Annotated in this window: 49 protein-coding genes and 1 pseudogene (1 of these 50 cut by a window edge); 21 read left to right on the forward strand and 29 right to left on the reverse strand. The window is 72.9% G+C overall.

All coding sequences use genetic code 11. The annotated features are described in order from the left end of the window. Window positions 1-131: 131 nt before the first annotated feature. From ACIRRH_RS24905 to ACIRRH_RS24915, 3 genes are all read right to left on the reverse strand, one after another. Window positions 132-863 (reverse strand): ABC transporter permease, encoded by a 732-nt coding sequence (locus tag ACIRRH_RS24905; protein ID WP_403071346.1) that lies wholly within the window; start codon window positions 861-863, stop codon window positions 132-134. Then, window positions 860-1783, reverse strand: coding sequence for a hypothetical protein (locus ACIRRH_RS24910; RefSeq protein ID WP_403071349.1), 924 nt, complete (start codon window positions 1781-1783; stop codon window positions 860-862). The genes ACIRRH_RS24905 and ACIRRH_RS24910 overlap by 4 nt, the downstream gene beginning before the upstream one ends. Window positions 1784-1866: 83 nt before the next feature. Next, complete coding sequence (locus ACIRRH_RS24915; RefSeq protein ID WP_403071352.1) at window positions 1867-2802, reverse strand: aldo/keto reductase; 936 nt, start codon at window positions 2800-2802, stop codon at window positions 1867-1869. Between the two features lie 241 nt (window positions 2803-3043). On the opposite strand from ACIRRH_RS24915, the gene ACIRRH_RS24920 reads away from it, so the two are divergent. From ACIRRH_RS24920 to ACIRRH_RS24970, 11 genes are all read left to right on the forward strand, one after another. Continuing rightward, entirely contained in the window at window positions 3044-3997 is a 954-nt protein-coding gene (locus ACIRRH_RS24920) for an aromatase/cyclase (RefSeq protein WP_403071355.1), read from the forward strand. Next, window positions 3990-5567, forward strand: coding sequence for a class I adenylate-forming enzyme family protein (locus tag ACIRRH_RS24925; protein ID WP_403071358.1), 1578 nt, complete (start codon window positions 3990-3992; stop codon window positions 5565-5567). The genes ACIRRH_RS24920 and ACIRRH_RS24925 overlap by 8 nt, the downstream gene beginning before the upstream one ends. A 25-nt stretch (window positions 5568-5592) precedes the next feature. Then, on the forward strand, window positions 5593-5886 hold the full coding sequence (locus ACIRRH_RS24930; RefSeq protein ID WP_403071360.1) for an antibiotic biosynthesis monooxygenase family protein: 294 nt from the start codon (window positions 5593-5595) through the stop codon (window positions 5884-5886). A gap of 28 nt (window positions 5887-5914) precedes the next feature. Continuing rightward, on the forward strand, window positions 5915-7564 hold the full coding sequence (locus tag ACIRRH_RS24935) for an FAD-dependent oxidoreductase (RefSeq protein WP_403071363.1): 1650 nt from the start codon (window positions 5915-5917) through the stop codon (window positions 7562-7564). Beyond that, on the forward strand, window positions 7561-8829 hold the full coding sequence (locus tag ACIRRH_RS24940) for a beta-ketoacyl-[acyl-carrier-protein] synthase family protein (protein ID WP_403071366.1): 1269 nt from the start codon (window positions 7561-7563) through the stop codon (window positions 8827-8829). The genes ACIRRH_RS24935 and ACIRRH_RS24940 overlap by 4 nt, the downstream gene beginning before the upstream one ends. Continuing rightward, window positions 8826-10043 carry a ketosynthase chain-length factor gene (locus ACIRRH_RS24945; protein WP_403071369.1) on the forward strand — a complete coding sequence of 406 codons (1218 nt, stop codon included), beginning with the start codon at window positions 8826-8828 and terminating at the stop codon, window positions 10041-10043. The genes ACIRRH_RS24940 and ACIRRH_RS24945 overlap by 4 nt, the downstream gene beginning before the upstream one ends. A 62-nt stretch (window positions 10044-10105) precedes the next feature. Then, window positions 10106-10363, forward strand: a complete 258-nt coding sequence (locus ACIRRH_RS24950; RefSeq protein ID WP_403071372.1) for an acyl carrier protein — start codon at window positions 10106-10108, stop codon at window positions 10361-10363. Between the two features lie 134 nt (window positions 10364-10497). After that, complete coding sequence (locus ACIRRH_RS24955) at window positions 10498-11256, forward strand: SDR family oxidoreductase (RefSeq protein ID WP_403071375.1); 759 nt, start codon at window positions 10498-10500, stop codon at window positions 11254-11256. Window positions 11257-11298: 42 nt separating this feature from the next. Beyond that, entirely contained in the window at window positions 11299-12528 is a 1230-nt protein-coding gene (locus ACIRRH_RS24960) for an FAD-dependent monooxygenase (protein ID WP_403071378.1), read from the forward strand. A 123-nt stretch (window positions 12529-12651) separates the two neighbouring features. Next, window positions 12652-13434 carry a cyclase family protein gene (locus tag ACIRRH_RS24965; RefSeq protein ID WP_403071380.1) on the forward strand — a complete coding sequence of 261 codons (783 nt, stop codon included), beginning with the start codon at window positions 12652-12654 and terminating at the stop codon, window positions 13432-13434. Between the two features lie 2 nt (window positions 13435-13436). Beyond that, window positions 13437-13877 carry a nuclear transport factor 2 family protein gene (locus tag ACIRRH_RS24970; RefSeq protein WP_403071383.1) on the forward strand — a complete coding sequence of 147 codons (441 nt, stop codon included), beginning with the start codon at window positions 13437-13439 and terminating at the stop codon, window positions 13875-13877. A gap of 101 nt (window positions 13878-13978) precedes the next feature. Here the strand turns inward: ACIRRH_RS24970 and ACIRRH_RS24975 are convergent, their stop codons facing one another. From ACIRRH_RS24975 to ACIRRH_RS24990, 4 genes are all read right to left on the reverse strand, one after another. Next, window positions 13979-15214, reverse strand: coding sequence for a nucleotide disphospho-sugar-binding domain-containing protein (locus tag ACIRRH_RS24975; protein WP_403071385.1), 1236 nt, complete (start codon window positions 15212-15214; stop codon window positions 13979-13981). A 19-nt stretch (window positions 15215-15233) separates the two neighbouring features. After that, the gene (locus tag ACIRRH_RS24980) at window positions 15234-16472 is read right to left on the reverse strand and encodes a glycosyltransferase (RefSeq protein WP_403071388.1); all 1239 of its coding nucleotides are present in this window, start codon (window positions 16470-16472) and stop codon (window positions 15234-15236) included. Beyond that, window positions 16469-17716, reverse strand: coding sequence for a nucleotide disphospho-sugar-binding domain-containing protein (locus ACIRRH_RS24985; protein ID WP_403071391.1), 1248 nt, complete (start codon window positions 17714-17716; stop codon window positions 16469-16471). The genes ACIRRH_RS24980 and ACIRRH_RS24985 overlap by 4 nt, the downstream gene beginning before the upstream one ends. 62 nt (window positions 17717-17778) lie before the next feature. After that, window positions 17779-19020 (reverse strand): nucleotide disphospho-sugar-binding domain-containing protein, encoded by a 1242-nt coding sequence (locus tag ACIRRH_RS24990; protein WP_403071394.1) that lies wholly within the window; start codon window positions 19018-19020, stop codon window positions 17779-17781. A gap of 202 nt (window positions 19021-19222) precedes the next feature. Between ACIRRH_RS24990 and ACIRRH_RS24995 the strand changes: the two genes are divergently transcribed. Further along, window positions 19223-19978 (forward strand): NAD-dependent epimerase/dehydratase family protein, encoded by a 756-nt coding sequence (locus ACIRRH_RS24995; protein WP_403071396.1) that lies wholly within the window; start codon window positions 19223-19225, stop codon window positions 19976-19978. Between the two features lie 52 nt (window positions 19979-20030). Here ACIRRH_RS24995 and ACIRRH_RS25000 read toward each other — a convergent pair whose 3' ends face one another. From ACIRRH_RS25000 to ACIRRH_RS25015, 4 genes are all read right to left on the reverse strand, one after another. Further along, a complete protein-coding gene (locus ACIRRH_RS25000) occupies window positions 20031-21182 on the reverse strand; it encodes a nucleotide disphospho-sugar-binding domain-containing protein (protein WP_403071399.1) in 1152 nt (383 codons plus the stop codon). A 36-nt stretch (window positions 21183-21218) separates the two neighbouring features. Next, window positions 21219-22199: a Gfo/Idh/MocA family protein gene (locus tag ACIRRH_RS25005; RefSeq protein WP_403071401.1), complete on the reverse strand. Its 981-nt coding sequence runs from the start codon at window positions 22197-22199 to the stop codon at window positions 21219-21221. Then, entirely contained in the window at window positions 22196-23614 is a 1419-nt protein-coding gene (locus ACIRRH_RS25010) for an NDP-hexose 2,3-dehydratase family protein (RefSeq protein WP_403071404.1), read from the reverse strand. Before ACIRRH_RS25010 ends, ACIRRH_RS25005 begins: the two co-directional genes overlap by 4 nt. Window positions 23615-23746: 132 nt before the next feature. Then, window positions 23747-24898 (reverse strand): nucleotide disphospho-sugar-binding domain-containing protein, encoded by a 1152-nt coding sequence (locus ACIRRH_RS25015; protein WP_403071407.1) that lies wholly within the window; start codon window positions 24896-24898, stop codon window positions 23747-23749. A gap of 239 nt (window positions 24899-25137) precedes the next feature. Between ACIRRH_RS25015 and ACIRRH_RS25020 the strand changes: the two genes are divergently transcribed. The 3 genes from ACIRRH_RS25020 to ACIRRH_RS25030 are packed head-to-tail and all read left to right on the forward strand — an operon-like array spanning window position 25138 to window position 27392. Then, window positions 25138-25884 (forward strand): SDR family NAD(P)-dependent oxidoreductase, encoded by a 747-nt coding sequence (locus ACIRRH_RS25020; protein ID WP_403071410.1) that lies wholly within the window; start codon window positions 25138-25140, stop codon window positions 25882-25884. Between the two features lie 51 nt (window positions 25885-25935). Continuing rightward, entirely contained in the window at window positions 25936-27171 is a 1236-nt protein-coding gene (locus tag ACIRRH_RS25025) for a cytochrome P450 (RefSeq protein WP_403071413.1), read from the forward strand. Then, a complete protein-coding gene (locus ACIRRH_RS25030; RefSeq protein WP_403071416.1) occupies window positions 27168-27392 on the forward strand; it encodes a ferredoxin in 225 nt (74 codons plus the stop codon). The genes ACIRRH_RS25025 and ACIRRH_RS25030 overlap by 4 nt, the downstream gene beginning before the upstream one ends. A gap of 73 nt (window positions 27393-27465) precedes the next feature. Here ACIRRH_RS25030 and ACIRRH_RS25035 read toward each other — a convergent pair whose 3' ends face one another. The 10 genes from ACIRRH_RS25035 to ACIRRH_RS25080 all read right to left on the reverse strand — a co-directional run bounded on the left by ACIRRH_RS25035 (window position 27466) and on the right by ACIRRH_RS25080 (window position 40542). After that, a complete protein-coding gene (locus ACIRRH_RS25035; protein WP_403071418.1) occupies window positions 27466-28194 on the reverse strand; it encodes an ABC transporter permease in 729 nt (242 codons plus the stop codon). A gap of 1 nt (window position 28195) precedes the next feature. Then, window positions 28196-29113: an ABC transporter ATP-binding protein gene (locus ACIRRH_RS25040; RefSeq protein WP_403071421.1), complete on the reverse strand. Its 918-nt coding sequence runs from the start codon at window positions 29111-29113 to the stop codon at window positions 28196-28198. Window positions 29114-29156: 43 nt separating this feature from the next. Beyond that, window positions 29157-29879 (reverse strand): class I SAM-dependent methyltransferase, encoded by a 723-nt coding sequence (locus tag ACIRRH_RS25045; protein ID WP_403071424.1) that lies wholly within the window; start codon window positions 29877-29879, stop codon window positions 29157-29159. Between the two features lie 17 nt (window positions 29880-29896). Beyond that, entirely contained in the window at window positions 29897-31111 is a 1215-nt protein-coding gene (locus ACIRRH_RS25050; protein WP_403071427.1) for a hypothetical protein, read from the reverse strand. A 118-nt stretch (window positions 31112-31229) separates the two neighbouring features. Then, entirely contained in the window at window positions 31230-34862 is a 3633-nt protein-coding gene (locus tag ACIRRH_RS25055; protein ID WP_403071430.1) for an amino acid adenylation domain-containing protein, read from the reverse strand. Window positions 34863-34873: 11 nt separating this feature from the next. Continuing rightward, window positions 34874-36430 carry a PH domain-containing protein gene (locus ACIRRH_RS25060; RefSeq protein WP_403071433.1) on the reverse strand — a complete coding sequence of 519 codons (1557 nt, stop codon included), beginning with the start codon at window positions 36428-36430 and terminating at the stop codon, window positions 34874-34876. Further along, on the reverse strand, window positions 36427-36918 hold the full coding sequence (locus ACIRRH_RS25065) for a PH domain-containing protein (RefSeq protein ID WP_403071435.1): 492 nt from the start codon (window positions 36916-36918) through the stop codon (window positions 36427-36429). The genes ACIRRH_RS25060 and ACIRRH_RS25065 overlap by 4 nt, the downstream gene beginning before the upstream one ends. Before the next feature lie 50 nt (window positions 36919-36968). Beyond that, a complete protein-coding gene (gene rfbH / locus ACIRRH_RS25070) occupies window positions 36969-38276 on the reverse strand; it encodes a lipopolysaccharide biosynthesis protein RfbH (RefSeq protein ID WP_403071438.1) in 1308 nt (435 codons plus the stop codon). Between the two features lie 62 nt (window positions 38277-38338). Then, a complete protein-coding gene (locus ACIRRH_RS25075; RefSeq protein WP_403071441.1) occupies window positions 38339-39307 on the reverse strand; it encodes an NAD-dependent epimerase/dehydratase family protein in 969 nt (322 codons plus the stop codon). Next, complete coding sequence (locus ACIRRH_RS25080) at window positions 39304-40542, reverse strand: nucleotide disphospho-sugar-binding domain-containing protein (protein ID WP_403071444.1); 1239 nt, start codon at window positions 40540-40542, stop codon at window positions 39304-39306. Before ACIRRH_RS25080 ends, ACIRRH_RS25075 begins: the two co-directional genes overlap by 4 nt. Before the next feature lie 160 nt (window positions 40543-40702). Here ACIRRH_RS25080 and ACIRRH_RS25085 point away from each other — a divergent pair, with 160 nt between their 5' ends. After that, on the forward strand, window positions 40703-41752 hold the full coding sequence (locus ACIRRH_RS25085) for a methyltransferase domain-containing protein (RefSeq protein WP_403071447.1): 1050 nt from the start codon (window positions 40703-40705) through the stop codon (window positions 41750-41752). A gap of 81 nt (window positions 41753-41833) precedes the next feature. Here ACIRRH_RS25085 and ACIRRH_RS25090 read toward each other — a convergent pair whose 3' ends face one another. Together ACIRRH_RS25090 and ACIRRH_RS25095 are read right to left on the reverse strand one after the other, a co-directional pair. Beyond that, window positions 41834-42439, reverse strand: a complete 606-nt coding sequence (locus ACIRRH_RS25090) for a response regulator (protein WP_403071450.1) — start codon at window positions 42437-42439, stop codon at window positions 41834-41836. Then, entirely contained in the window at window positions 42436-43650 is a 1215-nt protein-coding gene (locus ACIRRH_RS25095; RefSeq protein WP_403071453.1) for a sensor histidine kinase, read from the reverse strand. The genes ACIRRH_RS25090 and ACIRRH_RS25095 overlap by 4 nt, the downstream gene beginning before the upstream one ends. Before the next feature lie 184 nt (window positions 43651-43834). Here ACIRRH_RS25095 and ACIRRH_RS25100 point away from each other — a divergent pair, with 184 nt between their 5' ends. After that, window positions 43835-44596 carry an NAD-dependent epimerase/dehydratase family protein gene (locus tag ACIRRH_RS25100; RefSeq protein WP_403071456.1) on the forward strand — a complete coding sequence of 254 codons (762 nt, stop codon included), beginning with the start codon at window positions 43835-43837 and terminating at the stop codon, window positions 44594-44596. A gap of 71 nt (window positions 44597-44667) precedes the next feature. Here the strand turns inward: ACIRRH_RS25100 and ACIRRH_RS25105 are convergent, their stop codons facing one another. The 4 genes from ACIRRH_RS25105 to ACIRRH_RS25120 form a co-directional block, all read right to left on the reverse strand. After that, window positions 44668-45426: a BTAD domain-containing putative transcriptional regulator gene (locus tag ACIRRH_RS25105; RefSeq protein ID WP_403071459.1), complete on the reverse strand. Its 759-nt coding sequence runs from the start codon at window positions 45424-45426 to the stop codon at window positions 44668-44670. Between the two features lie 1126 nt (window positions 45427-46552). Next, window positions 46553-47227, reverse strand: coding sequence for a TetR family transcriptional regulator (locus ACIRRH_RS25110; protein ID WP_403071462.1), 675 nt, complete (start codon window positions 47225-47227; stop codon window positions 46553-46555). 247 nt (window positions 47228-47474) lie between these two features. After that, the gene (locus ACIRRH_RS25115) at window positions 47475-48434 is read right to left on the reverse strand and encodes a pirin family protein (RefSeq protein WP_403071464.1); all 960 of its coding nucleotides are present in this window, start codon (window positions 48432-48434) and stop codon (window positions 47475-47477) included. 122 nt (window positions 48435-48556) lie between these two features. Continuing rightward, entirely contained in the window at window positions 48557-49060 is a 504-nt protein-coding gene (locus ACIRRH_RS25120) for an SseB family protein (protein WP_374119997.1), read from the reverse strand. A 213-nt stretch (window positions 49061-49273) separates the two neighbouring features. Here ACIRRH_RS25120 and ACIRRH_RS25125 point away from each other — a divergent pair, with 213 nt between their 5' ends. Together ACIRRH_RS25125 and ACIRRH_RS25130 are read left to right on the forward strand one after the other, a co-directional pair. Then, window positions 49274-51103 (forward strand): acyl-CoA dehydrogenase, encoded by a 1830-nt coding sequence (locus ACIRRH_RS25125; RefSeq protein WP_403071467.1) that lies wholly within the window; start codon window positions 49274-49276, stop codon window positions 51101-51103. A gap of 337 nt (window positions 51104-51440) precedes the next feature. Beyond that, a complete protein-coding gene (locus tag ACIRRH_RS25130) occupies window positions 51441-52748 on the forward strand; it encodes a M18 family aminopeptidase (protein WP_403071470.1) in 1308 nt (435 codons plus the stop codon). A gap of 80 nt (window positions 52749-52828) precedes the next feature. Here ACIRRH_RS25130 and ACIRRH_RS25135 read toward each other — a convergent pair whose 3' ends face one another. Together ACIRRH_RS25135 and ACIRRH_RS25140 are read right to left on the reverse strand one after the other, a co-directional pair. Beyond that, a complete protein-coding gene (locus ACIRRH_RS25135; protein WP_403071473.1) occupies window positions 52829-54643 on the reverse strand; it encodes an NHL domain-containing thioredoxin family protein in 1815 nt (604 codons plus the stop codon). A 658-nt stretch (window positions 54644-55301) separates the two neighbouring features. Further along, window positions 55302-55802: pseudogene (locus ACIRRH_RS25140) on the reverse strand (GNAT family N-acetyltransferase); the annotation flags it as partial. A 127-nt stretch (window positions 55803-55929) separates the two neighbouring features. On the opposite strand from ACIRRH_RS25140, the gene ACIRRH_RS25145 reads away from it, so the two are divergent. Beyond that, window positions 55930-56418, forward strand: coding sequence for an LURP-one-related/scramblase family protein (locus ACIRRH_RS25145; protein WP_403071476.1), 489 nt, complete (start codon window positions 55930-55932; stop codon window positions 56416-56418). A 117-nt stretch (window positions 56419-56535) separates the two neighbouring features. Continuing rightward, window positions 56536-56794: the 5' portion of a DUF350 domain-containing protein gene (locus tag ACIRRH_RS25150; RefSeq protein ID WP_403071479.1), read on the forward strand. Its footprint extends 164 nt past the window's final position; the window shows 259 of its 423 coding nt (coding positions 1-259); it begins with the start codon at window positions 56536-56538; the stop codon falls past the right edge of the window.

Consider the following 56794-nt stretch of genomic DNA (forward strand, 5'->3'; position numbering starts at 1 on the left):
GTCGGCGTGGATCAGGGCGGTGCGGTCGGGGTGGTGGCGCACGCTCCACGCGAACAGTCCGTGGATGGTGTCGGCGCGCTGGTACGGCTCGAACATGGTGGTGCCTCCTCGGTGAGTGGTCCGGTGCGGGGTCAGACCCGGGTGCGCGAACGCCGGTGGGCGAGCACGAGCAGGACCGTTCCGAGCGCCAAGTAGCCGGTAAGGGTCAGGATTTGGAGAAGCCCTGGGGCCTCGCCGAACTGGGCCTGGTGGGCCAGCTCACCGAGGTGGTAGGTGGGCGTCAGCTTGGCCGGGAACTGCAGCCAGCCGGGGAAGGTGTCGACCGGCCAGAGCAGCCCGCCGAGGATGTCGAAACCCCAGATGCCGACGAACACCGGCAGGGCGACCGTCTTCTCGTCCAGGACGAGGCCGCAGGCGCAACCGAACACGCAGTAGACGGTCGAGCCGAGCCAGAGCGCAAGCACGGTGCTGGCCAGGTGCGCTCCGCTGATGGTGATGCCGTCCAGCCGGCTGCCGATGAGCAGCACGCCGGCGGCCGAGAGCAGGCAGAGCGGGAGGACGGTGAGCAGCCGCAGGGCGAGGTAGCCGCGGCCGAGGGACGGGCCGGCGGCAAGCTGGCGGTACCAGCCGTTCGTGCGGTCCTTGGCGATGGCGGTGGCGGTGCCGGACAGGCCGGCGTAGACCACGCCCATGGCGGCCATCGAGACCAGCACGTAGGTCTTGGAGTTGAGCCCGCCCGGCGGCTGGTGGACCAGCTCGTCGGCGACCAGGACACAGGTGACCACCGGGGAGAAGAGGATGGAGATCAGCATGGTCGGGTCGCGGAGCAGCCGTAGGAGCTCCAGCCGGTACAGCAGCGTCATCGGGAGGTCTCCTCGGAGTCGGCGGGCAGCAGCGGGGCGAGCGCCTCGGCCAGGCCCGGGTCGGCGATCCGCAGCCGGGTGAGCTGCAGGCCGGCGGTGTGCACGGCGGCCACGGTGGTGTCGGAGTCCGTGCTGAGCAGCCGGAACTCCTGCTCGGCGGAGCGGGTGGCGGCGGCCACGCCGGGGAGTTCGCGCAGCTTGGCGAGTTCGGCGTCCGGGGACTCGAAGGTGATGAGTCGGCCCTCGACCCGGCCGGCGAGTTCGGCGGGGGCGGCGTCGACACGGACGGCGTCCGGGGCGAGCAGCAGGACCCGGTCGGCGATCCGTTCGGCCTCGGTCGGGTCGTCCACGGCGAGCAGGACGGTGCGGCCGTCGCCGCGGTAGGTGCGGACGACGTCCCAGAACGCGGCCGCGTCGTCGGGATGGAGCCCGTCGGTCGGATGGTCGAGGACCAGCAGCTCGGGTTGGTGGGCGAGGGCGACGGCCAGCCGGACCAGGGCCTTGCCGCCCGCCCGTAGCCCTTCGGCCCGTACGCCCGAAAGCTCGCCGATGCCGCAGAGTGCGGCCAGGTCGGAGTGGTCGAGGGGGCGCGGGCCGAGCCGGCGGGCCACCGCCAGCACCCGGGCGACGGTGTGGCCCGCGGGCAGTCCGCCGCCGGCCGGCAGCCCGGCGGCCGCGGCGGTGCGGACGGCCTCGGCGGGCGACTGGTCGAGGACGCGCAGGCCGGCGGCGGGTCGCAGCCCCAGCAGTCGGTCGAACAGCGCGGTGACGTCGGAGCGTGCGCCGAAGAAGGCCACGGTGGTGCCGGGTTCGACGGTGAGGTCCCAGGGTTGGCCGGCGAGCCGGACCGCGGCGGAGGCGTCCGATGCCGCCTCCCGCGGTGCCTGGGCCGAGGGGCCGGGGGACGGTGACAGGGGCATGGTGCGCTCCCAGGGGTCGGGCGGGTCCGGTCCCGTCCGAGCCGGTGTGCACCGGCAGTCCGGGCCGGGCCGGAACCCTCGGGTCAGGATGCGCTCGAACGGACCGTCAGAAGGTCGGCGAGCGTGTCGAGTTCGGCTTGGTCGAGGTCCAGGTCGGCGGCCGTGGCGTTCTGTCGCAAGTGCTCGTCGCTGCGGCTGCCGGGGATCGGTACGAGGTGCCGCTCCTGGCCGAGCAGCCAGGCCAGGGCGAGGGTGGCGAGCGAGACGCCGTGGTGCCGCGCGATCCGGCGGGCCGGGTCGAGCCGGGCGTGGTCGCGGGCCAGGTTGCCGGCGGTGAAGCGTTCCTGGCGGCGGCGGTAGTCGGACGGTCCGAGCTGGTCGGTGGAGGAGAGCGCGCCGGCCAGGAAGCCGCGGCCGAGCGGGCTGTGCGCGACCAGGCCGACGCCCAGCTCGCGGGCGGTGGGCAGGATGTCGTCCTCCAGGCCGCGCGACCAGAGGGAGTACTCGCTCTCCAGCGCGGTCACCGGGTGGACGCTGTGCGCGCGGCGGAGCAGGTCGGCGGGGACTTCGGAGAGCCCGATGTGCCGGACCTTTCCGGCCTCGACCAGGGCAGCCAGCCCGCCGACGGTCTCCTCGATCGGGGCCGAGGGGTCGGGCCGGGCGAGGTAGTAGAGGTCGATGTGGTCGGTGCCGAGCCGGGCGAGCGAGGCGTCGCAGGCGCGGCGCAGGAAGTCGGGGCTGCCGTCGAAGGAAGTGGGGCGGGAGCCGTCGGTGAAGATCGCGCCGCCGCGGGTGGCGATCACCGCTTCGTCCCGGCGGCCGGCGACGGCGCGGCCGACCAGGCGCTCGATCTCGCCGCCGCCGTAGAAGTCGGCGGTGTCGAGCAGGGTGATGCCGAGGTCCAGGGCGGTACGGACGGCGCGGACCGCCTCGTCGGCGCCCACCGCTCCGTATCCGCCGGTCAGGCCGAGCGTCCCCAGGCCGACCGCTCCGGTGGTCAGGCCCTGACCGGTGCCCAAGGTCCGCTTCCTCAACGCCGTTCCCCCGTTCGGTTCGTACAGTCGGCCGGAACGTTAGGGGCGCTGCCTTGAGATCGACTGGATCTCGGGAGGAAGCGGGCTGGGGAATCCGGTGAAGGGGTGTTCGACCACGACTCCAGTGGCTGTGTAGAGCCGGTGGTCAGGGTCCTGGGGAGAAGGTCGGGGCCGGTCGTCCGGGGCGGGAAGCCGCGAGCCCCGCCGCACCCGAGAGAGGATCCTCGTGACGGAGAAGAGCGAGCCCCTGGTGGCCGAGTACAGCATCGTGATGAGCGCGCCGGCCCAGCGGGCCTTCGCGCTCATCGAGGACGCGGTCCGCTGGCCGCAGCACTTCACCCCGGTCGTGCACACCGAGCGGACCCAGGAGTCCGCGGACCGCGACGAGTTGAGGATCTGGGGTCTGCGCGGCGAGGACGCCGTCCGGGTCTGGACCGCCCGGCGCGTCTTCGACCGGGCTGGCCTGCGCATCTCGTTCACCAACGAGCCAGCGGTGGCCCCGCTGGCGGCCAGTGGTGGCGAGTGGTCGTTCACCGACCAGGGGGACGGCACCAGCCGGGTGACCGTCCGGCACGAGTTCACCATGCTGCCGGACGCGGACGTGCCGGCCGAGCGGATCGCCGAGGAGCTCGGCAAGCACTCGCGCAAGCAGCTGGAGGAGCTGAAGCTCGCCGCCGAGCTGGGGGATGAACTCGACCGCCTGGTGGTCGACTTCGAGGACCCGCTGTTCATCGGCGGGGCGGTGGAGGACTCCTGGGCGATCCTCTACGAGGCCGACAAGTGGCCCGAGCGGCTGGCGCACGTGCACAAGCTGACCATGACCGAGGACGTCCCGAACATCCAGTTCTTCGACATGGACACCACGACGCCGGACGGCCGCGGCCACTTCACCCGCTCGGTCCGGGTCTGCCTGCCGCACGGCAAGATCGTCTACAAGCAGGTCACCCCGCCGCCGCTGCTGACCGCGCACACCGGTCACTGGGCCTGGGTGGAGACGCCGGAGGGCCACCTGCTCAGCTCCCGCCACACCGTGACCATCAACCCGGCCAAGCTCGCGCTGCTCGGTGAGGGCACCACGGTCGAGGACGCCCGCAAGTACCTGCGCCGCGTGCTCAGCACCAACAGCATGACCAACCTGCGGCTGGCCAAGACCTACGCCGAGGAGCGCGCCGGTGTCTGAGCCGGCCGGGCGCGGGACCGTTCCGCGGGTCTTCGGCGTGCGTCCGGAGCCGGTCGTCCTCGACCGGCTCCCCCGCCGGGCGGCCGCGAACTGGCCGGACCGCACCGCCCTGGTCGGCGGCGGGCGCAGTCTGACGTTCCGTCAACTAGATGCCGAAGTGGACCGGTTCGCCCGGGCCATCGCCGCCGCGCTGCCCGGCACCGGGGCGGTGGTTGGTGCGACCACGGTGCTCAGCCCGGAGTTCGCGGCGCTGTACTACGGCATCGCCCGGGCCGGCCAGGTGATCGTCAGCGTCAACCCGTACCTGCCCGCGCCCGGCCTGCGGCACATCCTGGCGACGTCCCGGACCCGGCTGCTGTTCGTGCCGTCCGCACTGCTCGGCCGGATGGCCGAGATCTGCGGCCAACTGCCGGACCTGGAGCGGGTGGTGGTACTGGACGGGCCCGGCGGCGCGGCCGGCACCGAGACCTTGGCCGAGTTCCTCGCCTCGGGCGAGGGGGCCGGCGATCCGGCGCCCGCGACCGGGGTCGAGGACCCCGGCGGCCTGCACTTCACCAGCGGCACCACGGGCGCGCCCAAGGCCGTGGTGCTGTCGCACCGCAACCTGACCGTGAACGCCGCCCAGATCGCGCACGCCCACCGGATCGACCACACCTCCGTGGTGGCCAACCACCTGCCGCTGTACCACCTGATGCACCTCAACTCGGCGGTGTGCGCGGGCGCCACCCAGGTGCTCTGCCCCGACGAGGACCCGGTCGAGGCCCTCGCCGCCGCCGAACGGCACGGTGCCGTACGGCTGTTCAGCCTCCCGGTGCGGCTGGCCCGGCTGGCCGCCGACCCGCGGCTGCCGGAGCTGTCCGCAGGGGCGCTGGAGGCGATCCTGTCCGGCGGCAGCGCACTGCCGCAGGCGGCCGCCGAGGCGCTGTCGGACCGGTTCGGCATCCCGGTGCTCCAGGGCTACGGCCTGGCGGAGACCTCGCCGGTGACCCACACCGGCGTCATCGGTGACCCGCGGCCGGGCTCGGTGGGCCCGGTGGTGGCCGACACCGAGTGCCGGATCGTCGAGGTGGACACCCGGGCGGTACTCGGTGCCGGCGAGTGCGGTGAGGTGCAGGTGCGCGGCCCGCAGGTGATGACGGGCTACCTGGACCCGACGCTGCCCACCGGCATCGACGCCGACGGCTGGTTCTCCACCGGTGACATCGGCAAGGTCGACGAGGACGGCTTCCTGTACCTGGTGGACCGGCTCAAGGACGTGTTCAAGCACGACAACTGGCTGGTCTCGCCCGCCCAGATCGAGGAGGTGCTGGTCCGCCACCCCGCGGTCGTGGACTGCGCGGTGGTCGACCGGCCGGACGGCCTCGGCAACGGGGTGGCCCACGCCTACGTGGTGATCCGCCCGGACGCCGCGCCCGACGTCCTCGACCGGATCGCCGCCTTCGTCAACAGCCGGGTCGCCTACTACGAGCGGATCCGGCACATCACCGCGCTCGACACCGTGCCCCGCTCGCCGAACGGCAAGATCCTGCGCGCCGAACTGCGGGCCCGCGCGGCGTCCGGTGCCAACTGACCACCCAGACCCGAGAAGAGGAACCATGATCACCCTGATCAACCAGCTGACCGTGACCGGCAGCGAGGAGGAGTTCCGGAGCATCTCCGCCGAGCTCAACGCCTTCATGTCGCAGCAGCCCGGTTACCGCAGTCACACCCTGCTGCGCTCGGTGCGCGAGGCCGGCTCGTACGCCGAGATCGCGCAGTGGGACGACGCCGCGTCGCACCAGGCGGCGGTCCGCACCGAGGAGTTCCAGGCGCTGATCAAGCGGCTGGCCCAGGTTATCGCCAAGCCCGCGCCCGGGCTCTACGAGACCGTCACCGCGCACCACGCCTGAGCGGACCGGCCCCAACGCAGGAGGATCGATGAGGAATCAGGCGCAGGTGCTCGTCGTCGGGGCCGGACCGGTCGGCCTGACGGCCGCGCACGAGCTGGCCCGGCACGGCATCGCCGTGCGACTGGTGGACGCGGCCGCCGGGCCGGCGACCACCAGCCGGGCGATCGCCACCCACCCCCGCACGCTGGAGACCTACCAGCAGATGGGTGTGGTGGACGAGATGCTCGCCCTCGGCCGGCGGATCGAGGGTTTCACCATGTTCAAGGGCGGACGGCGGCTGGTGCGGCTGGACGCCGACTACAGCCGCAACCCGACCGCCTACCCGTTCACCCTGAGCATCGACCAGGTCCGCACCGAGCAGGTGCTGCGGGCCGCGGTGGAGCGGCTCGGGGTCAAGGTCGAGTGGGGCGTCCGGCTGGAGGAACTGCGCCAGGACGCCGACGGGGCCGAGGTCGTCCTCGCGCACGCCGGCGGCGAGCGGGAGACCGTCCGCACCCCGTGGCTGGTGGGCTGCGACGGGGGCCACTCCACCGTCCGCAAGTCGCTCGGACTGCGGCTGGTCGGCGACTCCAACGACACCTGGCTGCTGGCCGACGCCAAGGTCACGGTGGACCTGCCGGCCGACAGCATCTACTGGATGCACGCCGGGGCCGGCACCCTGATGCTGGTCCCGCTGCCCGGCGACCGTTGGCGGATGCTGGACACCGCCGAGACCGCGTACGACGGCGACGGCGCCGTGATCGCCGCCCGCTTCGCCCGGAAGCTCTCGGCCGCGCTCGGCCGGCCGGTGCGGGTGGACGAGCCCGAGTGGGTCTCGGTGTTCACCGCGCAGCAGCGGATGGTCGAGCGGATGCGGGTCGGCCGGGTACTGCTCGCCGGCGACGCCGCGCACGTGCACAGCCCGGCCTCCGGGCAGGGCATGAACACCGGCGTCCAGGAGGCGTACAACCTCGCCTGGAAGCTGGCGATGGTGATCAAGGGGCACAGCGGGGAGGCCCTGCTGGACAGCTACGACGCCGAGCGGCTGCCGATCGGCGCCGAACTGCTGAAGTCCACCCGCAACGCGACCCGGCTGGTGGCGTTGCGCGCGGCCCTGGCCGGGGTCTTCCTGCCGGTGTTCTTCTCGGTGGTGCGGACCGTCACGCCGCTGCGCAGGAAGATCCAGCACTCGGTGCTCAGCGCCATGTCCGGCCTCGCGCTGGGCTACCCCGAGTCGCCGCTGACCACCGCCGCCGCCGGACCCGAGCCGGCCGGGCCGCAGCCCGGGTTCCGGATCACCTCGGCACTGGCGGCCGCGGAGCCGGGAGAGGCCGTGGCCGCGATGGCCGAGGAGCTGTGCGACACGCGGTGGACCCTGCTGCACTTCCCGGCCGGCGGCGAGGCCGGCTTCGGCCGGGAAGCGGAGGCGCGGTACGGCGCGTGGTTGTCGGTACGGACGGTCGGTGGCGGCGAGCACAGCGTCGCCCCGCTGCCCGACCCGGACGGGCGGCTGCGCCGGGCCCTGGCCGCGCGGCCGGGCTCCTGGCTGCTGATCCGGCCGGACGGGTACCTGGCCACCCGGGGCGACCGGAGCGATCAGCAGGAACTGGACCGGGCGCTCGACGGCGCGCACCTGGTCGGCCGCGGAGGGCGGCAGACGCCGGGTGCCCCAGCGGGGGAAGGGGAGAGGAAGGCATGAACACGCAGGTAGTCGTCACCGGGATCGGAGTGGTCGCGCCCGGCGGCACCGGGACCAAGTCGTTCTGGGAGATGATCACGTCGGGCCGCACGGCGACCCGGGCGATCTCGCTCTTCGACCCCGACGGGTTCCGGTCCCGGATCGCCGCCGAGTGCGACTTCGACCCGGCCGCGAGCGGACTCGGCCCGCAGGAGGTCCGTCGGCTCGACCGCGCCGCGCAGTTCGCCCTGGTGGCGGGCGCGGAGGCGGTCGCCGAGGCCGGACTGGAACTCGACCGCATGGACCCGAGCCGGATCGGCGTGATGCTGGGCAGCGCGGTGGGCTGCAGCACCAGTCTGGAGCGCGAGTACGTCGTCACCAGCAACAGCGGGGCGAACTGGCTGGTGGACCACGGCTACACCGTGCCGCACCTGTACGACCAGTTCATCCCCAGCTCGATGGCGGCCGAACTGGCCTGGTCGGTCGGCGCGGAGGGCCCGGTGAGCATGGTCTCCACCGGTTGCACCTCGGGCATCGACGCGATCGGCCACGCCGCTCAGCTGATCCGCGAGGGCGTGGTGGACGTGATGGTCGCGGGGGCGACGGACGCACCGATCACCCCGATCACGGTCGCCTGCTTCGACGCGATCCGGGCGACCTCGCCGCGCAACGACGACCCGGGGCACGCCTCCCGTCCGTTCGACAACACCCGCAACGGTTTCGTCCTCGGTGAGGGCAGCGCGGTGCTGGTGCTGGAGAGCGCGGAGCATGCCCGGCGCCGCGGTGCCCGCCCGTACGCCGAGCTCGGCGGCTACGCCACGCGCAGCAACGCGTACCACATGACCGGCCTCCACCCGGAGGGGCGCGAGATGTCCGTGGCCATTGACGAAGCCCTCACCCAGGCCCGGCTGGATCCGACCGCGATCGACTACGTCAACGCGCACGGCTCCGGCACCCGGCAGAACGACCGGCACGAGACCGCCGCCTTCAAGCGCAGCCTGGGCGACCACGCGTACCGGACGCCGGTGAGCTCGATCAAGTCGATGGTCGGCCACTCGCTGGGAGCGATCGGCTCGATCGAGATCGCCGCCTGCGCGCTGGCGATCGCCCACTCGGTGGTGCCGCCGACGGCCAACCTGCACGAGCCCGACCCCGAGTGCGACCTGGACTACGTGCCGCTGACCGCCCGGGACGCCCGGCTCGACGCGGTGCTGAGCGTGGGCAGCGGGTTCGGCGGCTTCCAGAGCGCCATGGTGCTGCGCCGGCCGACGGCGGTGGCGGCATGACCGTGCGCACCGTGGTCACCGGGCTGGGCGTGCTGGCGCCGAACGGCACCGGCCTGGACGAGTACTGGTCGGCGGTCCTGCGGGGCCGCAGCGGACTCGGCCGGGTGGAACGCTTCGACCCGTCCGCCTACCCCTCCCAAGTAGCGGGCGAGATCAAGGGGTTCGAGGCTGCCGAGCACCTGCCGGCCAAGCTGCTGCCGCAGACCGACCGGGTCACCCAGCTGTCGCTGACCGCCGCCGAGTGGGCGATCGCCGACGCCGGCGTCGACCCGGCCGCACTCCCGGAGTACGGGGCCGGTGTGGTGACGGCCAGTAGCTCGGGCGGGTTCGAGTTCGGCCAGCGGGAGCTGGAGGCGCTCTGGGCCCGCGGGCCCAAGTACGTCAGCGCCTACCAGTCCTTCGCCTGGTTCTGCGCGGTCAACACCGGTCAGATCTCCATCCGGCACGGCCTGCGCGGCCCGAGCGGGGCGGTGGTCTCCGACCAGGCCGGCGGCCTGGACGCGGTGGCCGGGGCCCGCCGGGCGGTCCGCCAGGGCACCGCGCTGATGGTCACCGGCGGCGTGGACAGCTCGCTGTGCCCATGGGCCTGGATCGCCCACCTGGCCGGCGGCGGGCTGACCACCCGACGGGACCCGCAGCGCGCCTACCTGCCGTTCGACCGCGAGGCCGACGGCTACGTCCCCGGCGAGGGCGGGGCGATCCTCGTGGTCGAGGACGCCGAGCACGCCGCGGCCCGCGGCCCGGCCAAGGTGTACGGCGAAGTCGCCGGGTACGCCTCGGGCTTCGACCCGCGGCCCGGATCCGGCCGGCCGCCCGCCCTGCGCCGGGTGATCGAGGCCGCGCTCGCGGACGCCGGGCTCGCGGCCGGGGACGTCGACGTGGTATTCGCGGACGCCGCCGGCCTTCCGGAGGCGGACGCGGCGGAGGCGGCGGCGCTCACCGAGGTCTTCGGGGCGCGCGGCGTCCCGGTGACCGCGCCGAAGACCATGACCGGGCGGTTGTACGCGGGCGGTGCCCCGTTGGACCTCGCCGCGGCCCTGCTGTCCATCCGGGACGGCGTCATCCCGCCCACCGTCCACGTCGTGCGCCCCGTCGACGAGTACGGGCTCGACCTCGTGCTGGGCGAGCCGCGGGCGGCCGAGGTCCGCACCGCGCTGGTGCTGTCCCGCGGCCGCGGCGGTCACACCTCCGCGATGTGCCTGACCGCCGCCTGAAGCCACCCATCCGACCGATACGGCAGCCCGGCCCACCGGCCGGGCGGAGAGCAAGGAACACCATGACCGAAATCACCGTCGACGACCTGCGCCGGATCATGCGCGAGGGCGTCGGGGAGCGCGAAGGCTTCCTCGACGGCGACATCCTCGACCTCGGCTTCGCCGAGCTGGACATCGACTCGCTGGCGCTGCTGGAGACCGCCACCCGGATCGAGCGCGAGTTCGACGTCAATCTGCCGGACAGCCTCGTCACCGAGGCCGCGACGGTCGGTGGGCTGCTGGCGATGGTCAACGAGGCGCTGGCGGCCCAAGCCGGCTGACAGTCCGCTCGCAACGGATCTTCAAGCGGGCTTCGAGGCGGCGCTGAGAGCCTCCTGTCCGGTCGGGAGAGCACCGGCCCGCGCAGTGACATCCGCGCAGTGACACCCGCGCGGCGACATGAGGGGTGAGCACAGTGCAGAGCGAATCGAGCGCAGGCCGACTCCACGGCCGGGTGGCGCTGGTCACCGGCGCCACCCGCGGTCTCGGTCTGGCCGTCGCCCGCCGGCTGGCGGCGGCCGGGGCCACGGTCCACCTCAACTACGCGCACAGCGAGCAGGACGCGGTGGCGGCCGAGGCCGAGCTGGCCGGGCTGGCCGGCCGGGTCACCGCGGCCCGGGCGGACGTCACCGACCCGGCCGAGCTGGCCGTCCTGCTGAAGCGGATCGGGGAGCAGGACGGGCGGCTGGACATCCTCGTCCACAACGTCTCGTCGCTGCACCCGATGACCCCCGGCGAGCCCGACCCGGCGGGCGTGCACGCGGATCTGGCGACCGCGCTGGACCCGCTGCTCCACACCGCCGGAACACTGGCCGGGCTGATGCCCGCGGGCGGCCGGATCATCGCGGTCTCCAGCATCGGGGCCCGCGCCGTCGTCCCCCGCTACCTGGCCGCCGGCGTCGCCAAGGCGGCGCTGGAGAGCCTGGTGCGGTACCTGGCGGTCGGGTTCGCCGCCCGGGACGTCGCGGTCAACGCGGTGTCCACCGCCAAGCTCGCCAAGGGGGGCGAACCCACCCCGCAGGAGCAGCAGATGGCCCAGCGCTCGCCGTCCGGCCGGCTCACCGTGCCGGACGACGTGGCCGGGGTGGTGGAGCTGCTCTGCAGCCCGGAGGCCGGCTGGATCCGGGGCCAGACGATCACGGTGGACGGCGGGCAGGGCCTGCTCGCGCCATGAACCCCGCGACGGGCGGGAAACTTTGACGGAGGGCGGAGACGGGTGAACGGGATCGATACGGACGTCTGCGTGGTGGGCGGCGGCCCGGCGGGGCTGGCGCTGGCCCTGCTGCTGCTCCGCTCCGGCACGCGGGTGGCCGTGGTGGAGCGGTCCAAGTCCCTGGAGCGCGAGTACCGCGGTGAGATCCTGCAGCCGGGCGGCCTGGCGGTGCTGGAGGCGCTGGGCGTGCTCGACGCGGTCCGCCGGCGCGGCGGCTGCGAACTCACCGGCTTCCAACTGTGTGACCGGAAACGGGTGTTGATGGACATCGACTACACCCGGCTGCCCGCCCCGCACAACCGGCTGCTGAGCCTGCCACAGCACCACCTGTTGGCCGAACTGCTCGCCGCCTGCGAGGAGTTCGACACCTTCCGGAACCTGTCCGGGCATCCCCTGCGGGAACTGGTCCGGGGCCGCAGTGGTGCGGTGGCCGGCGTGGTGGCCGCGGCCACCGGCGGGCCGGTCCAGGTGGACGCCAAGTTGGTGGTCGCCGCCGACGGCCGCTACTCCAAGGCGCGCCGGCTCGCCCGGATCGACGCCGGGCGACTGGACCTCTTCCAGCAGGACGTGCTCTGGTTCAAGCTGCACGCCCCGGGCGGGGCCACCGGCAAGGTCCGGATCTTCCGTACCGGCGGCAGCGCCGTGATCGTCCACGACTCCCACCCGGACCGCCTCCAGATCGGCTGGAGCCTGCCGCACGGCAGCTACAACGAGCTGGCCCGGGAGGGCTTGCCGGCGGTCCGGGCGCGGCTGTGCGCCGCGCTGCCCGATCAGGCCGCGCTGATCGAGGAGCAGCTCGACTCCACCAAGCAGTTGACGCTGTTGGACGTCTTCGCCGGTTCGGCCGAGCGCTGGGCCGCGGACGGGCTGCTGCTGATCGGCGACGCCGCCCACACCCTGGGCCCGCTCGGCGCCCAGGGCATCAACCTGGCACTGCAGGACGCGGTGCTCGCGCACCCGGTGGTGCTGCGGGCCCTGGACAGCGGCAACGTCGGCGCCGAGGCCCTGTCGGCCTTCGAACGAGCCCGGCGGCCCGACATCGAGCGCGTCCTGAAGATGCAGAAGATACAGGCCAAGGGCATGTTCGCCGAGCCCAACCCGGTGGCCGACCTGATCCGCCCCGCAGTGGCGGGCCTGATCGGCCGCACCCCGATCGGCGCGAAGATCACCCGTCGGATCGCCTTCGGCAACCCGGACATCCGGGTCCGCACCGATCTCTTCGCGGCGGCCTGATCTCCGGCCGCACCGATCTCTTCGCGGCGGCCTGATCTCCGGCCGCACCGACCTCTTCGCGGCGGCCCGTTCCCGGCCGCCGAACCATGACCGGACCACTCCAACCATTCAGGAGCACCCAGCATGAAGATCATTGACATCTCGGTGGCCGTCGACGCCCAGGCCTGGGAGCCGGACCCGGTGATCCACGAGATCATGACCCCGGCCCAGGGCGCCGAGCACATGGCCGAGGAGATGAAGGAGTTCGGCCTGGAGATCTCGCCCAGCGACCTGCCGAACGGCGAGCTGCTCTCGATCGACACCCTGAAGCTGACCTCGCACACCGGCACCCACGTGGACGCCCCCTCGCACTACGGCTCCTCCGTCACGTACGGGGACGGCGTCCCGCGCACCATCGACCAGCTTCCGCTCGACTGGTTCCACCGCCCCGGCTTCGTGCTCGACCTCACCCGGGTCGAGGAGCAGGTCGCCGACGCGGCCTACGTGAAGGCCGAGCTGGACCGCATCGGCTACACCCCGCAGCCGATGGACATCGCCCTGCTGCGCACCCGCGCCTCCGAGTGGGTCGGTACCCCGATGTACTTCTCGGAGTTCGTCGGCCTGGACCGCTCCGCCACCGAGCTGCTGCTCGACTACGGCGTCAAGGTGATCGGCACCGACGCGTTCAGCGTGGACGCGCCGTTCGGCGACATGATCACCCGCTACCACCAGACCCAGGACCAGGGCGTGCTGTGGCCGGCCCACTTCCTCGGCCGCGAGCGCGAGTACTGCCACATCGAGCGCCTGGCCAACCTGGACACCCTGCCGAAGCCGTTCGGCTTCACCGTGGTCTGCTTCCCGTTCAAGGTGGCCGGCGCCGGCGCCGGCTGGACCCGCGCCGTCGCCATCTTCGAGGACGAGGACTGATCATGGGACAGATCTTCACCGCACCGGCCGGGCTCGTCGAACTGCGGGCCGGGATCGAGCAGTTCTACGCCCGGCACTTCCACCTGCTGGACGATGGCAAGGCCGCCGAGTGGGCCGGGGACTTCACCGAGGACGGCGCCTTCTTCCCGCCGAACGCCCCCGAGCCGCTGCGCGGCCGGGGGACGCTGGTGGCCGGCGTCGAGCGGGCGCACGCCGAGTACCAGGAGAAGGGCGAGCAGCGCCGGCACTGGCACGGCATGATCGCGGTGCAGCCGCGTGAGGACGGCACGATCCTGGTCCGGTGCTACGCGCAGATCATCATCACCCCGCGCGGGGGCCAGGCCCGGCTGCACCTCAGCTGCGTCTGCGAGGACGTGTTCGTCGTCGAGGGCGGCGCGCTGCTGATCCGCGAGCGTCGGGTCTCCCGCGACGACCTGGGCTGACCGGGCGTCAACCACCCGGGAAAGGTAGCCGAAAGGCCCCGGACCACCCACGAGAGGGGAGTCCGGGGCCTTCGCGCTGCCCCGATCGGACGGCGGCCGGCTCAGCCGGCGGCGGCCGCCAGCAGCTCGCGGACCAGTCGGGCCGGACTGGGGCGGTCCGCGATCTCGGCGCTCAGTGCGGCGGCGGCCGCGCGGTGGCCGGGGCCGTCCAGCAGGGACTCGACCGCGGCCCGGATGGCCGCCTCGTCGGCGGTCCGGCCGTCCAGCGCCAGCGCGGCGCCGCTCTGCGCCATCCGGCGCGCGTTGACCGACTGCTCCACGGTGAACGGCAGCGCCAGTTGCGGGACGCCGATGGCGGCCGCGGTCATGCCCCCGCCCGCGCCGCCGTGGTGCACCACTGCGTCGCAGGTCGGCAGCAGCAGGCCGAGCGGGGCGTAGCCGAGTACCCGGACGTTGCCGGGCAGCGCCGCCCGGTCCTCGTCGGTCAGCGTCGCCGGGTCGCAGGCCAGCAGCACCTCGGCGTCCAATCCGCCGAGCGCGGCGGCGATCCTCGGCGGGAGGAAGGAGCGCGGGCCCAGCAGCCCGGCCAGCGAGTTGCCCCAGATCACGCAGATTCGCGGCCGGCCGCTCCGACGGCCGAGGTCGGCGGCGGCCACGGCGCCCGGGCCGTTGTACGGGACGTACCGGACCGGCAGCCGCTCGCCCGTGAAGGGCGCGGCGATCGACGTCGGACAGGGGTCGATGACCCGCCCGATCAGCTCGGGGGCCATCGGACCGACGCCGTGCCGGGCGAAGCTCTCGGTGTGGTCCTGCGGGACGAGCGTGGCGCCCGGCTCGGTCTCGGCCGGACCGAGCGGCCCCCACAGGTGGCACAGTGCGGGCCGGCCCAGCACCTGGGCGGCCAGCACGCCTTCGAGGCTCATCAGGTCGTGCAGGACGAGGTCCGGCCGCCACTGCCGGGCGAACTCGACGGTGTCGTCGAGGCTCCGGCGGATCGCGGCGAGGTTGCGCTGCTGGTTCTCCCGCTTGTAGCCGGGCCAGTCGAAGTCCGAGAGCTTCTCCAGGACCTGACCGGTGACCGGGTGCAGCGGCATGCCGAGAGAGCGGTCGGCCCCCTCGCCAAGGGCGGCGAAGTAGTGGAAGATCCGGCCCCGGACGAGCATGTCCGGGCCGTCCAGGACGGGCACCGGGACGAGGCCGGCCCGGCCGACCGGACCGGCCTCCTCGGGGGTGCACGCCACCCGGACGTCGTGGCCGGCGGACTGCAGAGCCCAGGCCATCGGGACCATCGGGAAATAGTGCGCCGGGTAGTCGGACACGGTGAACAGGACGCGCACGGTCGGGTACTCCAGTCGGTTATCGCAGGGACACCCGGTCGGCGGCCAACTCGGCCAGCACCGGGACCAGTTCGTCGGGGGTGGGGCGCTCGCCGTGGGCCGCTGCGAGCGCGGCGGCGGCCTGCCGGTGGGACGGCGCGGTGAGCAGCTCGTCGACGGCGCCGGCGATCGCCCCGGCGTCCGCCGCGCTGCCGCGCAGTGCCAGGCCCGCGCCGGAGGCGGCGATCCGCTCGGCGACCAGCGCCTGCTCCTGCCCGAACGGCAGCGCCAGCTGCGGCACCCCGGCCGCCAGCGCGGTCATCGCACAGCCCGCGCCGCCGTGGTGGACCACCGCGGCGCTGCCCGGCAGCAGCCGGCTGAGCCGGTGCCCGCGCAGCACCCGGACGTCGTCGGGCACTTGGCCGAGCAGCGCGGCGTCCTCGTCGGACAGCGCCGCGACCACGTCGAGCCCACGCCCGGACAGTGCCCGCAGGATCCGCGGGACGATGAAGGAGCCGCGGCCGAAGATCCGGGTCAGCGAGTTGCTCCACACGACGCAGATCCGGGGCCGACCGTTCGGCGCGGGCGGCGCGGCGTCCGGCCGGGAGCCCTCGTAGGGAACGTAGCGGACGGCGAGCCGCTCGGCGCGGGTGCGCGGGGCCGCCTGCGGCGGGCACGGGTCCACCACGTACCGCAGCAGGTCGGCGTCGGCGGCGATGCCGAGCCGCTCGCGGGCCGGGGCGGGCAGGTCGGGCGAGAGCGCCTCCAGGCCGTACGAGGTCTCGTCGGTACCGGTGGGGCCCCAGAGGTGGCAGACCGCGGGGGCCTGAGCCACGTGGGCGGCGAGCATACCCTCGGGGGAGAGCAGGTCGTGCAGCACGAGGTCGGGGCGCTCGGCGCGGGCGAAGCCGGCCACCGCCTGGGCGCGGGTGCGGCCCCGGTCGGCCTCGGCGGCCGCGTGCACCGGGGCGTGGGCCGGCCAGTCGAAGTCGTCGAGGCCGTCGAGTTCGGCGCCGGTGAGCGGGTGGAGCAGCGGCAGGCCCGGGTGGTGGACCTTCCCGGCCAGCGCGTCGAGGTAGACGCCGAGCCGGGCCTGGACCACGGTGTCGACGTCGGTGCCGCAGCCCACGGCGGGCAGGCCAAGCGCCGCCACCTGACGGGCGTGCCCCTCGCCGCAGAGCACGGTGACCTGGTGGCCGGCCCGCCGGAGGGCCTGGGCCAGCGGAATCATCGGGTAGTAGTGCCCGGCGTAGTCCGAGACGGTGAGGGCGACCTTCATCGGGCCGCGCCCTCGGGGTCGGCGGCGAGCCGCTCCAGGGTCTCCACGAAGTCGGCCGGGCTGGGCCGGTCGAGGTTCTGGTCGCGCAGCTTCTCGGCGCCACGGCGGTGGGACGGGTCTTCCAGCATGGCCCGTACGCTGCGGCGCAGCTCGTCGGCGCCGGTCTGCGGGCCGGGCAGCAGGCGGCCGCCGCCCGCGGCCTCGATCCGCTCGCCGTTGGCCCGGTACTCGGCCCCGAAGGCCACGACGAGTTGGGGGACGCCGTGCGCGGTGGCGGTGAGCAGCCCGCCGGCCCCGCCGCTGTGCACCAGCAGGTCGGCGGTCGGCATCAGGAGGTGGAGCGGGCAGTGCTCGACCACGGTGACGTTGGACGGCAGCAGGCCGGCCTTGGCAATGGCGGCGGCGTTCGTGGTGAGCGTCACGTCGACGTCGAGCCCGGCGAGCGCCTCCAGGATCGTCGGGACGGCGAAGGAGCGGGCGCCGTACAGGTTCGGCAGGGTGTTGCTCCACATCACCACCACGTGCGGTCGCGCGGCGGGCCGGGCCATCCACGGGTCCATCCCGCCGGGGCCGTTGTACGGCACGTAGCGCAGCGGCAGCCGCTCGGCGGCGGTCGGCGGGGCCAGGTCGGCCGGGCAGATGTCGATCACGCGGTCGATCAGTGCGCGCCCGGTCCCGGTGATGCCGTGCCGCTCGAACTCGCGGCTGTAGTGCTGCGGGATGAAGTCCAGTCCCCAGCCGGTCTCCTCGGTGCCGATCGGGCCGGTCAGGTGGCAGAGTGCGGGCACCCCCAGTACCCGCGCGGGCACCACGCCGTCCAGGTGCAGCAGGTCGTGCAGGACCAGGTCGGGGCGCCACTCCCGGGCGAAGTCGACCATCGCGTTGATCCGGCGCCCGGCCTTGCCAGCCTCGGGGCCGCGGATCGAGCGGACGAAGGCGTCGACGTCGAACTCGTCCGGGCCGCCGAGCTCGGCGCCGGTCTCCGGGTGGACCAGCGGGAGTTCGAGCTCGGCCGGCGCGGTGCCGGCCCGGACGGCCTGGTGCAGGCCGAGGCGGGCCCACATCAGCATGTCGACGTCCTCCAGGACCGGGACCGGGGAGAGGCCCGCGCCCTCGACGTGACCCTGCTGGGCGGCGCCGCAGACCACCCGGACCTCGTGGCCGGCCGCCTGCAGAGCCCAGCCCAACGGGACCATCGGGAAGTAGTGCGGAAGATAGTCGGAGACGGCGAACATCACACGCATGCGCTTGGGGCTCCTGTCGTGACGGGGGTTCTACGGGTCGGCCTGAGGGGCCGCAGGCCGGCTCAGGGGGTGCCGGCGGCCAGCTTCTCCAGCCGGGGAACCAGGGTGACCGGGGCCGGGCGGGCCGCGTTCTCCCGGCCGATCCGGTCCGCGGTGTCGGCCAGTTCCGGGCTGTCGACGAGCCGTCGGACGGCCTCGTGAAGGTCCTGCGGGGTGCTGCCCGGGCCGTCCAGCACCAGACCGGCACCCGCGGCGGCGATCCGGGCGCCGTTGCCATACTGTTCGTCCGAGACCGCGACGGCGAGCTGCGGCACCCCGGCGGCCAGCGCGGTCATCGCCGAACCGGCGGCACCGTTGTGGATCACCGCGTGGCAGGAGGGCAGCAGGAGGTGCAGCGGCGTCTGTTCCAGAAGGCGGACGTTCTCCGGGAGTTCGCCCAGCCGGGCGGCGTCCTCGGCGGTCACGGCGAGCAGCGCTTCCACGTCCGGGAGGCCGCGCAGGGCCTCGACCAGTCGGGGTACCAGGAAGGAGCCGGGGCCGTACACCTTGGTCACCGAGGTGCCCCAGACCACGCAGACCCGGCGTCGGCCGGTGGGCGGCAGCGGGCTGCGGCGCAGCCATTCCGGCAGCCGGCCCGTCCCGTTGTACGGGACGAAGCGGGTCGCCAGCCGAGCGGCCCCGGTCGGCGGCGCGAGGGTGTCCGGGGTCGGGTCGATCAGGTGGCGGACCTCGGCGCCGGTACCGCGCAGCTCGAAGCCGGCGAAGTCGGCGTCGATCCGCTCGGGCCGGTAGTCCATCCGGTCGTCGGTCTCCGCGTCGGCGACCAGGCCCCAGAGGTGGGCCACCGCCGGGACGCCGGCCCGGTCGGCGACGATCCGCCCGTCCAGGCTGGCCAGGTCGTGCACCACGAGGTCCGGCTGCCAGCCGGTGGCCAGCTCTCCGAGCAGCCGCCTGCGGCGTTCCAGCCAGCGGGAGTTGAGCGCGGCCGCGCCGCGCAGGAAGCCGTCCAGGTCGAACTCGTCGAGGCTTGCCATCGGCTGCCCGGTCAGCGGGTGCACCGGCGGGAGCCCGCCGGCCCGGCTGAGGCCCTCGCGGGCGCGCACGAAGTTGTTCATTCGGGCCTGCACCACGCCGGTGTTCTCCAGCAGCGGCAGCGGGACGAGCCCGGCCTGTTCGACGGCCCGGGCGACCCCGGACGAGCAGAGCACCCGCACCTGGTGGCCGGCGGCCTGCAGTGCCCAGCCGAGCGGCACCATCGGGTAGAGGTGCCCGGTCCAGTCCACCGTCGTGAACAGCACCCGCATTGGTCGGCTCCCCTTCCGTCGTGACCGGACCGCACCGGCCCCGGTCCAGCCTCGGGGTGGTGGCTTGAGCACCGCTGGAGGGGCAACTGCGGCTACCTCCAACCGGATTGCAGCAGCCTTCAAGGTGTGCTTCCTAGCGTCGGCCGCGGGTCCGGGCGTCCCCGCGCGGGCCCGGCCGGGACGCATCACGAGGAGCTGTCACATGGAGATCATCGGACGGGGATTCATCGCTCAGCACATGGCCGCGATCGTCGACCGGCACCGCGGTGTCCGGCTGCTCGCCGCCGGTGTCTCCCGGACCGTCACGGCCGGGACGACGGACTTCCAGCGCGAGCGGAAGCTGTTGGAGCGCACGATCGACGCCAGCCGCCGGGACGGCCGGCAGGTGGTCTTCCTCTCCACGGCCTCCTCCGGGGTGTACGCGGCCGAGGGCTGCGCGGGGCGCGAGGAGGAGGCCGTCCCGGCCACCCGGTACGCCCGGCACAAGCTGAGCCTGGAGCGGCTGCTGGCCGAATCCGGGGTGGACCACCTGGTACTGAGGCTCTCCCACCTGGTCGGCGCGCACCAACAGCCCTGGCAGCTGATCCCCTCGCTGGTCGCGCAGCTGCACACCGGGCGGGTGCGGGTCTGGCGCGAGGCGCAGCGGGACCTGCTGGACGTCGACCACATGGTGTGGATCACCGATGCGCTGCTGACAGCGGGCGTGCGTGGCGAGGTGGTCAACGTGGCCTCGGGACACCCGGTGCCGGTGGAGGCGATCATCGCGCACCTGGAGCGCCGACTGGGGCTGACCGCGGAGCCGGAGTGGGTGGACGTCGCCGACCCCGGGGTGATCAGTGTGGCGAAGCTGCACCGGCTGGTCCCCGGGGTGCGCGGGTTCGGCTTCGGGCCGGACTACTTCCGCGGGGTGCTGGACGCCCGGCTGGCGGCCGACCACGGTGTGACGAGCGGACGCTGAGAGCTCGGGCGGGTCCGCGGCGCGAGCAGGACGCGGACCCGCCCGAGTCCGTTCAGCGCCGGGCCGCGGCCGCCGTCCGAAGGGTCGGCAGCAGGGCCGCCGGGGTCGGCGCGTTGAGCATGTCCGAGCGCAGCCCGGCGGCGGCCTCGCGCGCGCCCGGGGTGAGCAGGTCGGCCAGGTGCCCGCCGAGCGATTCGGCCGTGGCGGTGGCCGCGTCGTCCCGCCGCACCGAGCGGTAGCCGGCGAACTGCTCGGCGGAGAGGCGCTGTTCCGGCGAACCCGGCAGGATCAGCTGCGGCACTCCGGCGAAGGAGGCGTGCAGCAGCGTGCCGTTCCCACCGTGGTGGACGACCGCCGACGCGCCCCGCAGTACCGCCGACAGCGGCGCACCGGCCACCGTCCGCACCTTCCCGGGCAGGCCCGCGAACCGCTCCTCCTCGCCCCGGGTGACCAGCAGCAGCTCCGCGTCCAGCCCCAGCGCGGCCCGCATCAGCGGGGAGCGGGTGAACTCCGAGCCGCCCGCGAAGTGCTCCGAGCTGGTGGTGGTCCCGAAGGTCACCACCACCCGCGGTCGCTCGGGCGCTGCGAACAGCCACGCGGGCATCCGGCCGTACGGGCTGTGCGGAACGTACCGGACGGCCGAGCGCCGCCGCCCGTGGACCGGCCAGGTGGCCGGCGGGGTCGGGTCGAGGGTCCACCAGTCCGGGTCGGCGGGGCGGTCCAGACCGTACCGGGCGTAGAGCTCCCCGAAGGACTCCGGGAGGCGCTCGGTGAGGGTGGCGCCGCGGCCGACGATGTCGACGCCCCACAGGTAGCGGACCGGCAGGGCGCCGACCACGGCAGCGGCGACCGGCGCGGCGAAGCAGGCCGGGTCCCACACCACCACGTCCGGGCGCCACCGCCGGGCGAGTGCCACCAGGTCGTCCAGCATGGCCGCGGCGACCTCGCAGTAGGCCGATTTCGGGTCGTAGCGCACCGCGCCGCTGCTGGTCCGGGCGCGCTCCAGCAGCTCGTGGTTGCGGCGGTCGAACTCGCCGGGCGGGCCGACCGGCACCACCGGCAGTCCGGAGCGGGCGGCGGTGGCGGCCAGCTCGGGCCCGGTGGCGACGCACACCTCGTGCCCGGCCGCCAACGCGGCCCAGGCGAACGGCAGCATGGTGAAGTGGTGCGTCGGCACCGCCGCGGTGGCGAACAGCAGGCGCATGCGGAGGGCTTCCCTTCGGTGGGTGGCAGGGGTCGGTCAGTCCTGTGCCGCGGCGCGTACGGCGTCCACCAGTTCGGCCTGGTGCAGCAGGTCCCGGTCGGAGGCGGCCCAGGTGGCGGGCCGCTCCGGGCCGCCGGCGGCGAGGTCGCGGACGAAGGCGTCGGCGATGTTGCGGAACTGGTGGTCCGCGGCGAGGTGCACCGTCTCCACGCCGTCCGGGCGCTCGACCCGGATGCCGCCCTCGTGATCGGCCGGCGGGGTGAACGCCCAGTCGACCACCATCCGGCCCGTGCTGCCCCAGAGCTCGTAGGCGTTGCGGTAGTGGTGCTCGAAGCCGAACGCGAGCTGGGCCGTGACCCCGTCGGGGGTGCTGAGCAGCGCGGCGCCGGCCACGTCGACGCCGTCCGCGGCCGCGGTGCGCAACCGGGCGCCGACGACGCGCAGGTCGTCCCCGAGCAGGAGCCGGGCGGCGCGCACCGGGTAGACCCCGACGTCCAGCAGGGCGCCGCCACCGAGCTCGGGGCGGTAGCGGACGTCAGTGGCCGGCAGCGGCGGGATGCCGAACACCGCGGTGAGGGACTGGAGTTCGCCGATCGCGCCGTCCGCGAGCAGTCGGCGGACTTCTTGGTGACGGTGGTGGTGGGTGAACATCAGGTTCTCCCGGAGCAGCAGTCCGCGCTCGCGGGCCAGCGCGACCAACTCGCGGGTGTGCCGTGCCGAATCGGTCAACGGCTTCTCGGCCAGGACGTGCTTGCCGGCCCGCAGCGCACGGGCGACCCACTCGTGGTGCAGCCCGGTCGGCAGCGGCAGATACACCGCGTCCACGTCCGGACGCTCCAGCAACCGTTGGTAGCCCTCGACGGGCGTGCCGCCGAAGCGCTCGGTGAACCGCTCTGCCGAGGCGAGCTCCCGGCTGGCCACCGCGGCCAGCTCCAGGCCCGGGACCTCGGCGAAGGCGGGCAGGGTGCGCCGCCAGGCGATGGAGGCGGTGCCGAGTACGCCGATCCGTACCGTCACCGCTGCACCGCCCAGAGGCTGTGCAGTGAGGCGACCAGGCTGCGTGCCTGGACGTTGACGTAGTGGCTGTGCCGCAACAGCTCGGTGAGCAAGCCGACCGGCACCCACCGGAAGTCGGTGGAGGCGGGCGGCTCGAAGGACTCGTCGACCTCGATCACCCGATAGCGGTTCAGCGCGTGGTGGAAGCGCCCGCCCTCCTCGGAGAGCAGGGTGTCGTAGCGGATCGACGCCGGGTCGGCGTCCACGGCCCGGGCCAGCAGCGGCGGCCAGCTCTCCGGAGGCAGCCCGGTGTAGTTGGCCACCGTCGCCTGCACGGTGGGGGCCAGCTCGATGGTGTCGCGGTAGCCGGGCTCGACCCGGATGTGCAGCAGCGCCTGGAGTTCCCCGGCGACCCGCCGGACGAACATCGCGACCAGGCCGTCCTCGCACGGGGCGATCAGCGGCTGGGTCCAGGATGCGACCTCGCGGTTGGTGGCGGCCACCGAGACGGCGATCACCCGGAAGTACCGGCCCTCATCGTGGGCGATCTCGGTGGCGGTCCGGTGCCAGCCCCGGATGTCGTCCAGCGGCACCCGGTGGGCCTCCAGGAAGTACCGGGTGCGGGCCTCGGTGAACCAGCTGAGCAGGTCGGCGTGGGCGAGGGGGTCCGCCCCGGAGGGGTTCAGCGGGTCGGCGCCGGGCGGCGCGAACGGGACGCAGGACAGTACCGTGCGGGCGTCCATGTTGACCAGATTGTCGTACGAGAGCAGTTCGAAGAGCTGGTGGAAGGTCATCCAGCAGTAGTCCGGCCCGATCTCGATGTCGTGCTCGATCTCGACCACCATGTTGCGGTTCCGCTTGCCGTGGAACCACGAGCCCTGCTCGGACTGCAGGACGTCCACCAGGACTCGGCTGCCGGGCACTCGGTCGAGGAAGTACTCCAGGTAGGCGGTAGCCGAACCGCGGTGCGCCCGCGTGTAGTTGGAGCGGGTGGCCTGCACGGTCGGGGAGACCTGGAGCAGGTTGACGTTGCCCGGCTCCATCTTGGCGGACATCAGGCAGTGCAGGACGCCGTCGAACTCCTTGACCAGGATCCCGAGGATGCCGATCTCGGGCTGGTTGACGATGGGCTGCGACCACTCCTGGACGGGCCCGTAGTCGGTCTTCACCTGCAGGCCCTCGACGGTGAAGAACCGGCCGCTGGCGTGGACCAGGTTCCCGGACTCGGGCTGCGAGGTCCACTGGTCCAGGTCGGTGAAGGGGATCGGGGTGACGGAGAAGGTGTGCACGGCCATCCGGTCGGCCAGCCATGAGTGCACCTCCTCCGTCCGGTGCAGTCCGCGTCCGGCGGCGAGCGCCGAGGCGGTGAATCGGGCGGTCGGGCTCCACGGTCCGGCCTGGGCGGGCGGCGGGGCCATACCTGCGATGGATGTCACGGGACGTCCTCCCTGGTGCGCGCGCCAGTGCACGCGGGCGATGGTGGGTCGATGCTGCGGCCGGGGAATCGAGGACCGGTCGAGCGCCGACGGGTGGATGGGTCGGCCGTCGGCCCGGCCGACCCGCCCGGGTCACCCGCGCAGCGCGAACCGCTCCAGTTCACCAGCCAGTTCGGCCGGGGTGGGCTGCTCGGCGTTGCCCGCGGTGATCTCCCGGGCGCGTGCCGCGAAGGTGTCGTCGGCCAACAGCTCCCGGCACCGGTCGAGGATGTTCTCGGTGCTCAACTCGTCCGGCTGGAGCGAGAGTCCGGCCTTGGCCTCGACGATCCGGCGGGCGTTCTCGAACTGGTCGACCAACTGCGGGGTGATCAGCTGCGGAAGCCCGGCCAGCACCGTGGTCAAGGTGGAGCCGACCCCGCCGTGGTGCACCACGAGGTCGCAGCCGGGCAGCACCAGGCCCAGCGGGAGCCAGCCGGCCGCCCGGACGCCGTCCGGCAGGGGCCGCCACTTCTCGCTGAGGTCGTCGGCGACGCCGACCACCACCTCGACACCCAGCGACGGCAGTGCCTCGGTCCACTCGCGGAGCATGCCGCGGAAGTCCCGGCGGCCGTGGCGGGGCAGCACCCCGCCCAACGTGACGAACACCCGGGGCTTCGCGCGCTCGGCGAACACCCAGTCGGGTGCGCTGCCGGTGCCGTTGTACGGCACGTACCGCATCGGCAGGCCCTCGGGCTCCGGTGCGGTGCGCAGCCCCGGCGGGCAGGTGTCGATCCGCAGGTCCGGCTCGGGCAGCGCGGGCAGGCCCAGCCGGGACAGCTCGGGGGCCAGCTCCAGCTCGACGAACGGTCGGAACTCGGGCATGCCCATGATGCCCCAGCCGTGCTCGACCCACGGCACCCCGTACCGGGCGGCCGCGAGCGGGCCGGCGAAGTCGTTCGGCTCGCAGATGACGAGGTCCGGCTTGAACGCCTCGACCAGGTCGAGCGTGCGCTCCAGCAGCAGGGCCGCCAGCCGGCCCCAGGCGCGCCCGCCGTGCTCCTTGCGGTCGCGGGGGTCGCGCGGCGGGGCGATCGGCCGGCCCTCGCGGTCGTGCAGCATGAACCGGTCGAACTCCACCGGCGGGGCGAAGCCGGCCGCGGACAGGCCGGTGCGGGCGATCGCGTCCGAGAACCCCTCGGGCGCGCTGACCAGCACCTCGTGGCCGAACGAGCGCAGCGCCCAGGCCAGCGGCACCATCGGGAAGTAGTGCCCCTCCAGGGCCGAAGTGGTCACCAGTACACGCATCTCACGACTCCTTGGGACGACGACCCGTCCTGACTATCAGCGGCCCGCATGGCCCCGGCCCGAGCGCGGCTGGAGAACACGTGGAGCCTCGCTCTCGCCTGCCTGGTGCGGCCCGGACGGACCTTCTCCGGGTGTCGGGGACTGGCTAGATTCGCGGGGAAGGCCCCTGGTCGAGCGGCCGAGGGCGTGGTTTCGCCGGTCCGGTCCGGGCCGGGCCAGGGGGAAGGACGGACGCGGCCATGGGTCGTCTCACCGGCAAGGTCGTACTCATCTCGGGCGCCGCCCGCGGCCAGGGGGCCGCCGAGGCACGCCTGTTCGTGCGCGAGGGCGCCAAGGTCGTGCTCGGCGACGTCCGGCACGAGGAGGGCCGGGCGCTGGCCGAGGAGCTCGGCCCGGACGCCTGCTACGGCGAACTCGACGTCCGCGACGAGGACGCCTGGCGTGCCGTCGTCGCACTGGCCCGGGAGACCTACGGCCGGCTCGACGCACTGGTGAACAACGCCGGCATCGTCCGCCACCAGCCGCTGGAACGCACCTCGGTGGCCGAGTACCGCGAGGTGGTGGAGGTCAACCAGGTCGGCGTCTTCCTCGGCATCAGGTCGGTGGTCCCCGCGATGCGGGCCGCCGGGGGCGGCTCGATCGTCAACATCGCCTCGATCGGCGGCCTCTCCGGGATGCCCGCGATGTCGGCGTACTGCGCCACGAAGTTCGCGGTGGTCGGCATGTCCCGCTCGGCCGCGATGGAACTCGGCCCGTCCGGCATCCGGGTCAACTCGATCTGCCCGGGGCACATCGACACCCCGATGAACGACCTCCCCAAGCTCAACACCCAGTGGCTCACCCGGGGCCTGCCGCTGCGCCGCACCGGGACCGCCGAGGAGGTCGCGGCGCTCGCGCTGTTCCTGGCGAGCGACGAGTCCTCGTACTGCACCGGCTCGGAGTTCGTGGCCGACGGCGGCCGACTGGCCGGCACCCCGCTGGTCTGACCTGCTCACGCTCCAACCTCATCGTTCGCCCAGAACCCCAGGAGACGCCCGATGTCCGTGCCCGTCCGGGCCGGTGAGCCGACCGCGCCGTCGGCCTCGCTGACGTTGCCGCTGCGGCGCAGCGGCTGCCCCTTCGCACCGCCGCCGGAGTACGCCGGGCTGACCGAGGAGCACCCGCTGCACCAGGTCCGCCTGTACGACGGCAGCACCACCTGGGTGATCACCCGGCTGGCCGAGGCCCGTGCGCTGCTCACCGACCCGCGGCTGAGCGCCGAGCCGTCCCGGCCCGGCTTCCCGATCGTCGAACCCGGTCAGGCCGGGCTGCGGACCGAGCCGAACCCGCCGTTCGTCAAGATGGACCCGCCCCGGCACACCTCCTACCGCCGCATGCTGATCGGCGAGTTCACGTTGCGCCGGCTCAACGCCCTGCGCCCGCGGATCCAGGCAGTGGTGGACCGGTTGCTGGATCAGCTGGAGGCCGGTCCGCGCCCCGCCGACCTGGTGGAGGCGCTCGCACTGCCGGTGCCCTCGATCGTCACCTGCGAGCTGCTCGGCGTCCCGTACGCGGACCACGGGTTCTTCGAGTCCCGGGCGAGGACGGCGATCCGGCGCGGGAGTTCGCCCGCGCAGCGCCAGCGCGCCTTCATCGAGCTGCTGACTTACCTGGACCGCCTGCTGGTGCGCAAGGACCGCGATCCGCAGGACGACCTGCTCAGCCGCCTGGTGGTCGAGCAGGAGCGCACCGGAAACCTGACGCACGACCAGCTCGTCAGTGCCGCCATGCTGCTGCTCACCGCCGGGCACGAGACCTCGGCCAACATGATCAGCCTCGGCACGCTCATGCTGCTGCGCCACCCCGAGCAGCTGGCCGCGCTGCGCGCCGATCCGGCGCTGCTGCCCGGCGCCGTCGAGGAGCTGCTGCGGTACCTGTCCATCGCGGACACCGTGCCGACCCGGGTCGCGGTCGAGGACATCGAGGTGGCCGGGCGGACCATCCGGGCCGGCGAGGGGGTGGTGGTGCTCGCGGCCGCGGTCGACCACGACCCGCGGGCCTTCGAGCGGCCGGCCGAGTTCGACATCACCCGCTCGGCCCGGCACCACATCGCCTTCGGGTACGGCATCCACCAGTGCCTGGGCCAGAACCTGGTCCGGATCGAGCTGGAGATCGTCTTCGCGAGCCTTTTCGAGCGCTTCCCCGACCTGCGGGTGGCAGTCCCGGAGGAGGCGCTGCCGTTCCGGCACGACGCCGAGCTGTACGGCGTCTGGCAGCTCCCGGTGACCTGGTGAGCGCCGACGCGCCCGCGGACGGCGGGCCGGGCGAGGTGATCGTGGTGGCCCCCGAGCTGTGCGTGGGGGCCGCGCAGTGCGTGCTGGTGGCGCCGGAGCTGTTCGACCAGAGCGAGGAGGGCACGGTGGTCCTGCTGGACGAGCGCCCGGCCACCCCTGAACTGCGGGCGGCGGTGGCCGAGGCGGCCCGGATCTGCCCCGCCCGCGCGATCGACTACTGACCGCGGCGGCGACCGACCGCCGCAACACGCAGGGCCCGCCCCTCGTCGGGGGCGGGCCCTACGGCTGACCGGCTCAGGCGGGGGTCCCTCGCCGGTAGCAGAGGCGGGCCAGCAGGACGAAGCCCGCGGTCCAGGCCAGGAGGATCAGCACGTCACTCACATGGAAGTCGCGGCCCAGGGCGATGTTCTGGCTCAGGGCGGCCCAACGGTTGGTCGGCAGCGCCTTCGCGACGTCCTTCAGCACGTCGGGGAACTGGCTGACCGGGATCCAAAGCCCGCCGAGGGCGGACAGGCCCAGCACGGTGGACATCACGGTCGGCCCGGCCGACTGCGGCGAGCTGGCGTAGCCGAGCGAGAGCGCCAGGACAGCGAACGGCAGGCTTCCGACCCAGGTCAGCACGCCGATGCTCAGCCAGGTGCCGAAGCCGAAGTCCAGGTGCTGGGTGTACGAGCCCACCACGTAGACCAGGACGATCGACGGCAGGCAGAGCACCAGCCCGCTGGCCATCTTGGCGAGCACCACGCCGCGCGCGCCCAGCGGTGTGGTGCGCAGCAGTGCCGTCCAGCCGAGCGCCCGGTCGGCGGCGATGTTGCCGCCGTTGGTCACGGTGACCATGAGGGCTGCGTAGCAGGCCATGCCGATCATCGACAGGGTGTGCGCCTGGTCCGCCTCCGGACCGGGCGGCTGGCCGCCGATGGTGCCGAACAGGAGGTACAGCGCCACCGGCAGCAGGATGGTCAGCACCAGGAAGCGCGGATCCCGCTTGAGTCGCTGGAGTTCGAAGAGGAAGTAGTGCTTCACGTCAGGCCTCCTGGTTCTTGGCGGCCGCACTGGTGAGCGAGAGGAACGCGTCCTCCAGGCTGCCGCCGGAGAGCTCCAGCTCGCGGACCGGGCCGCGGGTGGCGAGCAGCTCGTTGACGGTGGCGTCCGAGTCGGAGGTGCGCAGGTGGGCGCGGTCGCCGTGGATCTCGACGCTCAGCACGCCGGGCAGCCGGTCGAGGCCTTCCGAACTGTCCGTACCGATCGAGAAGCTGACGGTCCGGCTGGTAAACCGGTGCTTGATCTCCTCGCCGGTCGAGTCGACGGCGAGCTTGCCGTCGGACATCACGACGATCCTGTCGGCCGCCGCGTCGGCCTCCTCCAGGTAGTGGGTGGAGAAGAGCACCGTGCGGCCGTCGGCGGCGAACCGCCGCACGCCCTGCCAGAACAGCTGCCGGGCATCGGCGTCGAGGCCGACCGTGGGCTCGTCCATGACCAGCAGCTTCGGGTTGCCGGCCAGCGCGAAGGCGAACCGGACCCGCTGCACCTGGCCGCCCGAGAGGTTGTTGACCTTGCGGTCGAGCAGGTCGGTGAGGTTCGCCGTCTCGGCCAGCCGGTCCAGCGGCTGCGGCTCGGGGTACAGGTTGCGGGCGAGGTTCAGCACCTCCTTCACCTTGGCGCTGTTCGGGTACGCGCCTTGCTGGAGCATCGCCCCGACCAGCCCCTTGGACACCGCCACCGCGGGCTCGTGGCCGTACACGCGGACCGAACCGGAGTCGGGACCGAGCAGCCCGAGCAGGGTGTTCACCGTGGTGGACTTACCGGACCCGTTGGGCCCGAGGAGGGCGACGGTGGATCCGTGGGCGAGTTCGAGGTCCAGCCCGTCCACCGCCCGGACCTTGCCGTAGCTCTTGTGGAGTGCGGTGATGGTCACCGCCGCCTCGGTCTGTTGTGTCGGCATGTCAATCACCGTAGGTTTCCGGGCAGGCCGGGTAGTAGGGGTATCAGCCATCGATCGGCCGGGACAAATGTCCCGTCCCGGTCTCCGGCGCGGCGGTGGCGGCGAACCAGGCGCCGTCCTCGGTGAGCGCGCCGTCGTGACGCAACCCGACGGCTGCCAGGTGCGCCGGGTCGAAACGGCGGCAGAGCAGGGTCTGGGTCCAGCGCTCCCGGCCGAGCCGGTACTCGATGGTCATCCCGACCAGGTCCGGGGCGGCGTGGCGGATGTTGCGAAAGGCGACCGTCACCGGGCCCTGCTGGATCTCCGAGGGCACCAGCCCGGCGAAGAAGGCCTCCACCGCCTGTTCGATCAACACCCGCCCACCCGGGGCGAGATGGCGCCGGCAGGTGCGCAGGAAGGCCAGCAGCTGATCGGCGTCCGGGGTGTTGACGAGCTGGGAGGCGAGCACCACCGCGTCGAACCGCCGGCTCAGGTCGAGGTCCTCGATGGTGGAGCGGACGGTCTCCGCGCCGGGGCCGATCCGTTCGAGCATCTCGGCGGACTCGTCCACTGCGGTGACCCGGTGGCCGAGTGCCAGCAACGGGCGAGTCATTCGCCCTGCCCCGGCGCCGAGTTCGAGGATGGTGGCACCCGGCGGCAGGGCGGCGTGGATGACCTCGGGCTCGCGGCCAGCCGGCAGCCGGGCGTACAGGTCGACGGCGCAGCCGTCCTTGGTGATCACCCCGCTGCCGGCGCCGATGGTGTCGTAGTCGCTGAGTCGGTTCACTCGGTTCTCCACGGGGATCAGGAGTCCTGACTCGGGTAGAAGTAGCTGAGCGGGGTTCGCTTCACCCAGGCCGGGACGGTGCCCTCGGCGTTCACGCCCTTCTGGACGAAGGCCAGGTTGTGGTAGCAGTGCAGGCCCACCACGTGCCGGTCGGTGTACGACGGCCGGTGGCCGCGCGGCTGGTTGGCCTCCTGGTGCTCCAGCCCGTCCAGCAGTTCCTTGAGCAGCCCGATGCTGGTGCCGGTTCCGGCCTGGGTGCCGCTGGTGCCGCCGTACTGCGGCCAGTACGAGGTCTGGATGTCCTCGATCGCGTACCAGCCGCCCGGGCGCACGTACGGGAACAGCACCTGGAAGGAGGCCAGGATGTGCGCGTTCACGTGGCTGCCGTCGTCGATCACGATGTCGAACGGACCGTGCTCCTCGGCGAAGCGGCGCAGGTACTCGGCGTCGTCCTGGCTGCCGACGTGGGTGCGGATCCGCGGCTCGTTTGAACCGGACTTGTCGTAGATGTCCAGGCCGTGGACGATCGCGCGCGGGAAGTAGCCGCGCCACATCCGCAGCGAGCCCCCGCCGGCGGCCGGGTCGGAGTAGCCGCCGATGCCGATCTCCAGGACCCGCAGCGGTTCGTGCCGCAGCGGGCCGAAGTGCCGGTCGTAGTGCTGGGTGTACCAGTGCCAGACACCCCACTTGTCGCTGCCGTAGCGCAGCGCGAGGTCGCCGAGGTCCCGGTCGCGGGCGGCCATCGCGACGTTCACCGCCTGGGCGGCCAGCGCGACCGGGTTGGGGCGGTCGGCCCGGCGCAGCGCGGAGGAGCCGATCCCGAACTCGCTCGGCTTCCCGGTGCCCTCCTCGGCCGCCTCGGGGCGGACGGTCACCGCCCGGGTGGCGATCCCGTCGAAGGATGCCGGTCCGTAGATGCTGCGGGCGAGCGGGAGTGCCTCGGTCTCGATCACCGCGTAGCCCTTGGTGGCGTCGCCGCTCTCGTGGTGGGCGCCCTGCGCGGAGACGGTGATGAGGAACTCCGCCGTCTCCGCGCCGTGGACGACCCGCACACCGACAGGGATCTCCCGGTCGAGCGGCAGCAGGTCGCACCGGCCGGCCGTCTCGGCCACCAGGACCTCGGCGAAGGCGGCCAGCCCGTGCTCCTCGATCAGGCGGAGCAGATCCCCCTCCCGCGCCGTCGCGGCGAGGATCAGCGACTCCACGGGAAATGCGGTCGGTTCGGTGGTCATGCGCGCCTCTCCAGATGTGGGTTCGGGGACAGGGACAGCGTTTCGGGCCGTCGTCGGTTCCGGGTTGAGGCCCGCTGGAGATCCGGCGAGGTCGGACGTGGGTGCGGCGCGGTCGGGGTCAGCCGGCGTCCGGCGCCGGCTCGCCGGCCAGGACGTCCAGGTAGGTGCTGCCGACCGCCTCGGCCAGCGCGACCGGGACCCGGTCGGTGCGGATGGTCACCCGCAGCACTGCCTCGCGTTCCAGCGGCAGGAGTTCGACGGTCAGCGCGGCCGGCACGTCCTTGGCCAGCCGGTCCAGGACGGGCTCGGTGCGGCAGCCCGGCAGGTCCAGCGGCGGGCGCGGGTTGTCCTGGTAGACCACCAGCGGCAGACCGAAGAACATGTGTACGTCCGGTCGCAGCGTGGCGAGTTCCCCGAGCACCGCCGAGAACGGCACGTCCTGCGCCCGCAGCGCCTCCTCCACCTGCGCCGCCGCCTCGGCCAGTGCGCCGCCCGGGTACGGGCGCCCGTCCAGGCGAAGACAGAGCACCCCGGCCCGGTTGACGACGGCCCGTTCCAGCTGCGATCCGCCGCGCCGGGCGACCGGCACCATCATCCCCACGTCGCGCTGCCCGGAGAGCCGGCGCCAGACCTCGCCGCAGATCGCCGCGTGCACCGCGAAGAGGGTGGCCCCCAGCCGCCGGGCCGCCTCCCGCCAGACGGCGAGCCGGTCGGCCGGCAGCGGGAACAGCCGGCCGTCCTTCGGCCCCCACTCGGGCAGCGGTGCCCGGTCGACGCCCGGGAGCACCAGCTTGGGCAGGTTCCGCAGCCGGGCGCCCCACCAGGCCCGTTGGCGGTCCAGGTCGGGCGGCAGGACGGCCCGGGCGTGCTCCTCGGCCACCTCGGCCAGGGTCGGTGCGGGGACGGGCCACCGCGGCGCCCGCCCGGCGCTGCGGGCCGCGTACGCGGTGGACAGGTCGGCGGTCAGCACGCCCTCGGACGCGCCGTCGAAGACCGCGTGGTGCAGGCCGAGCGAGAGCAGCTCCCGGCCGCCGGCCTCCTCCCGGACCAGTACGGCCCGCCAGACCCGCCCGGCGGGCAGGTCGAGCGCCCGCTGGGCCACCTCGTCGGCGGCGGCCAGCGCGGCCTCGGCGTCGGGTGCGTCCGGCAGCAGGTGGACCTCCGGCGCCTCGACGGTTCGGGGCAGCCGGGCGGCCGGGGGCGGGCCCGGGTGGTAGGAGGCGTGCAGCGGCTGGTGGCGGGCGTGCACGTCGCCGAGGGCGGCGACCAGCGCGTCCCGGTCCGGCGTGCCGTCGATCCACCAGGACAGTGAGCAGACGATGAGGCCGCTGGCCGCGACCAGGTCGGCCTGGCCGGGGGTCAGCGCCACCCCGCCGCCCGGCCGGACGCCGGACCTGGCGGCGTCGGGCTCCTCGGGCCGCGCCGCCAGTGCGTCGAGCCAGTCGGCCAGCGCGGCGGGAGTCGGGGTGCGGTGGATCTGCGAGACCGGCAGCGGGCGGCCGAGCCGGTCGCCGATGGCCGCGCAGAGCCGGGCCGCGTCCAGCGAGGTGCCGCCGAGGTGGAAGAGGTCATCGTCGGCGCCGACGCCGTCGATGCCGAGCAGGGCCTCGAACTCCTCGGCGATCCGGCGCTGCGTCTTGTCGGCGGGGGCGCGGTACGCCACCGGCAGGACGGGCCGCCCGCGGCCGGGGGCGGGCAGCGCGCGGCGGTCGATCTTGCCGGTGGCCCCCAGCGGGAACCGGTCGAGCACCACGGTGGCGGCCGGCACCAGTGCGGCCGGCAGGGTCCGGGCGGCGTGGGCGCGCAGCGCGGCCGGGTCGGGCCGGCGGCCGGGCCGCCCGGTGACGTACGCGACCAGCCGGGCCGGTCCGCTGTCCTCGCGCAGCGTCACGGCCGCGGCGGAGACGTCCGGGTGGGCGGCCAGGACGGCCTCGATCTCGCCCGGCTCGATCCGGCGGCCGTTCAGCTTCACCTGGTCGTCGGCCCGGCCGAGGAATTCGAGGTCGCCGGACTCCAGCCAGCGGCCCAGGTCGCCGGTGCGGTACCAGGGCCCGCCGGCAGTGCCGGAGTCGAACCGTTCGGCGGTCAGCTCGGGGCGGCGCAGGTACCCGGCGGCGACGCCCTGGCCGCCGATCACGATCTCGCCCGGGGCGCCGAGCGGCGCCGGTCCGCCCCAGCGGTCCAGCAGCCGGATCGTCCGGCCCGGCATCACCTGGCCGATCGGCACCCCGGCGGGGTACGGGCGGGTGCAGTCGAACCAGGTCACCGAGACGGTCGCCTCGGCCGGCCCGTACAGGTTGAGCACCCGGGCCCCGGCCTCCCGCCAGCGCTCGACCAGCCGGGGCGCGACCACCTCGCCGGCCACCAGGACGCAGCGCAGCTCCGGGCAGTCCGCCGGATCGACCAGGCTGAGCAGGGTCGGCGGGGTGAAGGAGTGGGTGACCGCCTCCTGACCGATCAGGGCGCCGAGCGCGCCGGGCGTGAGCACCTCCTCCCGGGTGGCGACGACCACGGTGGCGCCGCTCACCAGCGCCGAGAACACCTCGCCGACCGCCAGGTCGAACACCGGCGAGCAGGCGTGCAGGACCCGGCTGCCCGGGCCGATCCGGCACTCCTCGGTCATCCAGTCCAGGTAGGTGCCGAGCATGGCGTGGTCGATCGGCACGCCCTTCGGTGGCCCGGTCGAGCCCGAGGTGTAGAGCACGTACGCGAGGGCCTGCGGGTCGGCGGGCGCGTCGGCGGTACGGGCGGGGCGCTCGGCGTCGACCAGCACCAGCCGCTCGGCCGCCGAACCGGGCAGGCCGGCGGCCAGGCCGGTGCGGCACAGTACGGCCCTGGCGTCGGTGTCGCGCAGGATGAAGTCGATCCGTTCGGCCGGATAGGCCGGGTCCACCGGGGTGTAGGCGGCACCGGAGCGCAGCACGCCGAGCATGGCGACGAGCGTGTGCAGGCCGCGGTCCAGCACCACGGCGACCACGTCCCCGGGGCCGACCCCGCGCTCGTGCAGCTCGGTGGCGAGCGCGGCCGACTCCTCGTCGAGCCGGCGGTAGCTCAGCTTCTCGCCGGCGCAGACCGCCGCGAGCGCGTCCGGGGCGCGGGCGGCGTGCTCGGCGAAGCGCACGTGCAGCGGCCGGGTGTCGGTGCCCGCTGCCGGGCCGCGGCCGAAGGCGTCCAGCCGCTCCCGCTCGGCCGGGTCGAGCAGGTCGAGCGTGCCGAGCCGGGTGCCGGGGGCGTGGCGGAGGGCGGCGAGGGCGCGGTCGAGGTGGACGAGCAGCCGGTGCAGCCGGGCCGGCTCGTACGCGCCCTCCCGGCAGCGGATCCGCGGCACGGCCCGGCCGCCCTCCTCGGCCAGCCGCAGTTCCAGGCCGGCCACCGGGCCGGGCGGGTCGAGCTGCGGCGGTGCGGGCTCGGGCAGGCAGCGCACTCCGGCGTCCCCGGGGTGCCCGCCGGCTGCCGGTTCGGCCGACGCCCGACGGGCGTCGGCCAGCAGCGCGCCGAGCTCCGGGTCCCCGCCGGTGTCCGTCGCCCAGCGCCACCCGGCGGGGCCGACGGTGAGCTCCACCCGGGGGCCGCCGCCGTGTCGGGCGAGGACGGCCGCGAGCGCGGCGCACAGCTCCGTCGGCTCCGGCACGGGCCCGGAAAGGGCCGCCCCGGTCACGACCGCGACCCGGCCCGGGTCGTCCGCCCGGGGGAGACGGTCGGGGTGCAGGTGGGCGGGGTTGGGCCCGTCGGGCTCGTGCGACCGGGACACCGGCTGCTCCTTCAGGTGGATGTCGGACGGGAGTCGGGCGCCTGCGGGGCGCCCGGGTGGACCAGGAAGGGGGCGAGCAGCTCCGGGCTCAGCCCGTGCACCACGGCCATCGCCTGCCGGTCGGTCAGGTCCTGGGCGGACAGCCTCTGGCGGCCTGCCGCGGTGGTCGCGGTGAGCGTGACCAGCCCGGCCCGGCGCTGGAAGAGCGAGCGGTGCAGGTTCCAGCCGATGACACCGGCGCCGTCCATCGCGTGCCGACGGCGCACCAGCGAACCGCGCCGGACCACCAGGGTGCGCCCGACCACGGCGTGGCCGAGGCCGCGGACGCGGTCCGCCGCGAGCAGCACAGCGAGCGGCAGCAGCACCAGCGGCAGCGGCCGGGCCCACTCCGGGCCGAATCGGAGGATCAGCGCGGACAGCGCCGTCCAGCCGACCAGTGCCCGGGTGTACCGGCGCCGACGGGCCGCCGGGGCCGGGCGCTCCAGCGGCGCGCTCGCCGCGGACGGCTCGGCGAGCAGCGCCCGGGCGGCGGCCAGCACCTCGGCGCGCGGGGCCGGGGGCACCAGCAGCGACCCGCCGCGCTCCGCACCCCGGCCGACCCGCAGACCGGTGGTGATGCCGATGCACCGGGCGCCGCCGGCCAGCCGTAGCAGCAGCGGTTCGCTGATCTCGACGCCCCTCAGCCGGGCCTCGTCGATCGCGATGACTCGCCGGCTGACCAGTCCCCGGGAGACCTGGAGCACCCCGGTCGGCGTCCGGACCAGCCGGAACCGCCAGAACACCAGCAGATGGCCGATCGTGGACAGCGCCGCGACGGCCAGCAGACAGGCCACCGTCAGCACCGCGACCCGGGCCGGTGCCGCGAGCCGGTCGACGGCGTCGACCACGGCGGAGACCGCCCCCAGGCGGCCCGGGTCGATCCGGGATTCGGCGAGCGTGCGCAGTGCGACGGTCAGCAGCACACCGGCGGTCAGCACCCCGGACAGGCCGTACGGGCCCATCCGCAGCCAGCCGGGCCGCCAGTCGGCCAGCACCTCGCCCTCGGGCTCGGCCGACCGTGCCGCGGCGGTCGCGTCGGCGGCGGTCGCGGGAGCCGGGGCGCGGCCGAGCAGTTCGTCGCGCAGCCCGGCCGCGGCGGCGTGCGAGAGCGAGTCCAGGCGCAGCCCCTCGCCCTTGCGGTCGGACTGCCCGGTGCCGATGGTGATCCTGGTCAGCCCGAGCAGTCGGTGCACCGGCGGGGCACTGAGGTCCACCGAGCGCACCCGGTCACGCGGAACGGTCACCGTGCTGCGCCGCAGCACCCCGCGTCGGACCATGATCTGGCGAGGCGTCACCCGGTATCCGGTGGTGACCCAGCGCAGTACGCCGAGCAGCAGCACCAGGGCGGTCGCCCCGAACGCCCACAGCGGCCGGCGCTCGCCGTTCCCGCCGAGGAACACCACCAGGAGCAGGCCCGGCAGCGCACGGATCAGCTCCTGCACCGGGTGGATGACCAGCATCCGGCGGTCGAGCCGGTGCCAGTGCTCGGCAGTGGCTGCCGCGGTCGGCCGGGTGGTCTCCTCGGTCATGTGGCGTCGTCCTCGCCTCGCTGCGCCGCCTCGGTCAGCTCGTCGACCAGGCGCTGGGCTTCGGCCTGGTCCAGGCCGTGGATGCGCAGCGGTCCGGCCGCCGACGCCGTGGTGACGGTGACGTTGGCCAGGTCGAACAATGCCTCCAGCGGGCCCCGGTGGGAGTCCACGGTCTGGATCCGGGACAGCGGCGCGATCCGCTGTTCCTGGCTGAACCAGCCGTACTGGAGATACATCGCCTCGGGCGTCGCCTCCCAGCGGTGCACGCGGTACCGCCAGCGCGGCATCACCGCGAGGTGGGCCGCGGCGAGCACCGCGGCGGTCGCCAGGGCCCAGCCGGGCAGCGGCCCGGCCAGCATCGCGACCGTCCCACCGGCGAGCGGCAGCAGCCAGGCCAGGGCGGCCTTGGCCGTCCAGTAGCGGACGGCCCGTGGGCTGACCAGGTGGCGTGGCGGTCGCAGCACCGGCTCGGCGTGTGTGGGGATCATCGGGTCTCCTCGGTCCGCCGGTGCCGGGAAGCCGGTCGCACCGGCATCGATCAGCTGTGCTTCAGGGCGAACTCACGGATGGAATCCGCGACGTAGTCAAGCATTTCGGAGGTGAGCCCGGGGTACACCCCGACCCAGAAGGTGTGATCGGTGATGATGTCGCTGTTGCGCAGGTCGCCGACGACGCGGAACTCCCGGTCCTGGTAAGCCGGGTGACGGGTCAGGTTGCCGCCGAACAGCTGGCGGGTGCCGATCTTCCGGGACTCCAGGAAGTCCACCAGGCCGGACTTGGTGAACGGCGCCTCGGGGTCGACGGTGATGACGAAGCCGAACCAGCTCGGGTCGGAGCCCGGGGTGGGCTCGGGCAGCAGCAGGCCCGGGACGCCGTCCAAGGCAGTGCGCAGGTACCGCCAGTTGCGCCGGCGCGCCTCGCTGAACTCGGGCAGCTTGCGCAGCTGGCTGAGCCCGAGCGCGGCCTGCAGGTCGGTCGACTTCAGGTTGTAACCGACGTGCGAGAACGTGTACTTGTGGTCGTAGCCCTTGGGCAGCGTGCCCAGCTGGTACTCGAAGCGCTTCAGGCAGCGGTTGTCCTCGCCGGGCTCGCACCAGCAGTCCCGGCCCCAGTCGCGGAACGACTCGATGATTCGCGCGAGCGGCAGGTTGTTGGTCAGGACACAGCCGCCCTCGCCCATGGTGAGGTGGTGCGCCGGGTAGAAGCTGACCGTCGACACATCGCCGAAGCTGCCGCAGGGCTTGCCCTGGTAGAGCGAGCCGACCGCGTCGCAGTTGTCTTCGACGAGGAAGAGGTCGCGCTCCTTGGCCAGTTCGGCGACCTCGGCCACCGGGAACGGGTTGCCCAGTGAGTGCGCGATCATGATGGCGCGCGTCCTGGGCCCGACGGCTTCCTCGATCTGCGCCAACGAGGCGTTGTAGGTGCCGAGGTCGACGTCCACGAAGACCGGGACGAGCTGGTTCTGCAGGATCGGGTTGACGGTCGTCGGGAAGCCCGCGGCGACGGTGACCACCTCGTCGCCGGGCTTCAGCCGCATGTCGCCCAGCTGCGGCGAGGTCAGTGCGCTGAGGGCCAGCAGGTTGGCGGACGAGCCGGAGTTGGTGAGGTGCGCCTTGCGCATGCCCAGGGTGCGGGCGAAGGCCGACTCGAAGCGGCGCGAGTGCACCCCGGCGGCGATCCGCATGTCCAGGGCGGCGTCGACGAGCGCGACCCGGTCGTCCTCGTCCAGCACGGCACCCGAGGAGAGGACCGGGGTCACCCCCGGAATGAACTCCTTCTCCTGCGAACGCTCCTGGTGGTACTTGCGCACTTCCTCAAGCAGCAGGTCCTTCTGTCGGTTGGTCATGCCTGCCTCCATCAAGTGGGAAGTTCCTCGGGCGGGTCGGCGACGTCGCGGTACCGCACGGTTCAGAGCGTGCTGCCCGGACCTTGAGAAACCATTGAGTGTGGCCCGAACGCGACGGACTTCCAGAGGCCCGTGAGCGACGCGGTGACGGTGGTGCGAGGGCGCCAGCCGAGCAGCCGGGCGGCGAGCGAGACGTCGAGCTGCTGCCAGTTCATCGAGCGGCTGCGGGTCTCCTCCTGCTCGCCCCGCTCCACCACCCGGGCCGGCACTCCGCTGATCCGCACCAGTTCGGCGACCAGCTCCCGTACTCCGGTGGACTCGCCGCTGCCGATGTTGACGACCCGGCCGACGGCCTCGGCGGCACCGGCCGCGCACAGCACCGCCGCGCCGACGTCCCGGGCGTCGACGAAGTCCCGCCGGGCGATCAGCGGGCTGAGCTCCAGGATGGCCTCCTCGCCGCCGAGCCGCGCCTGCGCGAGGCCGGCCGCCACCAGGCCGGGCAGGCTTCCGACCGGCGCCCCCGGGCCCAGCACGTTGGAGATGCGCAGCACCACGGCCGGGACGTCGCGGGCCGCCAGCACTGCCCGGGTGCCCTGGAGCTTGGTCCGGCCGTACGGGGTCTCCGGGGCCTCCGGGTGGTCCTCGGCGATCGGCTTCCCGGTGGGGGTCGGCCCGTACTCGTGCACCGAGCCGAGCTGGACCAGCCGCGGCGGGGCCGGCCGGGCGGCCGCGGCCGTGACGAGGGCGGTCACCAGCTCGGTGTTGTTCCGGACCATCCGGTCGGGGTCGGGCTGCCAGACCGTGCCGGCCGCGTTGACCACCAGGTCCGGCTGCTCGGTGTCGAGCAGTGCGCCGAGGGCGGCGGCGGTGGGCTCGGTCAGGACCCGGTAGCCGGTGTCCGGCGGCGTGGCCGCTTCGGTCGGCCGGCGGCCCACCGCGAGGGTGCGGTAGCCGTCCCCGGCGAGGGCTGAGCAGACGTGCCGTCCGACGAAGCCCGTCCCGCCCAGGACGAGCGCGATGGGGGCGCTCACCGGGTGGCGCCCAGGTCGAACAGCTGCGGCACCAGTTGAGCGGACGTCGGCCGGGCCAGCGCCTCCTCCCGCAGGGCCTGGGCCCGTTCCCGGTGCACCGGCTCGGCCAGCAGCCGGCCCACCCGGTCGGCGACTGCCGCCGGGTCGGCGGCGAAGCCGTCCAGTCGGAAGCCGGCACCGGCCGCGGTCAGCCGGGAGCTGTTCATCCGCTGCTCGGCGGAGAACGGCAGGGCGAGCTGAGGCACCCCGGCCGCCATCGCGGTCATCCCGGTGCCGCCGCTGCCGTAGTGGATGACGGCGTCGCAGGTCGGCAGCAGCAGCTTCAGCGGGCACCAGCGGTCGAGGACCCGGATCCGCGAGTGGTCGGCCACCAGGTGGGCACGGTCGGCGTCGGCCGCGGTGATCACCACTTCGGCATCCAGACCGGCCAGGGCGCGCAGCAGGCCCGGCACCAGGAATGCCCGGCGGCCGTAGATCCCCGACACCGAGGTGCCCCAGGCGATCAGCACCCGCGGGCGACCGCCGTCCGGCCGGGATCCGGCCCATGTCGGAGCGCTGCCAGGCCCGTTGTAGGGCATGTAGCGGACCGGCAGGGTGGGCCGCAGGGTTCGGGTCGCGGCGCTCGGCGGGCACGGGTCCAGCACCACGTCGATCAGCTCGGTGGCCATCGGCGGCAGGCTGTACCGGGGGAAGGATTCGCTGTGGTCCTCCAGCACGATGTCCAGGCCCGGCTCGGTCTCGTCGGTGCCGACCAGGCCGAAGAGGTTGCAGACCACCGGGACGCCCAGCAGCCGCCCGGCCAGCACGCCCTCGACGTTCTGCGGCTCGGTCACCACCAGGTCGGGTCGCCAGTGCCGGGCGAACTCCGCCATCCGGTCACAACTGTCGCGCATGGTCCGCAGGTTGGCCTCGCGGTGGACGGCGCGGTAGGCGGCGAAGTCGAAATCCTCCAACCGTTCCATCGGTTCCGCGGTGACCGGGTGGAGCAGTTCGCCGGACTCGATCGGCCGCTGCCGGGCGGCGAACTCCCAGTACCGGGCCAGCCGGGTCTTGAACGCGGGGTCGGGGCCGCCGAGCAACGGCACCGGGATCAGCCCCGATTGCCGGACCACCGGCGCCAGGGAGGGCGCGCACGCCACCCGGACCTCGTGGCCGGCGGCCTGCAGGGCCCACCCGAGCGGGACCATCGGGAAGAAGTGCGTCGGCCATTCCGACGTCGTGAACAGTACGCGCATGGCTGCTGAGGCTTTCGACGCGTCCTGGAGTCCCGGTTCAGACCTGGTGGAGGTCCGTCCGTCCAGCCGGGCTTTACCCAGGCTCCAGCGGGACTGCACCGGACCCGGTGAGGGTGTCGCCGGAATCGGAGCGAAGCCGACAGGCAGGAGGCGGTGGGGCGTGAACGGGAACCGCGGGCCGGGAGGCCCGGGCGGCGAGGACCTGAGCCGCGAGCGGCTCTTCGGCATGATGGCCGGGTTCAAGGCCACCGCCGCGCTGCGGGCGGCCATCGACCTGCGGATCTTCGACGAACTCGACGGCGAGGCCTTGGACGCCGCGAGTGTCGCCGCACGGCTGGACGCCGACCTGCGCGGCATCCGGCTGATGTTGCGTGCGCTCACCGGGCTCGGACTGCTGCGCGCACAGGAGGACGGCCGGTACGCGCTCGCGCCGGGGACGGCGGAGCTACTGGTCACCACCTCTCCCGGGTACTGCGGCGGCATCGTCAAGGTGGCGGCGGGGGACGTGGAGTGGCGGGCGCTCGGCGACCTCGCCGACACCGTCCGCGTCGGTGGACCGGCGCCCGGGGCCGACGCACTGGCGCCCGGCTTCCCGTTCTGGACCGACTTCGCCCAGCACACCACGTTCGTCACCGAGCGGGTCGCGGGCCTCGTCGCCGAGGAGCTCGCCGGCTTCGCCGCCGACTGCCCCGAGCTGCGCGTCCTGGAGGTCGGCTGCGGGCACGGCGTCACCGGCTTCGAACTGGCCGCCCGGCACCCGCGGGCCCGCGTCTGGGCGCAGGACTGGCCCGAGGTGCTGGAGGCCGCCCGCGAGCACGCCGGGCGCCGCGGCGTCGCCGACCGGGTGTCCTACCTGCCGGGGGACGCCTTCACCGTGCCGCTCGGCGGCCCGTACGACGTCGTGGTGGCGGCCAACCTCCTGTTCCACTTCGACCGGGCGCAGGCCACCCGACTGCTGGAGCGGCTCACCGGGGTGCTCGCCCCGGGCGGACGGCTGGTGGTCGCCGGATTCGCCCCGCAAGACGGCCGGGAGCGGGAGCAGGTCCAGGCGCACCTGCTCGGCCTGCTGCTGCTTTCCACCACCCCGGGCGGCGAGCCCTATTCGCCGGACGACTACCGCGAACTGCTCGCCGCGGCCGGTCTCGTGGACGTCGAGCTGCACACCCGCCCGGGGCTGCTCCCGGTCGCCCTGACAGCCAGGCGCCCCTGACGGTCCGTGCCGTTCCGCACCGCCCGGCGAGCCTCGGCCCGCCGGGCGGTCGCGTCGTTCCCGGAGCCGGCCGCTCCCGGCTCACAGCCAGCCGTTGACCATCGCCGCCCGGGCCGCCTCGTAACGGTTGGCCGTACCGGTCTTCTGGATCGCCGAGGACAGATAGTTGCGTACGGTCTTCTCGGAGAGGTGGACCTGGGCCGAGATGGCGGCCACCGGGGCGCCCTGTGCGGCGGCAGACAGGACACCGCGTTCGCGCTCGGTCAGCGGGTTGGGCCGGGCCCGCATCGCCGAGGCGGCCAGCTCCGGGTCGATCACGGTCCCGCCGGCATGCACCCGGCGGATCGCCTCGGCGAGCTCGTCCACCGGGCGGTCCTTGCCGACGAACCCGCTGGCGCCCGCCTCCATCGCGCGCTGGAGGTAGCCGGGACGCCCGTAGATCGTCACGATCACGGTCCGGCACTCCGGCCGGGCCCGCGCCAGGTCGGCGGCCGCGTCCAGGCCGCTGCGGCCGGGCATCTCGATGTCGAGCAGGGCGACGTCCGCCCGGCTCTCCACCGCGGTGCGGACGATCTCGGTGCCGTCGCCGACCTGCCCGACGACCTCCAGGTCGGGTTCGAGGTTCAGCAGCCGGGCGATGGCGTTGCGGACCATCACCTGGTCCTCCGCCAGGAGGACGCGGATCACGACGCCTCCTGACCGATGCCGGCCAGCGGCAGGACGACCCGCAGCCGGAACCCGCCGGCCGGGCCCGATCCCGCGCTGAGCCGCCCGCCGAGCAGAGCGACCCGCTCGGAGAGCCCGGCCAAGCCGTTGCCGCCGGCACCCTGGGGCGGGCGGACCGGCCCGGTCCCGTTGTCCCGGACCTCCAGCTCCGCCATGCCGCCCACCAGACCGACCGTGATGTCGCAGTGGTCCGCACCGCTGTGCCGCACGATGTTGGTCACGCCCTCTCTGATCACCCAGCTGAACGCGGACTCCACCGCGCTCGGGAGCGGGGTGGCCTCCGACCGGATCCGTACGGAGATGCCGGCGTCCGTCAGGCAGCTCCGGGCGCTGTCGATCGCCGCAGTCATGGCATGCTCACGATATCCGGTGACCGCCTGACGGACGTGCTCGATGGCCTCCCGGCCGATCCGTTCGATCTCCTCCGCCTCGGCGAGCACGTCCGCGCTGTGCGGGTTCCCCGGCTCGGGAGCGCGGCGCTGCACCCGCCGGATGTACTCGGCCTTGAGCACGATGTTCAGCAGCGTGTGCCCGAGCAGGTCGTGCAGGTCGCGGGCGATCCGCAGCCGCTCCTCGACCACGGCCTGCCCGGCCAGCCGCAGCCGGGTCGAGCGCAGGTCGGCGATGAGCGTCAGCATCCTGCGGTACGTCGCCACCGCCAGGCCCGCGGCCAGCGTCATCACGATGGCCGGGATGGTCTCCGAGGGCTCCACCCGCCGGGCCACCACCATGGCGAGCAGCACCGGCGCCGCGACCGAGGTGAACAGCAGCCGTTCCGGGACGGACAGGCTCACGGCCGCGGCCAGGTACGGCATCGAGACGATCCACTTCTCGTCGAGCACCAGTGGCAGAGCCGTGGCGCTCACCGCGAGGAACCCGCACAGCCAGCACCGCAAACCCAGGCTCAGCCGGTCGGTGTGGAAGGACCAGGTCACCAGCGTGTGCGTGGCGCCGAAGCCGAGCACGCCCAGCACGGCCACCAGGTCCTGGCCGTGCGACGGGTACGAGCTGATCGGCGGCGCCATCCCGATCAATGGAACGAGCCAGCCCAGCGAGCCGATCAGTAGGCCCCACCGGCTGCGCGGCCCGCCCGGGTCGGGCCCGAACACGCCCAGCAGCCCGGTGCCCGGCACGGTCAGCACCGGCTCGTCACCGGTCGTTCGCCACCCCATGGAATTCTTCCCTCCCTCGTGCCGCCGCCGCTCTTCCCGTTCACCCGGCGCGGGTCTGCCGGAGCTCTCCGCGATCTTCAAACCACGCTGCACCCACATTCAAGGTGTCCGCCATAGCGTGCACTTGCCCGACGGTGAACGTCCGCCGCCCATGGGCATGGGCCGGGAGACTAGGAGCTGTCTGATGGAGATTATCGGCCGGGGATTCATCGCCCGTAACCTTGAGCCGCTCGCCGCTGCCCACCCCGACGCGCTGATCCTTGCCGCCGGCGTGTCCAGCACCGTGGGTACCTCGGTGGTGGAGTTCCGGCGCGAGGCGGAGCTGCTGGAGTCCGTGCTGGAGAAGGTCACCGCCGACGGCCGTCGGCTGGTGTTCTTCTCGACGGCGTCCTCGGGCGTCTACGGCGCACCCGGTTGCGGCGGCCGCGAGGACGAGCCGGTGGCCCCGAGCACGCCCTATGCGGCGCACAAGTTGGGGCTGGAGGAGACCGTCCGCCAGTCCGGAGCGGACTACCTGATCCTGCGGCTGAGCCACCTGGTGGGTGAACACCAGCGTGGCCACCAGCTGATCCCCGCGTTGGTGGAGCAGATCCGGGCCGGCGTGGTCCAGGTGCGCAGCGGTGCCAGCCGCGACCTGCTGGACGTGGCCGACATGGTGCGGATCCTCGACGTCCTGCTCGCGACGGGAGTGAGCGGCCAGGTGCTGAACGTGGCGTCCGGCTACCCGGTGCCGATCGAGGCGATCCTCGACCACCTCGAACTCGCCCTGGGCGTTCGCGCGACCCACGAGGTCACCGAGTCCACCCCTGGCAACGGGTACGTCAGCACCGAGCGACTGGCCCAACTGGTGCCCAGCATCGCCGAGTTGGGATTCGACGCGGACTACTACCGCCGCGTCATCGACGCCCGGATGCTGGCCGGCCTGGTCGAGCGTGCGGCCCGGTAGCCCGGCTGTGTCCCGGAGCCGGCAGCCGTCGGGGCCGCGCCGTGTGCGACCCCGACGGAGGCTGGCGCCGGTCAGGCCGCGCCCAGCGCCAGCAGCGAGTCAGGCGAGCTCTGCCATTCGAGCAACGGGTCGGAGCCGAGGATCGCCTGGTGCAGTCGATACATCCGGGCGGACGGCTCCAGCCCGATCTCCTCCACCATCAGGGCGCGGAACTGACGGAACGTCTCCAACGCGTGTGCGCAGCGGCCGGACCGGTAGAGCGCGAGCATGAACTGGGCGCGGATGTTCTCGCTGAACCGGTGCTCGACGGTCAGCGCGGCGAGCTCGCTGAGCAGCATCTGGTGGTGGCCGAGCTGCAACTCGGCCTCGATGCACAGCTCCTGGACGTGCAGTCGGGACTCCTCCAGGCGGATCACGTGGGCCTGGAGCGGGCGGCCCTGCTCGACGTCGACCAGGCTGGACCCGCGCCACACCCCGAGGGCCTGCCGGAACAGCACGGCCGCCTGGGCGCTGTCATCGACCCGCAGCGCGGCGTGCCCACGGTGAACCAGCTGCTCGTAGCGGTGCTGGTCGAGCGCGTCCGCCGGCCCGCTCAACATGTAGCCGCCGGACATGGTGACCAGGATCCGCTTGGCGCTCTCCGGGTCGTCCGGCCGGGCGTTCGTTATCAGCTTCCGCAGCTGCAGGATGTAGGTCTGCATCGTGGTGGAGGCACTGACTGGCGCCTCCTCGTCCCAGATCTCCTGCATGAGCTGCGAGATCGGAGTGATGCTGTTCATCCTGGCCGCGAGCAGGGCCAGGACCTTGCGGGGCTTCGTGGCGGATGGCACCACCGAGACTCCGTCGATTTCCGCTTCAAGCGGACCAAGAATGTTGATCTGCATTGGCTCAACCCCTCCCCGGTAAAATGATTGCAAAGAATTGCAGCATTTAGAGGTGCGGCTACACCGGTCCCGAGTGGACTGTGACGGGTGGTGCAGCGCGTCCGCTTGGCGGCGGCTGGCCGGGATGGTGAATCCGGCGGGACTGCCGCAGTGCAGTCCCGACCTTCCATCCAGGCACGAGAGATGCCCCCATGTCAGAATTTTTAGGGCGGGCCGCCAAACCGTACGGGAGTCTAGCAGTGAACACATGCGCGAGGTACTTTCCGGTCGCCATCTGAACTATTTTTGAGGAAAGCCTCCGGGCGTGTTCGTGTCAATTAATTTTTTTACAAATAGTCGACCCGGGGATCCCTGGCCGTCAGGGGGTGGTGTCGACTCGCCAGAGGTGCTCTGACCAGCGGATATGCCAATATGCCTGGGCGTGTCGATTTTTTGGCGGGGTGAATCATGGGGAGCGCCGCAGTCGCATTTCCAGGCTTTCCGGAAGGATGCCTTGGCGTACCCCTGAAGAAATTATGTGAAGGCGCCAGAAATCACCAACCGCCGATGATGATTGGCGATTGGAAGAGCGTATGAAAAATCACTCGCCTGGATAGCGCCATTAGTCGGCGGTGCCTGCGAGTGGTTCGTCTGGAGAGCCTTCTTGGAGCGACATCCAATCCTCGTGGGGCAGGTGGTGTCAAGGTGAAAGTGGGTAAGACTCACGCCTTCGCGCACCTCTTCGGGGCGGCGGCGCGGCTGCGGATGCCCGGAAGGGCCCGGGGCTGGTCCAGATATGGGAAAAGCCGCAGGTCGACGACTTGAGACGGTCCGGTTCGGCAGCCTCTGTTTTCGCGAGGATGCGTTGCGGTGACAGGTGGGGCAGGCGTCGGCCCGGGTCGCCGGCGGGATCCGGAGCTCGCGGACTCGGCAGAGGCTCGGACCGGCCCCGGGTCAGGACTCAGTAGTCCCCGAGGCCCCGCTCGACGAGGGCGAAGGTGCGGTGGGCCGCGTCGAGGGCGGAGGGCAGGGCGTCCGCGGGATCCGGAGCTCGCGGACTCGGCAGAGGCTCGGACCGGCCCCGGGTCAGGACTCAGTAGTCCCCGAGGCCCCGCTCGACGAGGGCGAAGGCGCGGTGGGCCGCGTCGAGGGCGGAGGGCAGGGCGTCCGCGGCGCGCCCGCCAGCCAGCATCCGGCGCTGGTTCTCGCCGGTCAGGGCCAGTTGGGCGGCGAGCAGTTGGGCGGCGGCGACCCTGGCGGTGAGCTCGTCGTGGGCCGGGTCCTGGGCGAGCAGCTCGGCGGCCAGCAGGGTCTGCGCCTTCTGATCGAAGCCGGCGGTGGCGCGCATCAGCAGCGTCGGGGTCTGGTGGATCACCCGGACCACGTCGAGGACGGCCGGGTCGTCGCAGAGCCCGGTGGAGGGGTCGAACTGCCCCAGCGCGGCCAGGAAGTGCTCGCGCAGTGCCACCACCGCCGAGGTGCCCGGGGCGCGTTCGCGCACCACCCGGGCCGACTCGTCGAGGTGCTGCTCCATCGGGCCCATGACCAGGTCTTCCTTGGTGGGGAAGTAGTTGAAGACGGTCATCTTGGACACCTCGGCGGCGGCCGCGATCTCGACCACCGAGACCTGGTCGAAGCCCCGTTCCGCGAACAGTCCGACCGCGGTGCGCCAGATCCGGATGCCGGTCTGGATCTTCTTGCGCTCACGCAGCGGGAGTGCGCCGAGGTCGAAGCCGTGGTCGAGGTCGAAACCGGGGTGCGTCGCCATGGGGGGACGGTATCAAGCCCAAAGAATGATCGGGCTAAATTTTATGCATGGATCAAGAATTGACTTAGATTAAGAATTGACTTGGACCTAAGTTCCTCGCGGCGTCGGGGCGTGCTGCCGGGCTGGTCGGCCAGGTTCGGAACCGATCCTCGCTACCGCTTCTCTGCGGTTCGTCGTGATCGGGGATGGCGGCGCGCGAAGAAGCGGCGGAGCCGGAAGCCGGTCCGCCGCTCCTGTGCCGATCGGGTCAGCGGGCGTCGGCGGGGATGGTGCCGAGGCGGCCGGCCTGGAAGTCCTCCATGGCCTGCTGGAGCTCGCGGTGGCTGTTCATGACGAACGGGCCGTAGTGGGCGACGGGTTCGCGGATCGGGAGGCCGCCGAGGAGGACGACCTCGAAGTTGTTGTCGCGGGAGTCCTGCTTCTCGTCGGCGCGCAGGGTGATCGAGTCGCCGTCGCCGAAGACGACGGCCTGGCCCCGGTGGAAGGGGCGGTGCTCGGTGCCGGCCGAGCCGTTGCCGGCGAGGCCGTAGGCGAGGGCGTTGAAGTCGGCGCGCCAGGGCAGGGTGATCTGGGCGCCGGGGCTGATCGACGCGTGGATCATGGTGATCGGGGTGTGGGTGACGCCGGGGCCCCGGTGGCCGTCCAGCTCGCCCGCGATCACCCGGAGCAGTGCGCCGCCGTCCTCGGTGCTGAGGAGCTTGACGCTGCCGCCGCGGATGTCCTGGTACTTCGGGGCGATCATCTTGTCCGAGGCGGGCAGGTTCACCCACAGCTGGAGGCCGTGGAAGAGGCCGCCGGACATCACCAGCGACTCCGGCGGGGTCTCGATGTGCAGCAGGCCGGAGCCGGCCGTCATCCACTGGGTGTCGCCGTCGGTGATGGTGCCGCCGCCGCCGTGCGAGTCCTGGTGGATGAACGTTCCGTCGATGATGTAGGTGACGGTCTCGAAGCCGCGGTGCGGGTGCCAGGGGGTGCCCTTGGGCTCGCCGGCCGCGTAGTCCACCTCACCCATCTGGTCCATCATGATGAACGGGTCGAGGTACTTGGTGTTGATCTTGGCGAAGGCACGGCGGACGGGGAAGCCCTCGCCTTCGTAGCCCTCGGGAGCGGTGGCCACGGTGAGGACCGGCCGGGCGCTCGTGACGGCGGGGTCCGGCGTGGTGACGCGCGGGAGGGTCAGCGGGTTGTCGACGGTCACGGCGGGCATGTCGGCCTCCTTCGGGGGTGTCCGGGCTACATGCAAGAGGTTAGTTCAATTCTCAACAACAAGCAAGTTGAAAGTTGAACCATGTGTCGACGGAGGAGCGCAGGCTCCTCTCCCAGGGTGGGTCAGCCGTACATCCGGCGCATCGTGAAGTCCACCATCTGCTCGACGGCCTTGGCGTCGAACACCATCCGGTGCTCGCCCTCCATGTCCAGCGCGAAGCCGTAGCCGGTCGGCAGGAGGTCCAGGACCTCGGCGCCGGTGACGGTGAAGTGCTTGGAGTCCTTGCCGGCGTAGCGGCGCAGCTCCTTCAGGGAGCTGAACATCGGGATCACCGGCGTCGGGGTGTTGTGCAGCGCCAGGAAGCCGGGGCGGTCGCCGCGGGGGCAGTGCACCTTCGAGGTGATGAAGATCGCCTGGAAGTCCTCGACCGCCATCGAGCCGGTGGTGAAGGCCCGCACGGCGTCCGCGAGTGAGGGCGGCGAGGGTTCGGGGTACAGGGACTGCTGCGGGGGCTGCGACTGCCCGCCGTAGGCGTCGGGTCCGGGCATGCCGTTCATGCCCTGCTGCGGTCCCGCCTGCTGCTGGTAGGGGTCGCCCGGGTATGTGTTCTGGTCATATCCGTACACACGGACAGGCTAGCGGGAGCGCACCCTCCCGCGCTGGCGCCGATCCTGACAAGGAGTGGCGGTCCTGGCTGTGGGACGTGACCACGTTCATAGCGGATTCACGGGCGGGGGCTTGCCCAAGTTACCGCTGGGTAGCATCATGATGCCTACTGGTGGGTACGGGACGCCGGAACGCGGCGGTCTCCCGGAAGCGACGAACCGGAGATAACGGCCATGGGTCACTACAAGTCCAACCTGCGGGACGTGGAGTTCAACCTCTTCGAGGTGTTCGGCCGCGAGCAGGTGTACGGCACCGGACCGTTCGCGGACATGGACGTCGAGACCGCGAAGAGCATCCTCAGCGAGATCTCGCGCCTCGCCGAGAACGACCTCGCGGCGTCCTTCACCGACACCGACCGCAACCCGCCGGTCTTCGACCCGGAGACCAACACCGCGCCGATCCCGGCCACCTTCAAGAAGAGCTACCAGGCCTACATGGACGCCGAGTGGTGGCGCCTGGGCATCCCGGAGTCGATCGGTGGCCAGATCACCCCGTCCTCGCTGATCTGGGCCTACGCCGAGCAGGTCCTGGGCTCCAACCCGGCCATCTGGATGTACTCCTCCGGCCCGGCCTTCGCCGGCGTCATCGCCGAGGAGGGCACCGAGGCGCAGCTCGAGATCGCCAAGCGGATGACCGACCGCCTGTGGGGCTCCACCATGGTCCTCACCGAGCCCGACGCGGGCTCCGACGTGGGCGCCGGCCGCACCAAGGCGATCAAGCAGGAGGACGGCTCCTGGCACATCGAGGGTGTGAAGCGCTTCATCACCTCGGGCGAGCACGACATGTCCGAGAACATCATCCACATGGTGCTGGCCCGCCCCGAGGGCGGTAAGCCGGGCACCAAGGGCCTGGGCCTGTTCATCGTCCCCAAGTTCGACTTCGACTGGGAGACCGGCGAGCTGGGCGAGCGCAACGGCGTCTACGCCACCAACGTCGAGCACAAGATGGGCCTCAAGGCCTCGAACACCTGCGAGATGACCTTCGGCGCCAAGCACCCGGCCAAGGGCTGGCTGCTCGGCGAGAAGGTCGACGGCATCCGCCAGATGTTCAAGATCATCGAGTTCGCCCGCATGATGGTCGGCACGAAGGCCATCGCCACCCTCTCCACCGGCTACCTGAACGCCCTGGAGTACGCCAAGGAGCGCGTGCAGGGCGCCGACATCTCGCAGTTCATGGACAAGACCGCCCCGCGCGTCACCATCACCCACCACCCGGACGTGCGCCGCTCGCTGCTGACCCAGAAGGCCTACGCCGAGGGCATGCGCGCGCTGGTCCTGTTCACCGCGTCCACCCAGGACGACATGATGGCGGCCAAGCTCCGCGGCGAGCGCGACGAGGCCGCCGAGCGCCTGAACGACCTGCTCCTGCCGATCGTCAAGGGCTACGGCTCGGAGAAGTCCTACGAGCAGCTCGCCCAGTCCCTGCAGACCTTCGGCGGCTCCGGGTACCTCCAGGAGTACCCGATCGAGCAGTACATCCGCGACGCCAAGATCGACACCCTGTACGAGGGCACCACGGCGATCCAGGGCCAGGACTTCTTCTTCCGCAAGATCGTCAAGGACGGCGGCCAGGCGCTCACCGCCCTGAACGAGCAGATCCAGAAGTTCATCGGCTCGGCCGAGGGCGGCGACGCCCTGGCCGCCGAGCGCGAGCTGCTCGCCAAGGCCGCCGGCGACCTGGAGGCCATCGTCGGCAAGCTGATCGCCGACCTGACCTCGGTCGAGCAGGACGTCAAGAACATGTACAAGGTGGGCCTGAACACCACCCGCCTGCTGATGGTCTCCGGCGACGTCGTCGTCGGCTGGCTGCTGCTGCGCCAGGCCGCGGTGGCCCTGGCCAAGCTGGAGGCCGGCGCCTCGGAGAAGGACGTCCCCTTCTACCAGGGCAAGGTCGCGGCGGCCCGCTTCTTCGCCAAGAACGTCCTGCCGACCGTCGCTCCGCAGCGCCTGATCGCCGAGGGCATCGACAACGAGATCATGGAGCTGGCGGAGGAGGCCTTCTAGGCCTCGCCCTCCGTCACCCGGGGGACCCCCCGTCGCGTGACACCTCTCTGACTGCCTGACACACCCTCGCACCGAAGGGCCCGGCTGCCACCGGGCCCTTCGGTGCGTCCTGGGCCTTGTGCGTGTCCTGGGCCGTGCGTACGTCCCGGGCCGTCGGTGCGTCACGGGACCGCACCCGAACGGAGGAGACCTCCGGTCGTGCGGGGTGGTTCACGGCCGGGTCAGGGTTGCACATCGGACCGGACTGTTCCGAATGCCCTGTCTGTGTACGGGCATATGCTCAGGGGCGAAGCCGACTCCCCATCCGGCTTCGGCCCTCACTCGACCCAGGAGCAGTATGTCGACCGCCGCCCGCCAGGCATTTTTCGACCGGACGCACAGCGACGACCTGATCGCGTTCCTCGGCACCTCGCCGTCTCCGTACCACGCGGTGGCGAGCGCCGCGGAGCGGCTGGAGAAGGCGGGCTTCCGGAAGGTCGCCGAGACGGACGCGTGGGACGGCGCGGCCGGTGGGCGCTACCTGATCCGCGGGGGCGCGCTGATCGCCTGGTACCTGCCGGAGGGGGCGGGCCCCGAGACGCCGTTCCGGATCGTCGGCACCCACACCGACTCGCCCAACCTGCGGGTCAAGCCGGTGCCGGACACCGGTTCGGAGGGCTGGCGGCAGGTCGCGGTGGAGATCTATGGCGGTGTCCCGCTGAACACCTGGCTGGACCGCGACCTCGGCCTCTCCGGGCGGCTCGCGCTCAAGGACGGCACCACCCGGCTGGTCCAGCTGGACGAGCCGCTGCTGCGCGTGCCGCAGCTCGCCATCCACCTGGACCGCCAGGTCAACGAGGGCATGAAGCTCGACAAGCAGCGCCACCTCACCCCGATCTGGGGCCTCGGCCCGGTCGACGAGGGCGCGCTGATCTCCTACGTCGCCGGGCGGGCCGGCCTGGACGCCGCCGACGTGGTCGGCTGGGACCTCATGACCCATGACGTCCAGCCCGCCTCCTACCTGGGCCGCGACCGCGAGCTGCTGGCCGCCCCGCGCCTGGACAACCTGCTCTCGGTGCACGCGGCCACCGCCGCGCTCGCCGCCGTCGCCACGGCCGGTGCCGCCGCCGACCTGCCGTACATTCCGGTGCTGGCCGCCTTCGACCACGAGGAGACCGGCAGCGAGTCCGACACCGGCGCGCAGAGCCCGCTGCTCGGCAACGTGCTGGACCGGACGATCCACGCGCGCGGCGGCAACACCGAGGACCGGGCCCGGGCGCTCGCCGGCACCGTCTGCCTCTCCTCGGACATGGGCCACGCCGTCCACCCGAACTACAGCGAGCGGCACGAGCCGGGCCACCACCCGATGCCGAACGGCGGGCCGATCCTCAAGGTCAACGTCAACAACCGCTACGCGACCGACGGCGTCGGCCGGGCGGTGTTCGCGGCCGCCTGCGAGAAGGCGGGCGTGCCGTGGCAGACCTTCGTCTCCAACAACGCCATGCCCTGCGGTACGACGATCGGCCCGATCACGGCGGCGCGGCTGGGCATCACGACGGTGGACTGCGGCATCGCGGCGCTCTCCATGCACTCGGCGCGCGAGCTGTGCGGCGCGGACGACCCGTACCTGCTGGCGAGCGCGCTCAAGGCCTTCCTGGAGGGCTGAGGCCGAGCTGAAGGGCTGAGCCCGAACTGAAGGGCGGGGCCCGGCGAGGAACGCCGGGCCCCGCCCTTCCTGCCGTGCGGCTACTCCATCCCGGCCAGGACCAGCGGGAGACGGCGGGCGCCGTCGGCGACCAGCTTCACCGGCACGCCCCAGTCCTGCTGGTGCACGTGGCAGGCCGGGTACTCGATCTCCGGGTCGTCGTCGCAGGACGCGGCCATCGCCGAGACGTGCAGCACGCCCTCGGCGACCTCGGCGGAGAGCACCAGCTCACGGGAGAGGTCGGTGTCCGCGCCCGCGCCGGAGACCAGCAGCTCGGGCGGGGTCGCGCTGACCAGCAGGCGGGTGGACGGGCCGTAGCGCTCGTCCAGCTTCTGGCCGTTCGGCGCCTCGAAGACCACGTCCAGCTGGAAGGCGCCCGGGGCGACCTCGGTGGCCGCGCGCTGGGTGCGGTGCGCCACCGACTCGACCCGCACCGCCTCCTCCGGCAGCCGAAGCCTGGTCAGCCGGTGCCGGGCCGACTCCACCACAACGATGTCGCCGTCCACCAGCACCGCCCCGGAGGGCTCGCGCAGGTCGGTGGCCAGCGTGCTGACCTCGCCGCTCGCCGGGTCGTAGCGGCGCAGCGCGTGGTTGTAGGTGTCGGCGACGGCCACCGAGCCGTCCGGCAGCACGGTGACGCCCAGCGGGTGCTGGAACAGCGCCTGACCGGCCGCGCCGTCACGGTGGCCGAAGTCGAACAGACCGGTGCCGACGGCGGTTTCGACCGTCCCTGTTTCACGTGAAACCCAGCGCAGCGCGGAGGTCTCGGAGTCGGCGACCCAGAGCCGCTCGCCGTCCGCCGAGACCGCGAGGCCGGACGGCTGGGCGAACCAGGCCTCGGTGGCGGGCCCGTCCACCAGGCCCTCGTTGGTGGTGCCGGCCGCGACCGCGACCGTGCCGGCGGCCGGGTCGTACGACCACAGCTGGTGCACGCCGGCCATCGCGATCCACACCCGGCCGTCGAACCAGGCGACGTCCCACGGGGAGGAGAGGTCCACCTCGCGGGCCGGGCCCGTGGTGGCCGAGCCCTGCCACCACTGGCGGCCGGTGCCGGCCAGGGTGGTCACGTGGCCGTCGGCGAGGCGGACGCCGCGCAGCGCGTGGTTGACGGTGTCGGCGACGACCACGTCGTACGCCGAGCCCTCCGGCAGCAGCGCGAGGCCCTGCGGCTCGCTGAACCGCGGGCTGTCCCCGTCCACCAGGCCGCGCTGCCCGTCGCCGATCCGGCGCACCACCGTCTCGCCGTCCTCGGCGAGCTCGACCAGCGAGTGGTGGCCGGAGTCGGCGACGAGGAAGTGGCCATTCGGCAGCCGGACCGCCTTGCCGGGGAACTTGAGGTCCCCGGCGGTCGGCTCCGGCGCCACGTACGGACCGTCGCCCCGGCGCAGCGTGCCCTTCGCGGCGTGCTCGGCCTCCAGCTCCTCGACCAGCCGGGCGAGCGCGTGGGCGTGGCCCTCGCCGGCGTGCTGGGCGACCACGTAGCCCTCCGGGTCGATCACCACCAGCGTCGGCCAGGCCCGTACGGCGTACTGCTTCCAGGTGACCAGCGCCGGGTCGTCCAGCACCGGGTGGTGCACCTCGTAACGGGCCACGGCGTCGACGACGGCCCGGTGGTCGGCCTCGTGCACGAACTTCGGCGAGTGGACCCCGACGATCACCACGGTGTCGCGGTGCTTCTCCTCCAGCTCCCGCAGCTCGTCCAGGACGTGCAGGCAGTTGATGCAGCAGAAGGTCCAGAAGTCCAGAATGGTGATCTTGCCCCGGAAGTCGGCGAGCGTGAGCTCCTTGCCGCCGGTGTTCAGCCAACCGCCTGCCCCGACCAGCTCGGGGGCGCGTACACGTGCACGAGATGCCATAACCCCATCAAACCGCACGCCGTCCGTCCGCATTCCGGTGCGGGTCGGGGGTGCCGGTGCGTTCTTGCGACGGGCCGTGATCGAAGTTCATTGCTCAGATTTCGGCATCGTGTCCAAGGGGCGAGTGAGGCGCCTTTGATTTGCTCCTCTGCGGTGCTTGCTTCCTTCGATTCCAAGGTGGCACCATGGCTCCATGTCGACGCCGCAGCGAAAGGCTCGCCCGCCGCAGTTCGAACTCCGGTGGGGCGGCTTGCATCTGACGGTCCAGCGGATTCCCGTGTGGCTCATCACGGCGGCCTCCGCCGGCGGGACCGCCCTCACCGCGTGGTGGGCGCGGAAGTAGGCGGGAGCGCCTCCGCACGGCCGTTTCCCGGCGCGGCCGGTGCGGGGCGCGCCGGGGTCAGAAGGCCGGCCGGCGGGCGTCGCTCAGCTCCACGGCCTCGCGGGCGCTGTGGAGCGTGGTGCCGTCCCAGCCGAGCAGGACCCTGGTGACCATGATCGCGGGGATCATGCCCACCCCCCGGTCGGCCAGCAGCCACTGGACGGCCGCCATGCCCTCCTCCGCGAGCACCGGGAGGCAGTCCTCGACCAGGGCGTTCAGCCGGGCGGCGTGCTCGGCGGTCAGACCGCTGCCGTGCGGGAAGTGGTCCGGCCGGGTGAGATCGGCCTGCCAGCGGGTCTCGCCGTCCTGCCGGTGGACGGTCGGGCGCAGGCCGAGGGCGGTGGCGACCCGGGCGGAGGCCAGGTGGTCCGGGTGGATGTGGGCGACGGCCGTGGCGAGGCCGGCGGCGGTCAGGTGGTCGAGCAGGGCGCGGGCGGCCTCGACGGCCAGGCCGCGGCGCTGCCAGGGGGTGCCGACCACCCAGGCCAGTTCGGCCTCGTCGTCGCGGACGGTGGCCTGCACGTAGCCGGTGAGGGCGCCGTCGGCGCGCAGCCGCAACACCCAGTTGCCCCAGGCCTCGGCCGGGTCGGGGGAGCCCGCGGCGAGCCGGGCGCAGCGGGCGCGCAGCTCCTCGACGGTGGCCGGGCGGCCGCCGGTGAAGGCGTGCAGGGCCGGGTCGGCGAGCGCGGCCGCCAGCTCCTCGGCGTACCCGGGAGCGATCGGCAGCAGGTCGAGGCGCTCGCTGCGCAGTTCGGCGGTGGTGAGGTCGCGGTGCATGGCGGTATTGAAGGTCATCCGGCGGTGCCGCGCGACGGGGTTTCCGGCCGTGCTTCGTGCCGGTGCTTTTCCGGGGCCGGAGGTTCGGGGTCGAATGGGGCGACGTCAACACGGAGGAGGTCGCACGGTGCGGTATCTGGTCAGGGAGAAGCTGTTCGCGGTCGGTGACGACTACTGGATCGAGGACGACCGCGGCCACAAGGCGTACCTGGTGGACGGCAAGGTCCTGCGGCTGCGGCACACCTTCGAGCTGAAGGATGCGCACGGGCGGGTGGTCGCGGTGGTGAAGGAGAAGATGCTCACCGTCCGTGACGCGATGAAGATCGAGGACGCCGACGGCGAGGTGATCGCCACGGTCCGGGAGAAGCTGTTCACCCCGTTCCGGGACAAGTACCTGGTGGACCTGGCCTCCGGCGGCGAACTGAAGATCCACGGCAACCTGATCGACAAGGACTACCGGATCGAGAACCACCACGGCGACGAGCTGGCCCGGATCAGCCGCAAGTGGTTCCGGATCCGGGACACCTACGGGGTGGAGATCGCCGACGGCGCGGACACCGGTCTGCTGCTGGCCGTCGCCGCCTGCGTCGACCACCTGGTGCAGGACGAGGACTGACTGTCCCCGGTTTCCGGATCTCCGGTCCGCCCCTCACCCGGGTGGGGTATCTTTTGCCAGCCCTTGACCATGGCGGTCAGCGGGCACGGCACGAGCGGACCGGGGGCTGGAACCACGATGAACGACATTCTGCACGGGCTCGGTGCGGCAGCGGCCTACGGCGTCCTCGGCGTGGTGCTGCTGCTTCTCGGCATCGGCCTGGTCGACGTGCTGACGCCCGGCCGGCTCGGCCACCAGATCTGGGTCGAGCGCAACCGCAACGCCGCCGTCCTGCTCAGCTCCGCGCTGCTCGGCATCGGCGGCATCGTCTTCACCGCGATCATGTACACCTACGCAGACTTCGCCAAGGGCCTGGTCTCGACGGCCTGCTACGGCC

The organism is Kitasatospora sp. NPDC101235 (assembly GCF_044767505.1).
In the GTDB taxonomy this organism is placed as follows: Bacteria; Actinomycetota; Actinomycetes; order Streptomycetales; family Streptomycetaceae; genus Kitasatospora.

Coding starts and splice junctions, on each gene's coding strand:
- ACIRRH_RS24985 (WP_403071391.1), bottom strand. CDS start 17,716: ATGCGTGTGATGTTCGCCGTCTCCGACTATCTTCCGCACTACTTCCCG.
- ACIRRH_RS25100 (WP_403071456.1), top strand. CDS start 43,835: ATGGAGATTATCGGCCGGGGATTCATCGCCCGTAACCTTGAGCCGCTC.
- ACIRRH_RS25125 (WP_403071467.1), top strand. CDS start 49,274: ATGGGTCACTACAAGTCCAACCTGCGGGACGTGGAGTTCAACCTCTTC.
- ACIRRH_RS25110 (WP_403071462.1), bottom strand. CDS start 47,227: ATGGCGACGCACCCCGGTTTCGACCTCGACCACGGCTTCGACCTCGGC.
- ACIRRH_RS24905 (WP_403071346.1), bottom strand. CDS start 863: ATGACGCTGCTGTACCGGCTGGAGCTCCTACGGCTGCTCCGCGACCCG.
- ACIRRH_RS24995 (WP_403071396.1), top strand. CDS start 19,223: ATGGAGATCATCGGACGGGGATTCATCGCTCAGCACATGGCCGCGATC.
- ACIRRH_RS25080 (WP_403071444.1), bottom strand. CDS start 40,542: ATGCGCGTACTGTTCACGACGTCGGAATGGCCGACGCACTTCTTCCCG.
- ACIRRH_RS25000 (WP_403071399.1), bottom strand. CDS start 21,182: ATGCGCCTGCTGTTCGCCACCGCGGCGGTGCCGACGCACCACTTCACC.
- ACIRRH_RS25040 (WP_403071421.1), bottom strand. CDS start 29,113: ATGCCGACACAACAGACCGAGGCGGCGGTGACCATCACCGCACTCCAC.
- ACIRRH_RS25135 (WP_403071473.1), bottom strand. CDS start 54,643: ATGGCATCTCGTGCACGTGTACGCGCCCCCGAGCTGGTCGGGGCAGGC.
- ACIRRH_RS25020 (WP_403071410.1), top strand. CDS start 25,138: ATGGGTCGTCTCACCGGCAAGGTCGTACTCATCTCGGGCGCCGCCCGC.
- ACIRRH_RS24970 (WP_403071383.1), top strand. CDS start 13,437: ATGGGACAGATCTTCACCGCACCGGCCGGGCTCGTCGAACTGCGGGCC.
- ACIRRH_RS25115 (WP_403071464.1), bottom strand. CDS start 48,434: ATGCCCGCCGTGACCGTCGACAACCCGCTGACCCTCCCGCGCGTCACC.
- ACIRRH_RS24910 (WP_403071349.1), bottom strand. CDS start 1,783: ATGCCCCTGTCACCGTCCCCCGGCCCCTCGGCCCAGGCACCGCGGGAG.
- ACIRRH_RS25060 (WP_403071433.1), bottom strand. CDS start 36,430: ATGACCGAGGAGACCACCCGGCCGACCGCGGCAGCCACTGCCGAGCAC.
- ACIRRH_RS24945 (WP_403071369.1), top strand. CDS start 8,826: ATGACCGTGCGCACCGTGGTCACCGGGCTGGGCGTGCTGGCGCCGAAC.
- ACIRRH_RS24980 (WP_403071388.1), bottom strand. CDS start 16,472: ATGAAGGTCGCCCTCACCGTCTCGGACTACGCCGGGCACTACTACCCG.
- ACIRRH_RS24965 (WP_403071380.1), top strand. CDS start 12,652: ATGAAGATCATTGACATCTCGGTGGCCGTCGACGCCCAGGCCTGGGAG.
- ACIRRH_RS25130 (WP_403071470.1), top strand. CDS start 51,441: ATGTCGACCGCCGCCCGCCAGGCATTTTTCGACCGGACGCACAGCGAC.
- ACIRRH_RS25025 (WP_403071413.1), top strand. CDS start 25,936: ATGTCCGTGCCCGTCCGGGCCGGTGAGCCGACCGCGCCGTCGGCCTCG.
- ACIRRH_RS25065 (WP_403071435.1), bottom strand. CDS start 36,918: ATGATCCCCACACACGCCGAGCCGGTGCTGCGACCGCCACGCCACCTG.
- ACIRRH_RS24950 (WP_403071372.1), top strand. CDS start 10,106: ATGACCGAAATCACCGTCGACGACCTGCGCCGGATCATGCGCGAGGGC.
- ACIRRH_RS25095 (WP_403071453.1), bottom strand. CDS start 43,650: ATGGGGTGGCGAACGACCGGTGACGAGCCGGTGCTGACCGTGCCGGGC.
- rfbH (WP_403071438.1), bottom strand. CDS start 38,276: ATGACCAACCGACAGAAGGACCTGCTGCTTGAGGAAGTGCGCAAGTAC.
- ACIRRH_RS24990 (WP_403071394.1), bottom strand. CDS start 19,020: ATGCGGGTGCTGTTCACGACGGTGGACTGGACCGGGCACCTCTACCCG.
- ACIRRH_RS24930 (WP_403071360.1), top strand. CDS start 5,593: ATGATCACCCTGATCAACCAGCTGACCGTGACCGGCAGCGAGGAGGAG.
- ACIRRH_RS24940 (WP_403071366.1), top strand. CDS start 7,561: ATGAACACGCAGGTAGTCGTCACCGGGATCGGAGTGGTCGCGCCCGGC.
- ACIRRH_RS24935 (WP_403071363.1), top strand. CDS start 5,915: ATGAGGAATCAGGCGCAGGTGCTCGTCGTCGGGGCCGGACCGGTCGGC.
- ACIRRH_RS25015 (WP_403071407.1), bottom strand. CDS start 24,898: ATGCGTGTACTGGTGACCACTTCGGCCCTGGAGGGGCACTACTTCCCG.
- ACIRRH_RS25050 (WP_403071427.1), bottom strand. CDS start 31,111: ATGACCACCGAACCGACCGCATTTCCCGTGGAGTCGCTGATCCTCGCC.